Consider the following 52,178-nt stretch of genomic DNA (forward strand, 5'->3'; position numbering starts at 1 on the left):
GATGATGCAACGTCCACCGCGCTCCGAGATTCAGCGTCAGGCTCGGCGTCGCCTTCCAGTCATCCTGCACGAAGAACTCCTGGATGGTGTCCCGCGGTCGCAGCTTCTGCTCCTGCAGATCGATCGAGAATGTATCCACCTGCCCCAGCAGAAAGCTCGCGAATGAGTTCCCGCTGTTCGCTGCACTCGGCAGATTCGTTCCAGTGGTCGTGAACGCGAACGAGCCCGTCGGATTCGGCGGAGAAATAGTGTTCAGCTGATACCAACGCGCATCCGCGCCCGCCCGCAAGGCATGCGTCCCATGGATCCACTCCACCGTATCCACCAGTTGCCACACGCCCGTTTGATACTGTGCAAACGTGCTTGGAGACGCGCCAAGCTGCTGGTACCCCGTGAAGGTGAACAGCGGCAGCGCATTGTTGAACGACGCATTCGTCGGAATGCCGGGGATGCCCAGAGCCGCGGATGCCGTCTGCGGCAGCGTCACGCCCTCAGTCGTGTTGCCGCGCCGCGTGTAGCCCAGCCGCACATCATTGAGTAACTGCGTCGTGAATGTGTGTGTCTCGTTGAACACCGCCTGCTGCCCTGTGATGTGTGTCAGCCCCGAGTAGTTGAACGACCCCAGCACCGACCCTGAGATCAGCCCACTGCCCTCCGGCAGCGGCGCGACCGGCTGCGCCACCTGGTGGTAGTACGAGTAGCGGCCGAACGCACGATCCCGCTCCCCGCGCGCGCCGTCCACCCGCACATCGAACTGGTTCTCGTGGTCCATATCGTTCGCCACGCGCGTGTAGTTGTTCGCCAAACCACTCGACGTGGGCAGCGGCAGCCGCGACAGCACCGCCACGGATGCTGGATCCAGCGGCGTCGTGATCACGTCGTTCGGAAACTCCGTACGTGTGTACGTTGCGCCGTTCGCGACCGTCGTTGCCGGATTGTAGATATGCGACACACCGGTGAAGATGCCCTGCCGCTCCTTGAGCGTCGGAATCGTCGACGTGCGCACCACTCCGATCGCCTGCCGAATGCCCTGGTAGTCGCCGAAGAAAAACAGCCGGTTGTGCAGCACCGGACCACCCAGCGTCCCGCCGTACAGGTTGCGGCGATACTCCGGCTTGCGCGCCGCCTTCGGTGCAAAGTAGTTCCGCGCATTCAGGTCTTCATTGCGCAGATACTCGAAGAGGCTGCCGTGCAAATCGTTCGAGCCCGCGCGCGTGGTCACGTTCACTACGCCGCCATTGAAGCGACCAAACTCTGCCGGGACGTTGTTTGTCTCGATGGTGAACTCCTGGATGTCGTCGAGCACGGGAAAGAATGCCACCTGCCCAGGCTCCGGCTGCAGCGCGGAGATGCCGTCGTACAGATACTCATTCGTCCGCGGACGCCCGCCATTGATGCGCGGCAGCAGCGTACCCGGTGGCAGCGACACGCCTGGCGCCAGCGTTGCCAGCTGAATGAAGTTGCGCGTGTTCAGCGGGATCGCCTGCACCGTGCGCCCCGGAATGTTCGTCTCCACATCGCTCTGCGTGGATTGCAGCAGCGGTGCATTTCCTGTCACCGTCACAGTTGCTTGGTCGTTGCCCACCCTCAGCGGCACGTCCACACGCGCCGCCTCGCCTGTCGCCACCGTCAGCCCACTGCGCACTACTGGCGCAAAGCCGCTCGCCGCCACAGCGATGGAATACGTGCCTGGCTGCAGTTGCGAGAAGGAATAGTAGCCGTCGCCGGTCGATTCGCTGCTCGCGGCGATATGCGTGCTCGTATCAGTCAGCGTCACCCGCGCATGTGCCACCGCAGCGCCGCTCGTGTCCGTGATCCGACCCACGAGCCCACCTGAAATTTGCCCATACGCGGCCACACCGCCCGCCAGCCACACCAGAACACCCCATCCAAAACCGACCCGCATTCGCCCGCTTCCCTTCGAAGTGCAGCAGTGCGCAGCCCGCGCCGCACTCAGCAGAGCCGTCGGCGGTGGCTGCCGAATGAGTCGAATCTATATGGATGAAATCGTTTCGTCAAAACGGATCGGGGCCGTCGCCGGGCACAATCCTAGCCGCCCTACGGCGTGAATCCAACGCTCTGCCACAGCGGCGCCGGCGCATACACCGCACCCGCCGCCACCGTCCGCCACACACGCCGCGTGTTGTGAATGTCGCTCAGCGGATCCGCGTCCAGCAGCAGCACATCTCCGCGCTTGCCCGGTTCGAGCGAGCCCGCCTCGCGCTCCACCCCCAGGGCACGCGCCGGCACGATCGTCGCCGACTGCAGTGCCTCCATCGGTGTGAAGCCCGCCTCGACATAGATCTCCAACTCGCGATGCAGCGAGTAGCCGGGCACCCCCTGGTCTGTGCCCGCCACAATCGGCACGCCCGCCGTGTGCACCGCGCGCAGCGTGTCCATCATCACCTGCCAGGTCCCGCGATACACCTCTGCCGCGGGGCCCGTGTGTGCTGGGGAATCGAGCGCCTCACGCAATTGCGGTGCGACATGTGTCATCCCGGGCTCCAGTTGCTGAAGCGGATCCGTATGCAGCGACAGCTCAAAGATCGTCATCGTCGGATCGAGCACCGTGTGGTGCTCCTTCATCGCGGCGATGATTGCCTTCGCCCGCTCCCCATCCAACTCCTCCACCGGAGGCTTCTTCCGGTCGGGCTTGCCATCCGCGCCTAGTACCGGGTGCGCAAAGTACAACGAAACGTACTGGATATGATTGATCTGGTCCATCCCGTCATGGATGCCGTCGATCGCCATCATTCCCTGTGGAATGTGGCCCGTCACTGTCATACCGCGCGCGTGCGCTGCGCTGGTGATGGCCTTCACCACCTCCGGCTTCACGGAGCTGTAGATCTTGATCTGTCGCGCACCCGCTGCCTGGTATCTCGCCACCAGCGGTTCTGCCTGCTCCGGCGTTTCGGCGGTCACTGCACCGATAGCGATCGGTCCCACACCGTCGATCACGCCTGCAAACTCCAGGTGCGGTCCCAACGCAGGATGCGTCGCGCGATCGAGCTCTTCATGCAGCGTCCGGATAAAGTCGAACTCGTTCCCGCAGTCGCGAACCGTCGTCACGCCTGCAGCCAGGTAGATCGGCCCCCACTCCACCTGCTCGTAGTGAGCATGCATGTCCCACAGCCCGGGAATCGCGTACTTGCCCGTCGCGTCCAACACGGTTGCGCCTTTCGGCACGTGCACGGCCGCTCGCGGTCCCGCCGCGGTGATCACGCCGTTCTCGATCAGGATCACGCTGTCGCGCACTGCCGGCGCTCCCGTCACGTCCTCGAGCGTCGCGCCCACAATCGCCAGCCGCTTCGCCGGCGCCGCGCTTACGTCTCGTGTCAGCCGCGTCAGCGCCCCAAGATCCGCCCTGACAGCGGACGCTATAAATGCACCTAGAGAAGTGGCGTATGGCTGGCGCACCGCCTCGAAATGATCGAACTCCGCGTCCGTACTCACCAGCGCGGTCAGGTTCGCCGCGTCGTCCACCCACAGCGATTCCTGGCCCCAGATCAACCCGCCGACTGTGTACCCATGCATCGGCACACCGCTCACCGTCACGTCCTCGGCTGGCACAATGTGAATCGGCACCGCCGCGGGATAGGCCGTGAACTCTGCTGGTCGCCCGTGCGACAGCCACCAGCGCATCATCTGCTCCTGCATTGCCACGGGTGAGTAGCCGTCCACCACAAACCACGCGCCTGGGCCCGGCGTCACCTGCCTTGAGTGCTCGCCATTCCGGATCGTCAGCGACCCCGCATCTGCGGTCAGCGCATCGTCCATCGCTGACGGACGTGCCGACCGTCCCTTCGCGCTGTACGACACCGGCACCATGTCCGCCGTGCGTGCAACGAAGCTCGTCTCTAGCGGTACCGGGCTGCCTCGGTCCGTAAATTTGAAATGTGACGTCAGCGTGTACGTATCGCCCGTCGCCGCAATGCTGTAGGTCTCCTCGCCCATGGCGCGTGCGAACTTGTGCAGTACAAACGTGCCTGAAGTCTCCGGAGGCTTCGACTCAGCCCCTCGCGCGGTGGCCATTGTCAGCAGGGCAGCGAGCACGCAGGCGCCATGCCGAAGCATTCGGTCGTGTGTTCGGAACGGACGGACAACGGCACTCCGGACTTGGCGCAAGGTGAACTCCTCCAGCAGATCGGTCGGGCAAGTCCGTCGATTCTATGGGGGTCACCTCGGCAGACCACATCAAAAGTTGTAGAGAACAGCGACTACCTCCGCAACGCTTCGTTCCCGAAACGCAACCGACATTACCACCGCACTCCGAAACCGGCACGAGGGTGACCGATACCCCCATCCATCTCTGGAAGAATAGAGATAGAGCGTCATACAAGAGAGGCGGAGCCAATCCACGGCTCCGCCTTTCTGCGTTTGGGCCCGCGCTCGAGTCGACCGCTTCCTCAGGAGGTACCAACACCGATGATCCACACACCGCAGGACAGCTTTCTCCGCAGCGCATGCGCCGCGGCCCGCGACGCCGGCCACCCCTTCCCCGAATACGCCGCATGTGAAGCAGCACTCGAGTCGGCCTGGGGTCAGTCGCGGCTCGCTCGCGAGGCCAACAACCTCTTCGGCCAGAAGCACTCGGATGCGACCAGCTATGGCGCGCTTGCGTCGCCGTTGCTCATGCCCACGCAGGAGTTTCTGCGCGGTCGCTGGATGACGGTCGTGGCCGAATGGGCGCGCTTCGCCGATACGACCGCGTGCTTCCGTGCACGTGTCGCCTTGCTACATCGCCTGGAGCACGCCTACCCCGCGTACGCGCGCGCTCTGGCCGCGACCACAGGCGAGAGCTTCATCGAAGAGGTCTCGCGTGCCTGGTCCACCGACCCCAATCGCGCCGCCAAGGTGCTCGCCATCCATCGCCAGCACAGCGCCAGCTTTCTGCCGCTGCTGCCGGTGTCGCTGCACGCCGTCGCGCCGCAGATCCTGGCCATGGCCTACGCCAGCTAAGCGCAATGGAAAGACATGTTTAGCTGTAACTCTGGGTGGCTGAGATACTTAGCGGCCCCGCTGGCGCTAAGTCGTTTGGGATGAGGGAGCTGCCCGCCGGCAGCCGGACCACGGGGGAGGGGGGGTGGGGCTACCATCGAGCGAGTGAACGCGACACGTTCGCTACTGCTCGTCTGGGAGCCCACCCCATGTCCCGCGCCACTGCACCGATCGCCCAACCAGCTGTTCTCCGCTCAACCGAAGCGCAACTGTTCGTCCGAGACCTGAAGGCATCCTGCGACTTCTATCGCGAGAAGCTTGGCTTCACAGTCGCGTTCGTCTACGGCGATCCGCCGTCTTACGGCCAGGTCACACGCGATGACGCTCGGCTCAACTTACGAGTCGTGGACGAGCCCGTATTCGCCGGCGCTGTGCGGGAACGCGAAGGCCTGCTGTCCGCCTCGATCACCGTCGCGACGGCCGAAGAGATGAAGCAGCTCTTCTCTGACTTCCGATCCCGAGGAGTGCGCTTTCACCAGGCGCTCACGATCGAGTCGTGGGGAGCCAGTATCTTTACCCTCGTCGATCCGGACGGCAACCTGGTTCTGTTCGCGGGCCCGGCTGCTTAGAGCTTCAAGCAGCGGAGCGACGGCCCGACTGCTTGTGCTCGGACAGCAGCAGCGATTCGCGGATCGGCTTCTCGTGCAGCAGCAGCTCGGTCGACTTCAGGTTAGCGTTCGCGTGGAACCACTCCTGCACGATGTTGTCGTGCAGCAGGTTCAGCACCGCCAGCAGCGACATGCCCTGGTGGTGAGCCATCCACTCCCGCACCAACTCCGGCTGCTTCAGCGACTTCTGATAATCGCCGGCTTCGTAGAAGCCGTACGCGCCCACCCAGCCCATCGCCGCCATGCGGCGTAGGTTCTTGAGCGACTCCGCCTCATCGATCATCAGCGCCAGGAACGTCGAGTACGGCGAGATCACCGGACCCGCCACTGCGTCCCACTTGAGCGCGATCGACGGCATGCCGAACGCCAGATAGCTGTAGTGCCCCCCGTCGTCCGTCTCCGCATAGCCGCACTCGGAGACACCCCACGGAATGTTGCCGTTGCTCTTCGCGAACGCCCGCTGGATCGCCACGACATTCGTCAGCGTGCGAGTGACCAGTGTGTCCGGATAGGAGCGCATCCAGAGCGCCGGCATCAGGTACTCGAACATCGTGCCCGTCCAGGAGATGAGCGCCGGCCGGCCGTACGCCACCGTGTGAATGCGGCCCAGCTTGAACCAGCTCTGCTGCGTCGCCTCGCTCTTCGCGATCGCGACGAACGCACCGATCCGCGCCTCTGAGCACAGCAGGTCGTAGCAGGCCTTGTGCAGTTGCTCCTCCTCGACCATGTAGCCGATCGAGAGCATCTGCCGCGACGGTTCGATCAGGAAGGCGAAGTTCATGTCGGCGACGCAGCGCTCTGCACGCGTGGACAGTCGCGCCAGGTCCGCGGCAAGCTGCTGGTGCCGCGTGCGTGCCTCGGCGATCTCGGAGCGCAGCCGCTCGATCAGGTAGAGCTGTCCCGGCGGGCTGGTGTTGGTGGACCAGGCACGTTGCAACCGCGTGTCCAGGTCGTCGATGCACGTAACGATTCGCCCGATCGGCACCGTGCATGCCTCATCCACGAGCCCCTCGAGCGGCGCGTAGTCGCGGTGCAGCCACGGCTCGTACTCGGCGACTAGCCGGCAGACCATGTCGATGCGGCGGCGCAGCTCGGCCCGCCACCAGTCTGCTTCGCTGCACGTCTTGTCGGTCACCTGAACCGTGCGGACGTCCTCAAAGGCAGCGCTCGCCTGCGCGGCAAAGCACCATGCGACCCACGCACGTAAGTCGGTCCCCTCCGGCAACGCGGGCAGCCCGGCTGGCACGGCATGAAGCTCGGCAAGCAGTGCCACCTGATCACGCAGGCCCGTCCAGAGCCGGTCCGTGATCAGCGGCTCCAGCAGCAGCATCTCCGCCCCGGAGCGCAGCGTGTAGAACGAGGCCGCGAGGTTGCCGCTGTCAACCGAGGAGACGACGCGCGGCGGTATCGGCTGCAGCGTGCGCGTGTCGTACCAGTTGTAGATGTGGCCGTTGCGCTTCTCCATGCGGTCGTATGTGTCGAGGCTGAGATGGCTCAGCTCCGTGAACTCCGGGATGCTCAGCCAGCCGAACACCTGCGCCGCCTGCCGTGCGTTCAGCAGCAGGCCGAAGTTGGTGGGCGACACGCGCGCTGCCTCGAACAGCTCGTGCTCTTCCACGTTGTCCGGCACGAGGTAGTTGTGTGCGGCCCCGCCGTACTCGTAGAAGTAGCGCCACGTGCGCAACCCCATCTCCCGCAGGAAGCCGTGATCGCGCGTGGTCAGGTGCTGCCGCTCATCGCTCGGCGGCTGATTGAGCCATGCCGTGATGCCGCTCTCGAACAGCCAGAGCAGCAGGATCGGCGCCGCAATGAGCAGTGAGTGCGGACGCACCAGCGCGACCAGCGCGGTGACGCCGAGGGTGAAGATTGGCGTGGCCTGCAGGTAGCGATCCACGGGTGTGCGCTTGCCCCCGGTGGCCTCGGCCTGCGCCGCCGTCTCCCACTCCAGCAGCCGCTGCCCGGTGATGAAGCGGCGCACCAGTGCGCGCACGATCGCATCCAGTGCGAGCAGTGTCTGGTGCGGCAGGAAGGCGAGATTGAGCAGCGTGATGATGAGGCTCTGGCCGAAGCCGTCGAACGCCTCGCGGACCTCGCCCTTCTGCGGGCTCGCCACCGCACGCCCTGCCCCGAACAGGAGCGACACCAGGCTCGGCACGAACAGCAGGAACAGTGTGACCAGCGTCCAGTAGAGCGGACCCCCCGGCAGCCCGATCCACCCGGCGACCAGCAGAATCAACGTCAGCGCTTCGACCAGTGAGCGCCGCAGATTGTCGAAGATCTTCCACCGCGAGATCGCTGAGATCGGGTTCTTGACCAGCCGCCCGCTCTCATCCGGCACCTTGCCGAAGAGCCACTGCGCAATCTGCCAGTCGCCGCGCACCCAGCGATGCTGGCGGCGGCGGTATGCGCTGTAATGCGACGGATAGTCGTCGATCACCTCGACGTCCGTCACCAGGCCGGCGCGCGCGTAGGCGCCCTCGATCAGGTCGTGGCTGAGCAGCGAGTTGCGTGGGAAGCGCTGCTCGAGCACGGCATGCAGCGTGTTCACCTCATAGATGCCCTTGCCGGTGAAGCTACCCTCGCCGTAGAGGTCCTGATAGGCATCGGAGACCGCGCGCGTGTAGATATCGAAGCCTGTTTGTCCGGAATAGATCGCGGCCAGCCGCGACCGCCCGGCAGAGTGAACGCTGACGCCGACGCGCGGCTGCAGGATCCCGTAGCCCTCGGTCACGATGCGCGACTCGGGATCGATCACTGCCTGGTTGAGCGGGTGCGCCATCGCGCCGATCATGGCGTGCGCCGTCCCACGCGGCAGCTGCGTGTCGGAGTCGAGCGTGATGACGTAGCGGACCCGGCGCAGCGTGTCAATGTCCCCAATCTTCACGGGGAAGCTGTCGAACTCGCCACGGATGAATTTGTTCAGGTCGAGCAGTTTGCCGCGCTTGCGCTCCCACCCCATCCACACGCCCTGGCGCGCATTGAAGACACGATGGCGATGCAACAGGAAGAAGCTGCCGCCATTCTTGCCGGCGTAGCGCGCATTCAGTCCCTCGATCAGGCTGACCGCAAGATCGACCAGCGGATCAGTGTCGTTGGGCCGAGGCCGCGCGACCGAATCCGGCAGATCGCTGAGCAGTGCGAAGTGCAGGTTGCGATCCTGGTTAGCGAGGTAGCGCACCTCGAGCTCATCGACCAACTCGCGCACCTGCTTCTCGCTCAGTAGCAGCGTGGGCACGGCAATGAGGGTCGTAAGTTCTTCCGGGAGGCCCTTGGGGAACTCGAGCTTGGCCAGCGCTGCGGCCTTGAAGATCGCGGTAGTCGTGTTGTTGATCAGATCGACCGCGCCCTGCGCTGCCGGAATCAACAGCAGCAGAAAACCGAACGCCAGCCCGCCAAGAATCGAATAGTTCGGCACCAGCGGAATGAGGATCGCGCCGATAAGCACAACTGTGAGCACGATGATGCCGCCGATGTAGTAATCGTCTGCACTGCGCCACAGCATCATCCGCAGGCGATCCGAGAAGGGGGGGCGATAACCGACCTGCTGAGCGAGTGCGTCGAATCCTATATCGACAAGGTAATAGCCGACGTGCGCACGCCGTTGCGCAAGACGGGGGACGTCCTCTGGCCGCGGTGGCCGCTGCGCCAGCCGCAATGCTGTTGCCGCGACCTCATGCTCAGTCTGGTCGGAGTGGCGCGCGATCTCCGAGACGCGTTCACGGTAGCGCTCGCGGCTGTCGAAGTCCATGCGCGGGTAAGCGCCCACCGGATCCTGCCGCAGGATGCTGTTGAACGTCACCAGGCCTTCAATCATCTGTGCCCAGTTCGCGTAGATAGCGCTGCGAATGCTGTTGAATCGCGCAGCCAGCAGTCCTGCTGCATGCACGTCGAAGCCGGCGGGGTCATCCATCTGGCTGCGCGCCTGCGTAAGGATTTCCTCCACCAGCAGAAATCGGACAGTGGTGGGAAAGGCCCAGAGTTCGCGCAATGTGAGCGGATCGGACTTCTGAATTTCCGTGAGGAACCAGCACACCCAATCGTTGTCCCAGCGCGATTCCGTGCTGACGAGATACGCATCGGCGACGGTGACGATTCTCGGCTCGTCGCCTTCGCGCTGGCGAACCACTATCGGCATGGTCTCGAGCCGCCGGCGGAGGGCGCGCATCTCGTCGAGCGCGGCCTGCAGCAGGCGCGGGTTTTCGCGCAGCTCGAGCAAAGGGTCCAGCGGCTCGCCCGGCAGATAGGTCGGCATGGGCCGCTTTTCCAGCTCACGAGAGACCTGGTCGTACGCAGACTGCGCCGCGGTGATGCGGCGGCTGAAGATATCCCCCTGGGGAGCGCGAGCGACGTTCCAATCGACGGGGGCAAGCTGGGCCGCGTGGCGCACCTGCTCCTCCGTGCGCGTGATCTCGGGCGCAGGCACCTTGGCTACAACCGGAACGGGCTCGCCTGCGGCCGCAGACAGCGGAGTCTCCACGGGCGCGGTGGGGGGCAACGGAGCCGTGGTGCCGGCGGGCAGGGGATCGGCCGCGAGCTCACGATCGATCTGCGCCTCTGCCGTCTCCTGGGCGTCCTGCGCGGTCGAGAAATCAGGCTCGTTGCTAAAGCGTTCAGCGCTCATCGAAGGGAACTCATCTCTATCTGTAGCTCGCTGCCTGCATCTCGAACATGCCAGCGTACCGCCCGCCCAGCGCCATCAGGGCAGAGTGGGTGCCTTCCTCGACCAGCCGGCCACCTTCGAGCACAACAATGCGGTCGGCCATGCGGACGGTGGAGAAACGATGCGAGATGAGCAGCGCCATCTTGCCCTCGGTCAGCTCGGCGAAGCGTTCGAACACCTCGAGCTCGCTCTTGGCATCGAGCGCAGCCGTCGGTTCATCGAGGATCAGTAACTGTGCATCGCGCAGGTAGGCCCGGGCGAGCGCAACGCGCTGCCACTCGCCGCCCGACAGTTCGACACCGCCCTCGAAGCGCCGACCGAGCATTTGGTCATAGCCACCGGAAAGCTTCGCCACGACGCTTGCGGCCAGGCTCTGCTCGGCCGCGTGCTCGATGTCGTAGTCGCTGTGCTCGCGTTCGACGCGACCCACGCCGATGTTGTCGCGTACAGTCATCTCGTAGCGCATGAAGTCCTGAAAGATCACGCCCATCTCGTGGTGGAGATCGGTGAGGTCATACTCTCGCAGGTCGACGCCATCGAGCAGGATCTGCCCTTCGGTCGGATCGTAGAGCCGCGTGATCAGCTTGACCACGGTCGTCTTGCCCTGCCCGTTCTCCCCGATCAACGCAATGCGCTCGCCTGGACGCAGACGGAAGTTGAAGTCGCGCAGCACGCGGCGCGTCGTGCCCGGATACGCAAAGGAGACGTTGCGGAACTCAAATCCCTGCCGGATCGGCCGAGGCAGCTTCAGGCCGCCCGGCTTCGACTGTACTGTGGGCTTCATCTCGAAGAAGGCCAGCAGGTCGGTCAGGAAGAGCGCCTGGTCGGCGATCCCTGAGGCGGTTGAGAACACCTGCTGCAGGTTGGAACTCGCCTGGATGATGGCGTTTGTCAGGAAGTAGTAGTCGCCGATGTTGTTGAAATGCCCTGTGATCGCCCGCCAGATGACGAAGATGTAGGCGCCATAGTAGCCGAGCGTTGCGATGACGCCGAGCAATCCGCCGACCACAAGCTTCTTGCGGGAGAGCTCGATGTTCTCTTCATAGATCTGCTGCGAGAGGACCTTGAAACGGCCCGTGAAAAAATCGCTGAGGTTGAAGAGCTTGAGCTCTTTCGCACCTTCGCGGCTGCCGGCGGTCTGGCGCAGGTAGTCCATCTGCCGCTTGGCCGGGGTCTGGCGGAAGTTCTTGGCGTAGCCGAGGAAGGCGAAGTGCGTCTCGCCGAGGAAGGTGGGCAGCACGCCCAGCGCGAGCAGCAGCAGGAGCCACGGCGAATACCAAAGCAACGCGCCCGTCCAGATCAGGGTCGTGATGCCCTGCTGCAGCAGGCGGCCCATCTGCTGGATCATCGCGAGCCGGTCTGTGGCCTGCACGCGCGCCCGCTCCAGGCGGTCGTAGAAGACGGGGTCTTCGTAGGTTGTGAGGTCGAGCTGCGCCGCCTGCTCCATCACCCGCACGCTGACAAAGTGTGTGTAGCGATCCGCCAGCAGACTGTCGGAGTAATCGATCGAGCGGGTGATCAGTCCGGCGAAGATATTCAGCGCCGTCTCGATGCCAACCAGCCACCAGAAGTTCGACGGCAGCGACTGATGGCTGAACACGCGCTGCACATCGTCGAGGATGTAAGCAGCGATCTTCGCAATCGCAACGGGCAGCGCGGCCACGAGCAGGCGCAGCACGATGCCCGTCGTGACAACACCCCGTCCCGATTCCCAGAGAATGCCGAGAACGGGCGGTACGTTGCGCAGAGCGATGAGACGCTCGCGCCATGCGCTGGTCGTAGACTGGGTACGGCCTTCCGTCATAGAGGCAGAGAAGTAGTAGCTGGGCCCGTTTCTAACTTGGGGTTGAGATTCGCTGCTGCGTCTGATGCGTTTCGGGGAAGCCGTGTTGCTGCGGCCATCATAAGCTGAATGCCGGTCGCCTCTGCCGCGGCGCTTGTGAATCCATGGTCGCGGCGGAATCAGCGAGCGTCTGAGCGAATCTAAATCACTGGATGCCTGCTCCTACTGAATCCTCTCCGGCAATGAACGCGGACGCGGACGCGCGACAGCGCCTGATCCCGCTGCTCGGGCTGTCCTGCGGCATCACCGTGTCGCCGCTCTACTTCAATCAGCCGCTCTTGATCGAGATGGCGCGCAGCCTGCATGTGACGGAAGCGCGCATGAGCCACGTCGCCGTAGCCGCGCAGCTTGGGTACGCCGCTGGTCTGCTGCTCTTTGTACCGCTGGGCGACGTGCTGGAGCGGCGCAGCCTCATCCTGCGCATGCTGGGCGGCCTCATCGTGGCCATGCTGCTGACGGCCGCCGTGCCCTCGCTGTTACCGATGATCCTCGCGACGGTGCTGGTCGGCACCATGGCCGCGGTCACCCATGTCATTCTGCCCATCGCACCGGAGATCGCCACCCCAGCGAATGCCGGCCGTGCCGTCGGATCGGTAATGACGGGCCTGCTGCTTGGCATCCTGCTCGGCCGTACGTTTGCCGGATGGGTCGCGGAGTGGCTGAACTGGCGTGCCGTCTTCCTGATTGCGTGCGTCCTCTGTAGCGCGCTCGCGTTGTTTCTGCGCCGCATGCTGCCACTGCTGCCGCCGCGCGCACCGCTGCCGTATGGGCAGGCGCTAAAGTCGCTCTGGACCCTGGTGCGCACGCAGCCGTTGCTCGTTGAATCGGCCACCGTCGGCGGCCTGGTGTTCGCGGCGTTTAGCTGCTTCTGGACGACGCTCGTCTTTCTGCTCGGCTCCAATCACTATCACCTTGGCGCGGGCGTGGCGGGCAGCTTCGGCATTCTCGGAGCGATCGGGGCGTCGGTGGCGCCCATCGCGGGGCGGCTGGCGGATCGGCACGGCTCGCGTTGGGTGATTTCGGTCGCTCTTGTGCTTCTCATGCTGTCCTGGATCTGCTGCTGGATCGTCGGTTACCACATGGCCGGACTCGTGGCCGCTGTGCTGATCATGGACGCGGGCGCGCAGACCAGCCAGGTCGGGAACCAGACCCGCATCTTCTCCCTGGCGCACTGCCCCGGGACGGCCTTCGGTGCGCGCAGCCGGATCAACACCGTCTACATGACTACGTATTTCTGCTTCGGCGCGCTCGGGTCGTTTTTGTCAGCCCATGCATGGGAGAGGTGGCAATGGCCCGGCGTGTGCGGCTTGGCCCTGCTGCTGCTCGGCCTGGCGCTGGCGCGGCACCTGTACGGGACATGGCAGGCCAAGCGTCGCGGCCTGCTCGCGACCGAGCAGAACTGCGATGAGATGGACGCAGCGCTCGCGAGCGAGGCTATCGGAGGTTAAGAAGCTGCGGGCTGGAACGCGCGGCTAAAACGTCGCGGAGGTCAGGCGAGCGCAGGCGTCGGCCAGCGCGTCGTCCTGCTTGGCAAAGCAGAAGCGCAGAAGGTTCTCTCCGCGACCCTTGCTGTAGAAAGCCGATCCAGCCACCGCGGCCACGCCAGTCTTTGCCAGCAGCGCGCGGGCCTTCTCTCGGGCCGTCTCGCCCGGCACAATCGTGACATCGGCGAGCACGTAATAAGCCCCGTCCGGAACCGACGGTATCAGCCCCGCTTCATTTAACGCAGCGCACAGAAGGTCGCGCTTGCTTTGGTAGTCGGACGAGAGGTGCCGGTAGAAGTCGGGGTCAAGCTGAGCCAGACCAGCGGCCGCGCCGTACTGCGCAGGGGACGGGCTGCAGACATACGTAAGGTCGTGAAAGTAGCCGATCGAAGGTATCCATCGCGCATCCGCGGCCAGGTAGCCAATGCGCCAGCCGGTGATGCTGAAGGTCTTCGAGAAACCCGAGATCAGGATCGTGCGCTCTGCGAGCTCTGGCAGCGAAGCGGCGCTGACGTGCTCTGCGCCCGAGAACAGGAAGTATTCGTAAATCTCATCCGTGAGCAGGAAGAGATCGTGCGCGATCGCGAGTTCGCCGATGGCTTCGATCTCGGCGCGTGTGAAGACCTTGCCACACGGATTTGAGGGTGTGTTGATTAGGATGGCGCGAGTACGCGGTGTTGTGGCCGCGCGAAGTGCGTCCAGGTCCAGCTCCCAGGTGCCCGTCGCGAGCGGCACCGGCACTGGCTTGATGCGCAGAGCCTGCATCGTGTTCACGTGATAGCCGTAAAAAGGCTCGAACAGGATGATCTCGTCGCCCGGATCGAACAGCGCCAGGCACGCGGCGTACATGCCGCCCGTAGCGCCGGATGTGACCAGGATTTGTGTATCGGGGTCAGCGTTTACGTGGTTGTAGCTGGCCAGCTTACGGCTGATTGCCGTGCGGAGCGGAGCAATCCCATCCAGCCGCGTGTAGATGTTGTGGCCGTTCTCGATCGCTGCAATCGCTGCATCACGCACAGGCGCGGGCAGTTCGGTGTCGCAGACGCCCTGAGCGAGATTCACGCCGCCGACCCGATCGCACTCGACAGTCATCGAGCGGATCTCTGACTGCACTAAGTGAGGCGCAATCTGGCTGAGGTGGAGTCGGCTCTCCGTCGCGTGTGGCATACGCCATTATGCTATCCGCTCTGTGTCAAGCGATAGAGCTCTTCGGACTGCGCCGTGGCGTCCGTTTCGGTCATCGTGGCACGGAGCCAGCGCACCTCGCCCTCGGCGCGCCGGGCAGCCTCTTTGCGGCTTGCATAGCAGGCGGAATCGTTGCTGAAGCGAACGCGGGCGTGCAGGCCCCGCTGGCCAACAGTACGCAACAGGTGCGGGCCGAAGACGTCGTCGCCGTAATAAGCCAGATCCTGCTCCGGTGCGCTCTGGCTTGTGTAGGCGATCGCGGCCGCGGTGATCACGGCACCGCTGCGTACTGCTGGTTCAAAGTAGGGCGAGTGGAAGGGAAGTAGCGCCGCGCCATCACTGCTGGTGCCCTCCGGGAATAGCACGACCGGGAGCCCCGCGGCGAGCGCCTCCTCCATCTGCGCGCTCGCGTTCTGGCGCTCTGGCCGGCGATCCCGATCCACGTAGATTGTGCCCGCCATGGTAGCGAGTGGACCGAAGACCGGCCAGGACGCCACCTCCCGCTTCGAGACGAACACTGCCGGGAGCAGGGATGCGTAGACGAGCACGTCGAGATAGCTCAGGTGGTTTGAAACCAGCAGTCCTGCAGCGGGGAGCGGACCGTCCGCCGTGACCCGGACACCGATGCGACGGAGAATGCGGCAGGCGGCATATTGCAGCCAGAGTGCGCGCTGCTCACGCGTGGTCACGCCACGGAGTTGGTAGGCGGCCGTGATCTCGACCAGTGTCGCTGCGAACACAGATGCACGCACCATTGAGCGCGCGGGGCTCGCTATTGCCGGCATAGGAAGCGCATACGAGCGACCGGTGGCAGCTGCTCCATATCCTGCAGAGTGAGAAAGTCGATGGTGCCGAAGCTCTGGTCCCACGCCGGCTCACTGCAAATGCGCGAACCGACAGCGAGATAGGTGCGCAACAATTTGGGGACGCGCGCTTCGCTCACGGCGTGGTCGCCTTCCGGCAGTGGCAGGTCATAGGCCGGCGTGGGCCGGGTGCGCCATGCGGGCTCCGCGAGGAAGGGCAGCAATTGGTGGTAGAGAGCCCATCCCGTCGCTGCATCCTGCGAGGTCACCGAGGAGCAGCCGATCAGATAGCGGTAGCCGTGGTGGACAGCGTACTGCGCGATACCCCGCCAAAGCAGTGTGAGCACTTCACTGGAGCGGTGCTCGGCGTGGATGCATGCGCGGCCTAACTCGAGAATCTGCGACCGCATCGGTTCGTAGGGAGTGAAGTCGAACTCGCGTGCGCTGTAGTAGCCACGATGCTCTTGGGCTGTCGCGCCACTCTGCATTCTGTACGTGCCGACCACGCGGCCGGTCGCCTTCTCTTCGACCAAGAGATGCTCGCAGGCTGGATCGAACTCGTCCTGATCCACGCCGTTTGCGTAGGAGGCGGCCAGGCCCTCTCCCAGTTCGAGATTGAACACTCGGAAGCGCAACTGGCAGGCGCCTAGTCGCTCCGCGGGTGTATCGGCCAGACGAAGCCGATAGCGGTTCAGATCACAACCAACCCAGTCCGGCTGGCGGCCCAGGTTGCGTGGCCGCTCGAGCAGCAGCGTCCTGTCCAGTACGGGAGCATGCGTGGCGGCGTGCCGAGGCAAGCCAGTGGACGGCTCTGCAATCTGTGTGGAGTTCACGCCCCCATGCTTGCGGGCTTCATCGAGAACTGTGCAAAAGCAGCGTGAACATCCCATGACAGGGATGCATCTTTTGGTGCACGACATTCGCACTGGCACCACACACTGGCTCCTGACGAGGAGCCTGGCCAACGGCACGTCGGCAACTGTGGCCTATCATTCTCCTGTCCTGGGATGACCAACTTTTCGCAATCGCAAGGAGCCGCACATGTCTTCGCCGTCTACGTCTCTCGTTGATCTGGAAGCCTGGAAGTCCCTCGAGCAGCACGCAGGGCAGATGGCTTCCACCACGCTGCGTCAGCTCTTCGATCAGGACGCAAAGCGTGGCACGCGATTCAACGCCGAAGCCGCCGGTCTCTATCTCGATTACTCGAAGAACCGCATCACCGACGAGACTCTGCGCCTGCTGTTCGCGCTTGCGCAGCAGCGCAACCTGAAGCAGCGCATCGAGGCGATGTTTACCGGCGAGAAGATCAACATCACGGAGAACCGCGCCGTGCTGCACGTTGCACTGCGCGCGCCGAAGGGCGAATCGATCAAGGTAGACGGCGAAGATGTCGTACCGCAGGTGCACCAGGTGCTCGACAAGATGAGCGGCTTCGCGGACCGCGTACGCAGCGGCGCATGGAAGGGGCACACCGGCAAACGCATTCGCAACGTCGTGAACATCGGAATCGGCGGCTCGGATCTGGGCCCGGTAATGGCGTACGAGGCGCTCCGCCACTACTCGCAGCGTGACCTCACCTTCCGCTTCGTCTCAAACGTGGACGGGACCGACTTCGTGGAAGCCGTTCGCGATCTCAGCGCAGACGAGACGCTCTTCCTGGTCGCATCGAAAACCTTCACCACGCTCGAGACCATGGCCAACGCGCAAGCTGCGCGCCAGTGGATGCTACGTGCCCTTGGTGGTGACGAATCGGCGATCGCAAAGCATTTCGTCGCAATCTCGACCAACGCCAAGGAGGTCGCGAAGTTCGGCATCGACACCGAAAACATGTTCGGTTTCTGGGACTGGGTCGGGGGCCGCTACTCAATGGATTCGGCGATTGGCCTCTCGACGATGCTCGCGATCGGTCCGGAGCACTTCCGCGCCATGCTGAGCGGCTTCCACGCCATGGATGTGCACTTCCGCACGGCGCCGCTGGAGAAGAATCTGCCCGTGCTGATGGGGCTGCTCACGGTCTGGTACACGGACTTTTTCGACGCGCAGACAGTGGCTGTGCTGCCCTACGAGCAGTATTTGAAGCGCTTCCCGGCCTATCTACAGCAGCTGACGATGGAGAGCAACGGCAAGCACGTCACGCTCGACGGCACGCGTGTCGAGACCGAGACCGGCCCGGTCTACTGGGGAGAGCCCGGCACCAATGGGCAGCACTCGTTTTATCAGCTCATCCACCAGGGCACCCGGCTCATCCCTTGCGATTTCCTCGGCTTCTATCGCACGCTGAATCCGTTGGGAAATCAGCACGACATGCTGATGGCCAACGTGTTCGCACAGGCGGAGGCGCTGGCCTTCGGTAAGACTGCCGAGCAGGTCAAGGCAGAGGGAACCGCCGAGTGGTTGGTCCCGCACCGCGTCTTCGAGGGGAACCGTCCGTCGAACACCATCCTGGCCGAGCGGCTCACCCCCGAAATTCTCGGCACCCTGGTCGCGCTTTATGAGCACTCTGTCTTTACCCAGGGCGTGATCTGGAACATCGACTCCTTCGACCAGTGGGGTGTCGAACTAGGCAAGGTGCTGGCGCAGAAGATCATCGGCGAGCTGTCCAGCCCGACCGAGCCGGCTCTGGCGCACGACAGCTCGACCAGCAACCTGATACGCCTCTACCGGAGCCACAAGGGGTAACCAAGCTGGATCAGCGGGCTGGCCCGAGCCGCGGTTCTGCCCCGGTTGCGGTATTGCCACCTGCCCGCTCCCGGGCGGAGGCTGACCTATACCGAAACCGCTCAGGAGACGCAACTCTTTTCCTGCTCGCGTGTCTGTGTAAGCGGATGCCGCCACAGCAATGCGCCAGAAGCAGCCGTACGGCACCGCACGCACACCAGAGAACAGAAAAGGGGCAAACAGAACCCTATGGCTTCCCACAGCAGCACGCATTTCGTTCGCGGTGCAGTCTCTGCCCGGCTGACGCTCGCTCTCACCCTTGGTCTCACGAGCGCCGCCGCATGGCTTGCGCCTCCGGCCTCCTTTGCCGAGAAAGCCTCCGTCCGCACTGACGCTGCGATTCAGTCCGACGTACTGAAGGCGCTCGCCACCTATCCGGAGATCAGCAGCGAACACATCACGGCGACCACTCGAGACGGCATTGTGACCCTGGCGGGAACAGCGTCGAACGAGACTGCGAAGAACCAGGCACAGGTCGTGGCTGCGACCGTGAACGGCGTGCGGTCAGTGGTGAATGACGTGAGGGCGGCGGCCGGCTCCCAGGAGACCGTCTCCAACGCTGGCGAGACATCCCCTATCGGCGAGATCCACCAGGCGCAGTCGAGCGATCCAGATGGGCAGCAGGTTCCGTACACCCCGCAGCCGACATCGAACCAGCCATCCCAGCCTGACCCGGGCGGCAGCGGTAACTGGGGACAGGCGGGTCCGCCGCCCGACGCAGAGAACGGCCAAATTCCGCAGCGTCCGCAGCAAGGCGCCTCGGACAGCCAGTATCCGATGCAGGATCCCGGTCAGGATGATGCGCCGCCGCAGGCGCAACAGCCTCCTCGGGCACAGCAGCCCGCGGACCGGCCGCCCTACAGCGGCGGCGGCGCGCCCGGTCAGCCCGCATCGGGATATCCGTCCGGCTATCCGTCCCGTCCGGCGCAGGGTGGTTACCCGAGCGATCCGTACGGACGCCAGCGGCAGCCCGCGTATCGCCCGCAGCTTGCGAGCATGCCGCTGACAGTGCCGGAGCACACGCTGATCTCGATCCGTACCTCTGAACCGCTCGACAGCCGCGGCCTGCAGGAGGGCTCGACATTCCAGGCGACGCTTGCCCAGGATATCTATCAGGGCGCTTACCTCGCCGTTCCGCGCGGCGCAGTCCTGCATGGACGCGTGGTTGGCGTAAAGCGGCCAGGCTCGTTCAGTGGGGGAGCCGGCTTCGCGCTGCAGATCGTGTCGCTTGACCTTGGCGGACAGCAGTATCCGGTCGCCACCGACACCTTCGCGTCGGACACGCATGGGAAAGGCGGCTACACCACCGCAAACACGATCGGTGTGGGCGCCATTGGCGCGATCGTCGGCGCTGCCGCGGGCGGAGGTCCGGGCGCCGCGATTGGTGCCGTTGCGGGTGGTGTGGCTGGACTGGGTGTTTCGGCGGCCAGCGGCGATCCTCGGGCGGTGATGCCGCCGGAGACGCTGCTGACCTTTCATCTGCGCCAGCCTCTGACAGTCAATCCGGTGAGCTACGGTGAGGTCGAGCGTCTTCAGGCCTCAGCTACACCCCGGCAGCCGATCCCCATGCGGCATCGGCCCGTCTATCCGTACGGTTACCCGCCACCGGCACCACCACCGGCGTATCCCTACGGACCCTACGGTTACCCCTACCCTTATCGCTACTGGTATGGGCGGTGAGCACATAACCCTGTTCGGGGTGCGATAGAATCGTAGCGAATCGGAACGAGGGTGAGCCGTATCGTCACGCCTGGCGTGGCCACCCTGCGTGTCCCTCCCTAAAGGTCCTCATCGCTTCATGATTCGTTTCCTGCAAAAAGACTCGCGCCTGATCAAGGGCATTTTCATCGTCATCATCGGTCTCGCTTGCGTCACGATGGTGATCACACTGGTGCCGGGCATCTTCGCCGACCAGGCTTCGAGTTCCGACACCTATGCGACCGTGAAGCCTGCGGGCTACCTCGGACGCATCTTCGGCAGCTCACGCGACATCTCGAATCGCGAAGTCACCGTCGTGGCCGGCCGGATTGCCGAGCAGCGTCACTACCCGGAGCAGGCCATCCCGTTCCTGATGCCGCAGGCCGGGCAGGCGCTGATCCAGCGCGAGATCCTGCTGCAACAAGCCGATGCGATGGGTCTGAAGGCGTCTCCCGATGACATTCGTCGCGAACTGCGCGAGGGTCCCTGGGCGCAGTACCTGTTCCCCAATGGCCAGTTCGTCGGCAAGGATCGTTACGCTGATTTCACGGATCGCCTGCACCTCTCGACCGCAGATTTCGAGCGTCAGATCGGCAACGAGCTCGAGATCAATCGGCTTGAGGCGCTTATCACCGGAGGCATGCTCGTCTCTGACAAGGAGGTCGAGGCCAGCTATCAACGGCAGAACACGAAGGTCAGGTTCGACTACGCCGTTCTGAACGGTGAAGACCTGCGCAAGCAGATCAATCCTTCGGATGCCGACCTCCACAAGTTCTTCGAGCAGAATGCAGCGCGCTACAAGGACGCAGACCCCGAGACGCGCAAAATCAGCTATCTCTCGTTCACCCCTGAGCAGGTGCCCGGCGGCATGCCGCAGGTCTCCGATCAGCAGGCCCAGCAGTACTACCAGCAGCACCTGAAGGACTATCAGGTGCCCGAGCAGGCCAAGGTTCGCCACATCCTCATCTCCGTCCCGCGTGGTGCAGACGCGAAGGCGGATGCAGCCGCCAAGGAAAAGGCCGAGGACGTGCTGAAGCAATTGCGCGCAGGCGGCGACTTCGCCTCGCTGGCCAAGAAGTACTCGGATGACCCGGGCTCGAAGGAGCAGGGTGGCGAGCTTGGCATGCTGCAGCACGGCGTCACCGTGCCCGAGTTCGACAAGGTCTCCTTTGCGCAGTCTCCCGGGCAGATCTCCGAGCCGGTGAAGACGCAGTTCGGCTATCACATCATCCAGACGGAAGAGAAACAGACTGCCCACACCAAGCCCTTCGACGAAGTGAAGGGGAACATCCTAGCCACGCTGGTGCGCGATCGCCAGGCACAGGCTGCGCAGGCATTTGCGACATCCCTTGCAAACGAAGCCAAAAAGGACGGGCTGGAGAAGACCGCCGGGGCGCATCATCTACAGGTGACGAGCACGGACTACATAGCGCAGGGCGCGATCGTGCCCGGCGTGGCGGATAGCACGAAGCTGGTCAGCGATGCATTCGCCGCCAAGAAGGGCGGCGCGCCGGCTGTCGCCACTACGGGTGAGGGCTATGCGGTGTACCAGGTCGCGGATGTCCACCCCGCGCACGCACCCACCTTCGACGAGTACAAGGCTCACCTGCTCCAGGACTTCCGTGAACAGCAGCTCCCGGGTCTGCTGGCTGCGAAGACCAGCGCTCTTGCGGCCGAGGCGAAGAAGACTGGCGATCTGAAGGAAGCGGCGAAATCAGTTGGTGCGACCGTAAAGAGTACGGATCTGGTCGGACGTGATGGCCAGGTGCCGGATCTGGGTCAGATCGGCCAGATCGCTCCGCAGCTCTTCGATCTGAGCGATGGGCAGATCTCGAACTCAATCAATACAGGCCGCAACGGCATCGTCGCGAAGATCACCGGGAAGCAGCAGCCCACCCCCGAAGACATTGCGAAAAGCCTGCCAAAGGCGCGTCAGCAGATGGTCGAGCAGCGCCGCGAGGAGATGTTTGCGGTTTACGTCAGCTCGCTCACCAACCAGTACGAAAAGTCCGGCCGCGTGCGCATGAACAAGAAGGCACAGCAGCAACAGAGCGTTCTCGGCTAAACGGCTCTTCTTTCACATCTCCGGCAACTCGGCCCGCACTCGCAGGAATCACCTTCGATGCGGGCCTTTGTTTCTCTACTCAAGATTGGACTCTTCTGCCGATGCCGCTTGATCGTTCCTCCGGAGTGCTGCTTCACATTTCCTCTCTCGACTCGGCAGGCGGCATCGGTGACTTCGGTCCCGCTGCGTATGCCTTCGCTGATTTCCTCCAAGCAGGCAAACAGCGACTATGGCAGGTGCTACCGCTGAACCCGGTGGGGTACGGCAGCTCGCCCTACTCGTCCATTTCGGCGTTCGCTGGCAATCCGTTCTTTATCTCCTTCGAACTGCTTGTTGCGGATGGCTGGGTATTGCCCGAGGAGCTCGAGCAATACGTCGCCGAGACAGGCACTCATCCTGAACGCGTCGCCTTCGAAGAGGTGCGTGTGGCCAAAATGCCGCTGCTCGAACGGGCCGCAACCCGCTTCCTGGCCAGGCGAACCACGGCTGCTCAGGCCGAGTACGAGGCGTTTTGCGCGGCGAACGCGTCCTGGCTTGAGGACTACGTTCTTTTCAATGTGCTGCGCCGGGAGTACGCCTCGGCCGCCTGGACCACCTGGCCCGAAGAGATTGCGCGCCGTGAGCCCTCTGCGCTGGCAGGGCTGCGGGAGCGGCTCGCGGACGCACTCGCGATCGAGCGCGTGCTGCAGTTCTTCTTTGAGCAGCAGTGGCAGGCGCTGCGCCGCTACTGCCTGGCACGCGATATCCGCGTCGTCGGCGATGTTGCGATCTTCGTGTCATTCGACAGTGCGGACGTTTGGACCAATCCAGAAATCTTCGAGCTGCGCGACGATCTTTCGCCGATTCGGGTCGCGGGTGTTCCGCCGGACTACTTCAGCGCGACGGGTCAGCGCTGGGGCAATCCGTTGTATCGGTGGGACCTGTTAACCGAGCGGCAGTTTGACTGGTGGGTGGAGCGCATCCGCCGTGCTCACGCCATGTACGACATCATCCGGCTCGACCATTTCCGCGGCTTCGAGGCGTACTGGTCCATCCCTGCGGAAGAAGAGACGGCGGTGCGCGGCGAGTGGGTGAAGGCCCCGGGCGCGGAGCTATTCGCGCGGCTCGACCAGGCGCTGGGCCCCATCCCGTTCATCGCTGAGGACCTGGGCTTGATCACGCCAGAGGTCGACGCCCTTCGCCAGCAGTTCGGCTACCCGGGCATGCGCATTTTGCAGTTCGGTTTCGGCAATCGCGGCGCGCATAATTACCTCCCGCATCGTTTCGAGCCAAACACTGTGGTCTACACCGGGACGCATGACAACAACACAACCGCAGGCTGGTGGGCCGATGGCGCGCTCGAGGAGGAGAAGCGGTGGGTTCGCGTCTTTACCGGTGCCGGGGAGAGCGACTCTATTGTGTGGCCGCTGATCCGCGCCGCTGCAGAATCCGTCGCGGACACCTGCATCTTCCCGCTGCAAGATGTGCTCGAGCTCGGGTCGGAGGCGCGCATGAATACGCCAGCGGAAGCCAACGACAACTGGAGTTGGCGCGTGACGAGGGGCGCGATTCGCAAAGAGCACGCGGAACGCCTGGCTGCATTGACCGAGCTGACCGATCGCGACGGCGTGCTGCCTGCTTAACTCGCCGTCGTCGCCCTTCCCTCATCCGCCAGCACCGCCACCGGGTAGTTCGCGAACAGCGTCGATAACGACAGTTCGCCTGTGACCTCGACCGTCTCGCCGGTGAAGATGTTGCGATAACGCCCGTGCAGGTTTTCTGGGACCGTGACAGTCCAGTCGCGCCACGCCCTACCGAGCGGCAGGGAGACGTCTCCGCGCATCAGGGAGCAGGCGAAGCGCGGTACTGCCGCGAGGATGCGTGCCTGGTCGAGCTGTCGTGCGTGCGCAATCAGGTGCGGCTCCGCCGAGCCCTCCGCAACCAGTGGCACGTAGGTGCCGCGCCGGAACAGCCCATGCTGTGTCTGACGCAGGCGGAGCACCTGCGCAGTCGTCCAGAGCTTGATCGCGCCCTCACTCAGATCCGCTGTGACGGCGCGGGCCACTGCTGCAGGCCCTTCCTGCGCCGCCATCTCGTCCAGTTGGGCCAGCAGGCGATCGCGCAATGTGTAATCGACGGGGCGACGATTATCCGGATCCACCAGGCTCAGATCCCACAGCTCCGTACCTTGATAAAAGTCTGGCACCCCCGGGCTGGTCGCCTTCAGCACCACCTGCGCGATAGAGTTCACGCCGCCGAAGAAGCGCACCTGGGGCAGGAGCCGATTCAGCGTCTGCACGAAGGCGGTCTCGCGCCCTTGCGCATCCGGTAGCAGGATGCGTGCGAGAAACCCGTGCACCGCCTCCACGTACTCGGCATCAGGATTGACCCAGCTCAGGTTGACCTTTGCCTCGCTGAGCGCCTTGGTGGCGTACTGCTGCAGGCGCTCGAGCAGCGACTCGCGGCAGCCGGGCTCATCCGCGCGCCACGGCCACGCCCCGACAATCGTCTGATAGAGCAGGTACTCTTCGTTCGCATCCGGAGCCACGCGTCCATCCGGAAGTGTTTGCTTAAGGGTTGCATTGACGCGCTGCCAGCGTCGAATGGCAGCAGCCCACTGGTCGGGGATTTCGGAGAGAACATTCAGCCGGTTGCGGACGTCCTCGCTGCGCTTGGTGTCATGTGTCGAAGTGGTGAGCATCGAGTCAGGTGACACCTCCAGCCGCTCCTGGTTGCTGGCGTGCCATAGGTCGAGGGGGATACCGAATGACTTAGTATCGCCGCCCACCTCGTTCGAGGAGAGAAAGCGGGTGTAGACGTAGAAGGTGGTGTCCTCGACGCCCTTAGCCATCACCGGTCCGGTGAGTTGCTGGAATTTGAGTGCGAAGTGGAGTTGCTGCGGATCGAGATTGCGTGAGCCATCGCTGCGTTGATTGCGCCGCAGCAGCAGCATGTCGCGAAGAAAGTCGAAGGCGGATGCGTCCACGTCAGGGTTGCGCCGTTTGGCCTGCCGTATCGCGGACATGATGAAGGCGATATCCCGTTCCGGGTAGGTGCCGCGCTCATCGATGTACGTGCGGTAGACGGGGAAGCAGGCGATCGTCTCGCGAAGCACGGCTTCGAGAATGTTGTCAGTGAAATCGCGCGCGTGGCGGTCCGCAGCGGCGATCTTGCTCAGCATGTTGGTGAGCACGTGCACCTCGCTGGCGAGTGAATTCTGCATCACTTGCAGCTTCGAGCGGTAGATCACCTCGTCCGGATTCATGGGCCGGCCCAGCACGCGCTCATACAGCCGATCGAAGGCCTTTGCGTTCTCGCGCTGGATGAAGATGTTATTCGCGAAGTAGACGAAGTCGTAGCCGGACGTGCCATGCACCGGCCACTCGCGCGGCATGTACTCACGCGGTTCGAGGATCTTTTCGACGACGACATACAAGGGACCGTGCGAGGCAGTCCAGTCGTAACCGCGCACCTTGTCGAGCACCACCCGCTCAATCCCGGTGGCCGCCGTGTCCCCACTCGCTTGCGGGCCTGCGCATTGGCTTGCCAGGTAAAGCAGTTGCAGCCGGATCAGGTACTGGCGCGGATTGAACATGCCATCGCAGTGATCGATGCGCAGCCCGGTGACCTGCTGGCGCGCAAGCAGATCGCGGATCAGGCAGTGCGTGTCCGCAAAGACCTCAGGCGTCTCCATGCGCAGGCCAACCAGATCGTTGACGTCGAAGAAGCGGCGGTAATTGATCTCCTCCGCAGAGGTGCGCCAGTAGGCCAACCGATAGGGCTGCACGTTCAAGAACTCATCGAGGGCGTCGAAGCTGTGCGGATCGCCGGAGACACCGTTCAGACGCGCGAGCGCCGCATCAATACTTGGCCGCACGCGTTCGTCCTGCAGTGTCTCCCGCAGACGCGGCATCAGTCGTCCAAGTTGCTCCTGGCGCTGCTCCTGCAATGTCGGGTCGGTGGTCTCGTGCGGGGGCACGTGCGTCAGCTCGCGGAGCAGGTCTGCCAATTCGTGCGGCATCCCTTCCACCTCCTGCTCGCTTGGCAGCGTTCCGATGGGGCGCCGGAAGAAGATCATCGGGACGGAGCGCGGTGCCACGGGCATGCGGTGTTCGAAGTACGTGACGAAGAATCGGCCCTGATCGAAGGTGACCTGGATATGCTTTGCTTCGAGATCCTCGCCGTACTGATTGCCCAGGATCGGCAAGAGCAGCTTGTGGCGCATCTCGTGCTTGAGGGGTGTCCAGTCGATGTCGAAGTAGCTCGAATAGCGGGAGGCGTGACCATTCTGGAGCACGTCCTGCCACCAGACTGCGTCGCCGCCGATGCCCATGTGGTTGGGCACGATATCGAGCAGCAGCCCCATGCCGTGGTCCCGCAGCGCGTTGGCCAGGATGTCGAAGCGGGGGCGGCCGCCCAGTTCCGGGTTGAGGCGATCATGGCGCGCCACATCGTAACCGTGTGTGCTCCCGGGCCGCGCTTCGAAGATGGGGGAGGCATAAAAATCGCCCATTCCCAGGCGCTGCAGGTACGGCAGAATGGCGGTCGCCTGGTCGAACGTGAAGTCCTTGTGCATCTGGGCCCGGTAGGTGGCCACCGGGACGCGGACCTCGGTTCGGAGCAGGGAAGGGATGCAGTCGAGGTTCATGGGAGTATCCACTCTGCCTTCTGAACGGAGCTCTTCTCCGGGTGCGCAACCATGCCACCTGAGTGTGAGAACCAGGATCCGGAGGGTCAACGGCTGTGAGGCTTCCGCGGGAACCTTCGGTTGCTTGCGCTGCCGGTACAACTGAACGCTACTTTACGAACCACCGTCCGGCACTGGACAATGTGATCAGGAGAACAGAACCGATGCCCCTGTCTGGCGAAGCGATTCGCATGATGAATTATGTTGACGATGTTGCGACCACCATGCGACGCCTGCTGGCGACGGCTCCGATGCTGACGCCGGAAGAGCGGAAGCGGGTCAGTGATTACCTGCGCGTGAGTTCGCCCAATGCGCAGGAAGTACTGACATCACTGGATAAGAAGTAGTCCTCAGCGAAATGACAAGGGGATGTGGGCCAGCCAGTTCCGGCCCGCTCTCCTGGTATTTCATTTCCACACCGAGTACGGAACCGCTACCCGGGCGCGTGCGTATCCCTTCCTGACACCATGCGTGGGCTCAGAGACATCTTCGGACAAGTGCTGGACGCGATTCTGGCGCATAAGGTTCGCTCGTTTCTGACGATGTTCGGCATCGCCTGGGGCGTCGGCTCGTTGCTGCTGCTGATCGGACTCGGCGAAGGCTTTCGCTCCGGACAACGACGTGGGATGGCGACCCTCGGCGAAGATGTCATTTTCCTCTCCGGCGGCACCATCCCCGCCGTTCCCAGCCAGCACACTGGCATGCGCCCGTACCACGTCACCCTCTCCGATGCGCAGGCTATGCGTTTGCTGCCGTCCGTTCGCAATGCAACAGCGATCGTCGAGAGCGAGACCATCCAGCAGGTGTCGCAATACGCCACCACGGGCGGTACGGTTCAGGGCATTGACCCCGAATACTCGAAGATCCGCACGCTGCCACTCGCGGAGGGTCGAATGATCGATGCCTCCGATCTGCGCGATCGTCGGCACGTGGCAATGCTCGGGCAGAAGACGTCGCAGCTCCTGTTTTCCGGGCGGCCTGCCGTCGGCGAGTGGATACTGCTGAACGGATCGCGCTTTCAGGTCATCGGCGTGACTGCGAAGCATGGGCGAGGCAACGACACTGGCGTCAATCAGCAGTGCTACATCCCGCTCAGCACGATGATGGAGATGTTTCCGATCAAGGGTGAGAACCTGCCGCAAGACGCGCTTAGCAGCATCCAGTACCAGCCGCGCACCCATGGCGCAAATGAGCAGGCCGTGGCGGACGTGCACAAAGTCATTGCAGCCCGGCACAACTTCGACTGGCACGACAAGGATGCGTTTGACGAGTGGGACTCCATCCACAGTCAGCGCATGGTGGACAAGATCTTCGACGCGATGGACATCTTCCTTGGCAGCGTCGGGGTAGTGACGCTTGCGCTCGGTGCGATCGGGATCGTCAACATCATGCTGGTCTCCGTCTCGGAACGCACGCGCGAGATCGGTCTGAGAAAGGCGCTTGGCGCGACCAACCGCAGCGTCGAGGTGCAGTTCCTGCTGGAAGGGCTGCTGCTGACGGGAATCAGCGGCCTTATCGGGATTGCTGGCGCCGCTGCGCTCATGTTCCTGATGCAGGCGACGGTCGGCAGCAATATGCAAGGCTTCGATCCACCGCGGCTGGTGCCCTGGTCTGCGGCGTTGGCAGTCAGCGCGCTCACGGCCTGTGGCATCATCGCCGGACTCGTGCCGGCCAGCCGGGCGGCACGGCTTGAGCCCGTGGAAGCACTGAGACGGGAGTAGCGCCATGATCACGGATATCTTTCGGCAGTCGATCGATGCCATGCGGCACAACGGTCGACGCACCATGATCACGATCGCGGGCATGGCCTGGGGCATCGCCACCGTGGTGCTCCTGCTTGCGTACGGAGCGGGCTTCAGCCGCGCCATTGAGGCCATCTTCTCGCAGTGGGGTATCAACACCATCGGGGTCTTTCCCGGCACGACCAGCGAACAGGCGGGCGGCAAGAAGGCAGGCGTGCCGGTGCGGTTCACGCAGGACGACATCGATCGCATTTCCGCGTCGGTGCCGGGGCTCGAGTCGGTCAACAGCACAATCGAGAAGGACAATGTCCCCATCCAGAACGATCTGCATACCTACAACTGGCATGTGGAGGGCAGTCAGCCTGGCATCGCCGACGCGCTCAACTACGCTGTCGTCAAGGGGCGCTTCTACACCGAGCAGGACAATCAGGAGCGCGGACACGTGGCGGTGCTGGGCTCGGAGGCTGCGACCAAGCTCTTTTCCGGCATCTGGCCCATCGGTCAGCACATCCGGGTCGGCGGCATCAGCTTCACCGTCATCGGTGTGCTGAAGCCGAAGATGACCGAGGGTGAAAACAACGTAAATCGCATCGTTCATGTCCCGTTCAAGACCATGGGCGACTTGAAGGACATGAAGTATCTGGACGGCATCTGGCTTACATACCACGGCGATCACATGGCGGTGGAGCAGGCCCTCCGGAACACCCTGGGCGCGGCGCATGGCTTCCGCCCAAGTGATCGCAACGCTATCTACGTCGCCAACCTGATGGAGCAACTGTCCCAATTTCGAATTATCGAGGCGGCGCTCGAGGTGCTGATGGCATTCATCGGTTCGCTTACGCTCGGCATTGCCGGCATCGGCCTGATGAACATCATGTTGGTCAGCGTGCAGCAGAGGACACGCGAGATTGGTGTCGAGAAGGCGTTAGGCGCGCAGCGTGGTCACATCCTGGTGCAGTTTCTTTCCGAGGCGCTGGTCATCTCGGCCACGGGCGGACTGCTCGGCATGTTGCTCGCCTACGCGGTGGCCCTGGGTGTCGGTCGCATCACCTTTTACAGCGCAGTCGCGGAGAATGCGAGCGATGCTGACATCCGCCTCCTGATCTCACCCCTCATTGTTGCTGTCTCGACCGGCATCCTTATCGTCGTCGGGCTGGTCAGCGGGATGGTGCCCGCCGTAAGGGCGGCGAATCTCGATCCCATCGAGGCGTTGCGCTACGAGTAATGGCCTCGAGAGCAGGAGCCTCGGCCAGACTGACTGATCCTGAATCACCCGCTACCGATCTGCCACTGCTCTGGTGCATGGTGTCAGGAGCGTAAACGCCAGCATGTCCTTCATGCCGGGACCGTTGGTCACATAGTAGAGACGGGTGGCCACCGCTTCCCTTCGCCGGGAGCGGATGTGAGCAGAGTGGAGCCCACATGCGGACAGAAGCTGTTGAATAGGAGCCGGGATCGGTTGTCAGCTACGGAGCTCCGCCCAGTTGGCTTTGAAACGGCCTTTCCGGCGTAAGGGCAACCACTGCTACCCTAGCGAGCAGGATGCCCGCACGAGACAGTTCCGCCAGTCCGCTGTTCTTCCTGTCAGCGGGCGAGGCCTCGGGTGAGCACTACGCTGTCGGGCTGATGGAGGCTCTCCGTCGCCGCGCGCCGGAAAGCCGCTTCTTCGGCCTCGGCGGCGGACGCATGGTGGAGTTGGGCTTCCGCCCCATCGTGCGCTCCGAAACGGTGGCCCACATGGGCATCACCGAGGTGGTCCGGCATGCGCCATTCATCTACCGGCAGTTTCAGCGGCTGAAACGAGCGATTCGCGCGGAACGGCCGACCCTCGCCGTCTTGATCGACTTCCCTGACGTGAACCTCCGGCTGGCTCAGCACCTGCACCGGCACGGCATCCCGGTGGTCTACTTCGTGTCGCCTCAGCTCTGGGCCTGGAAGAAGCGGCGCATCCGGCGTGTCCAGCGCTTTGTGGACCGCATGCTCGTCATCTTTCCCTTCGAAGAGACGTTCTATCGCGAGAGGGGAGTGGACGTGACCTTTGTCGGCCATCCTCTGGTGGATGTTGACCGCCCGGAGATCTCGCGCGAGGCATTCGCTCGCCAACACGCGCTCGATGCGTCAAAACCGTGGGTAGCCCTCCTGCCCGGCAGCCGGCCGCGCGAGGTCGAGCTCAATTTACCAGCCATGCTCGAAACCATGCGGGCGCTGGGCGACGGGTACGAATACGTCCTCCCGGTAGCGCCGACGATTGAACGTAAACAACTGCTCGCCTTGTTGCCGGACGCCGGACCTGGGCCTGTGCTGGTCGACGATGCGCGCGCTGCGCTCAGTCACGCCCGCGCATCGGTTGTCGCCAGCGGGACGGCGACGGTCGAAGCAGCGCTGATCGGCAATCCGTTCGTCGTGGTCTATCGCTTATCGGCGTTGAGCTATGCTATCGCCCGTCGTGTTGTGACCGTGCCGCATGTCGCCATGGTGAACCTGATCGCGGACCGTCGTGTTGTACCTGAGCTCATCCAGGATGCGTTCACGCCCGCGGCCGTACTGGATGCGCTTCGACCGCTGCTCGACGATGGGACGCCCCGGGAGAGCATGATCGAAGATTTGAAAGAAGTGCGTGAGCGACTGCAGGGAAGCGCCACTCAGACAACAAGCCGGGCAGTCGATCGCGTGGCAGACATCTGCATGGAGCTGCTTTCGACATCCAAGCCAAACGAGCTATCAGGGCCATTTGTTGCAACGGACACCAAGCAGGACGTCACACGGGCCAGCACCTATCAAGCATGATCCAGGCAAGCATGAAGACCATTCATCGACTCTTTACGGGCAGTGCACGACTCCTGCTCACACTCTTGCTGCTCACGGCTGCCGGCGCGCAGGCGCAGCAGATTTCCAACAAGCCGCTGCTCGACATCACCGGCTATGTCATCGACCTCACGGTGCAGCCCGCCACGCACCAGATGCATGCGACTGCACGAGTCAGCTTCACGGCGCTTGACGCGGTTCCTGTGGCTAGTTTCGAGCTGCACTCGGCGTTGAATGTCACCAAGGTCTCGGACGCCAGGAACCACGCCCTCACGGCAGAGCGCGGCCAGGCGTCCACACTGCGCATCACGCCGGAGACGCCGCTGGCGAAAGGCGACAAGGCGGAGTGGACCTTTCAGTACGACGGCACGCTCGAGAACGGCGAAGGCTCGCCCGTGGAGGGCCTGAAGCTCGCATCGCTCGATGATCCGGTCAGCTACTTGCTCTACGCAGCACGCTGGTTCCCGATGACCGGCTACCTCACGGATCGCTTCACGGCCGACATCACCGTCCATGCGCCTAGCGGCTACAAGGTGCTCGGTTCGGGTTCCACCGGCGCTCCCGCGATGGATCGCAAGGCCGGCCGAGAGGGCATGGTCTGGCAGTTCAACTGGGATCGTCCGGGATTTCCGGGAACGATCGTTCTCGGCAAGTACAAGGAGCCGACTGCCGTGATGGGCGCGGCGAACGTGAAGGTCTACACCACGCCGGCGCACGATGCGTCCGCGCAGCAGTATGCCCAGACAGCGAACCGTGAGTTCGATTTCTTCTCCGGCACCTTCGGACCGGCAGAGTCGGCGCGGCTCAACGTGATCGAGATTCCCGACGACACAGTCCCCTCGTACTGGGCGCCAGAGATGGCGCTCATCTCTGGTGCGCGCATCGCGGACCGCACGAATTACCGCCTGCTGGCAAACACGATTGCGCGGCAGTGGTGGAGTTCGATGGTCTCGCCGACCACGCTCAATGACGCGTGGATCACGAATGGTATGTCGCGCTACGCCGAGCTGATGTATGTCGAGGACGTGGCAGGCAAGCAGTCGCTCGATCAGGCCGTAGTCGATGTCTCGGCCGGTGCGCTGGCCTACGACACCATCCCGCTGACATCGGCCGGACGCCTGGATACGTTCTCACCCCCGTTTCAATCGATGACGCTCGAGAAGGGCGCCATGGTCTTTCACATGCTCCGCGGTGTGATCGGGGATGACGCGTTCAAGAAGACGCTGACAGCAGTGCTCACCACCCATCGCGACGCAGCCGTCAGTACACGGGAGTTTGAGAAGATCGCCGAGGGCGCAAGCCAGCAGCAACTGCTTCCGTTCTTCACGCAGTGGCTGGACGGCACCGGTGCACCGCAGTTCACTGACAAGTACACCGTCTACCGGCTCGGCGATGGCAGCGGCTTCCGCACCATCGGTGAGATTCAGCAGGACCTCGATCTCTTCCGCATGCCGGTCCGGCTGCAGGTGCAAACAGAGGGCAAGACAGAAGAGAAGCAGGTTGAGGTCTCCGGCACAAACTCGCAATACGTGATCGATACCTTTGGTCTCCCGCGCAAGATCATGATCGATCCGGATAACCAGGTGCTCAAGAACACGCCGGATCTGCAGGTGCGCGTCGCTATCCTGCGCGGGCAGCAGCTCGTCGCGCAGGGGGACACCTCGGGCGCGATTGAGCAGTTCCAGAATGCGCTCAAGGTGAACCCGCAGAGTTCGCTTGCAAACTACCGCATCGGCGAAGTGCTGTTTACGCAGCGCAACTACCAGGCTGCCGCGAACGCCTATCGTGACGCGCTGCGCGGCGACGCCGAGCCGAAGTGGACCGAAGTATGGAGTCATATCCAGATCGGAAAGATTTTCGACGCCACGGGTCAGCGTGATCGCGCTGTCGCCGAGTATCGCCAGGCCGTGCAGACCAACGACAACACGCAGGGCGCGGTGAATGCGGCGCGCCAGTATCTGCAGAAGCCCTACGTTCGCGAGGAAGGCCAGTAGTAGCGGCGCGGAGAAATAAGCGCGGCTTTGACAAGCGATAGCGCTCGTCGGAGACTGGCCTCGCCGGCGCTGTGCGCCGCAGGAGCCAATCTGTGAAGAGTGCATGTACTGTTCTGTCTGCTGTCGTGGTGGCCGGACTTCTCTCGCCGCTCGCATCGTTGTCCGCCCAGATGGGTGGCGCCTCCGGGAAGCCGTTGGCGAGCCCGCCTGCGGATACATCGCAGACCGTCGATGGCAAGACCGTCTCGATCCATTACAACGCCCCCTCGAAGAAGGGCCGCACCGTGTTTGGCGGGCTGGTGCCCTACGACAAGGTGTGGCGGACGGGCGCGAACCCCGCCACCACGCTCAAGACCGCGACCAATCTGAAGATCGGCACAGCAGAGGTGCCTGCCGGGACCTACACGCTCTACACGCTGCCTTCAACCGGCACGTGGAAGCTGATCATCAACAAGCAGACCGGCCAGTGGGGCACGGAATACCACGAAGATCGCGACCTCGCGCGCGTCGACATGACCAAGAAGGCTCTCTCGAGTCCGCAGGAGGTCATGTCGATCACACTTGAGCCCTTCAAAGGCAAGCAGAGCTCGTTGCACGTCCGCTGGGACACGACCGATGTGTCAGTGCCAGTCGTCGCGGAGTAGCTGCCTAGCTGCCGCTACTTCGCATCCACTACGGGCAGCTCGACGAAGCTCGCCTCCTCCGGCGAGTGGTAGACGCGCTGCTCGGCCTTCCTGTAGTCCTCGGGCTTGGCGAAAAGAATGTTGGGCACGAAGGTCTGCGGGTTGCGATCGTAGAGTGGGAACCAGCTTGATTGCACCTGGACCATCACGCGATGTCCGGGCAGAAAGACGTGGTTCGTCGTCGGCAGCTCAAATTTGTAGAGCAGCGGCGTGTTCGCCTGGATCGGCTTTGGGTCGCTGAAGCTCTCGCGATAGCGTCCGCGGAGAATGTCCGCAGCCACCATCAACTGATAGCCGCCCAGGTGGGGGTACTCCGCCACCTCATCCGGGTACACATCGATCAGCTTCACAACCCAATCAGAGTCCGTTCCGCTGGTGGACGCCACGAGGTGCGCGACCGCCTGTCCACTGATCTTCATCGGCTCCCTCAGCGGCTCGGTGCTGTACGAGAGCACATCGGTGCGCCCGGACTGCTCACGCTGGTCGTCGACGAGCCACTGCGACCAGGTCATCTCCCCGGTGTAGCCAACCGGCTGATTCGGCCGCTTGCGGAACGGCACAGGCTTGGCCGGGTCGGAGACATAGCTGTCGAAGGAGGACGCACTCCCTGCAGGCTTTTGAAAGCCGAGCGCGAAGTCTGGCTCCAGGTAGAGCGCTGTCGCCTTGGGCTGGCAGCCGTTCGCGCATCCCGCAGGCCACGACGAGAGCTGACGCCATTCATTCGTGCCTGTTTCGAACGCAGTCACCGTCGGGATCTGCTGCGGAGCGTCCTTCAGGTAGTGCGCCAGAAACGGCGCCAGCACATGCTTGCGGAAATAAAGACCCGTGTCCTGTCCGAAGTGCAGCTCGCCCAGCGTGCTTGCATCTTCGATCTCCTGCCCGTGGTGCCAGGGACCCATCACGAGGAAGAGCTTGTCGTTTCCTGTGTCCTTCGGCTTGACGGCTTTCCACACGGCGATCGCGCCGTAGATGTCCTCCTGGTCCCACAGTGAGTGCACCAGCAGCGTGGGGACGGTCAGCGGCTCCTTTGCGAGCACCTTGTCCATTGCCTGGTCGCTCCAGAAGCTGTCGTACGCCGGATGCGCAGCCAGCTTGTTCCAGAAGCCGATCTGTTCCATGCCGCGCTCTTTGGCGAGTGCGCCCGCGGAACCGGCACGCATGTACTGATCGTAATCGTCGTAGTTGCTTGTGGGCCACAACTCGGTGTTGCCGCGCGTGCCAGTTTGCTCGTAGATATAAGGCAGGTTCTGCTGGCGGAAGGCGCCGTTGTGGAACCAGTCGTCGCCCATCCAGCCGTCAACCATGGGGTTCATCGGAACGGCGACCTTGAGCGCCGGATGCGGATGCACGAGCGCCATTAGAGGTAGAAAACCGTCGTAGGAGATGCCGAGGATGCCGACGCGGCCATTCGACTCGGGCGTGTGCTTCACCAGCCAGTCGATCGTGTCGTACGTGTCGGTCGACTCATCGATCGGGGTCGGGTTCTGCGGCCCATGCAGCGGCCGGTTCATGACGTAGTCGCCCTCCGAACCGTACTTGCCGCGAATGTCCTGCACTACGCGGATGTAACCCCCGTCCACGATGACGTCCACGGCGTTGTCATAGCCCTGCAGGCTCGGCGCGAGGTGTGTGCTGTGCTCGTGCGTGGTCAGCGCATTCGCGTCGTACGGCGTGCGTGTCACCAGGATGGGCGCGTTCTGCGCGCTCTTCGGCAGCAGGATCACCGTATGCAGCTTTACGCCATCGCGCATTGGAATCATCACGTCGCGCCGGTCGTAATCGAAGCCTACTGTCGAGGGCTTCAGGTGCTGCGGAGTCTCGCTCGGGTAGGCGGGGTACTGCGGCGGCTGGGCCAGCATGGCAGGTGTCGAGACGAGCAGAGCGGCAGCGAGGACAACATAGCAGGGCAGTGCGGGCATGGAACTCCTGGTGGCGCAGAACTTGGGCATGAGCGCGCAACGTCAGCGCGGATCGGAGACGCAGGGGAATGTGAGTGGCAAGCTAACACACGATATCGTGCTGGGCAAAGGTTCGCGTGTTCCCGATCAAACTCCGGTAGCGACCACGAAGTACTGCGCCGACTCTGACCCCGGATTGCGCACCCCATGCAGTTCGCCGGAGTGGACGAAGGCCGCGGCTCCGGGACCGATCACGCGCGTCTTGCCGGCGATGGTGACCGCGAGATGGCCCTTCATCATCAGGAAGAGCTCTTCATGCTCGTGGGTGTGTGGCGGATGCGGTGAACTGCCCGGGGCGAGCGTCGTCTCATGCACCTCGAGGTGATCGTTGGAGTGCGTGGTGCCTTCGAGGATGGCGCGGCTCTGGTTGGCACCGTTCTGGTGGACCGGCAGCTCGTCGTAGGTCTTCGCGAACGAGGCAAGTGGCTCGTTCTTTCCCGGTGCGGTGGTCTGTGCATGCAGGCCGCGCATCGTCGCGGCACCGGCGAGCGCAGAGAGGGAGAGCAGCATCGAACGGCGGGTAGCGTCCATAGCGCCACATCCTACAGCGGCGTTGGCGAGCTGTGTAGACCCGCGTGAGACCATGATTTGGAACCGATGCGCCTGATCCTCTTTGCTCTTCTGCTGATTGCGACGACCGCCGTCGCCCAGAACCCGTCGCCGGTGCCGACGCTGCCGCCGACCCCCACGCAGGGTTCTCCCGCGACACCGACTGCTTCGTCGGCTCCGACCGTGCCCGCGCCGCTGCCCGCCTGGGCCCGTATCCCGGCCGACGCGATCTCCTCCGGCATTCTGGATGGAGCGGGTGGCTGGCAATGGAATCACGATCCCTACACTGGCGGCGCGACGCAGCCCACTTCGAACTACCCAATTCACCCCGATGGCGCGCAGGGGTTCGCGGGGCGGCAGTTCGTCGCGCCCTACTCGGGCGGCCCGCACACGGGCGCGCTGTGGCATCTGGCCTTCGACTCGGATTCGCGCGCACAGCACTTCGCGTATACGGCGAAGGTGTACCTGGTCACACCCGATCAGATCGAGAACGTCGAGATGGACATGAACCAGGTAATGGACGACGGGCGCACCGTCATCCTTGCACTGCAGTGTGCCGGAGGGTCGAAGACCTGGGAATACACCACGGCTGCAGACAATGCCACGCACTGGCATCCGTCAAACATCGCGTGTAATCCAGCGAACTGGGGCGTGAAGACGTGGCATAAGGTGGGCCTGTTCACGGAGCGCGATGCCGCGGGGAACGTGACCTATGACGGCGTCTGCTTCGATGACGTGTGCCAGGCCTTCCAGGGGGCCGCGGGACCGTCAGCGCTGGCGCTTCACTGGGCGCCGCACGAGCTGCTGCTGAACTACCAAACAGATGCTGCGCAGGCGACCGGCATCATGGACAGCTATCTGCGCGATCTAGAGATCTATCGCTGGTAGAGGGGTCGCAGCAGCCCTAATCGGTGCCAAGCGCGAGCGGGGCATCGCTGAGCGCGCGTGGCGTGCCCTCGACCTCCTGATCGCGATATTGCAGCCGGTACAACCGCCAGTAGATTCCATGCTGTGCCAGCAACTGCTGGTGCGGACCATGCTCGCGCAACTGCCCCTTGTGCATGACGAGGATGGTGTCGGCGCGCTGCACGGTGGAGAGCCGGTGCGCGATGATGACCGAGGTGCGTCCGGTGACCATGCGGTCGAGCGCGGAGCGCACACGCAACTCGGTCTCGGTGTCGACGGACGATGTCGCCTCGTCGAGGATCAGGATGCGTGGCCGGTGCGCCAGCGCTCGGGCGAAGTTGATGAGCTGCTTCTGCCCGGTGGACAGCCCCGCTCCCCGCTCCCGCAGCGGCTCGTTGAAGCCACTAGGTAGGCTGCGGATGAAGTCGCTGACATTCACCTCTTCGGCCGCGCGCTCCATGTCCTCATCCGTAATAGTTGCTGTCCCAAGCCGGATGTTCTCCGCAATGGTGCCGCTGAAGAGGAACGGGTCCTGCAGCACGACCCCGAACTCCTTGCGGAGCGCGGTGAGCTCGTGTTGCCGCACATCCTGTCCATCGATCAGCACCTGTCCGCGCTGCACATCGTAGAAGCGCATCATGAGCGAGATGATGGTGGTCTTGCCCGCACCGGTATGGCCAACGATGGCTGCGGTCTCGTTCGGCTCGATGCGGAAGGAGACGCCGCGCAACACCCACTCGATGGACATCGCATCGAGCTGGGCCGGTGTCGCCGCCTCGATCGCTGCTGTCTGCTCCGGCGTGAGCCGCTCGTAGGTGAACCACACATCGCGAAATTCGATGCGCCCCGTTGAGCGCGTCGGCAGAGCCTGTGCGGGTGACGTGATCTCCGCCTCGGTATCCAGCAGCTTGAAGACACGCTCACTTGCGGCCATCGCGGCCTGCAGGATGTTGTACTTGTCCGAGAGGTCCTGAATTGGCCGGAAGAAGCGCTGGGAATACTGAATGAACGCCACGAGCACACCGATCGTGACGGCGCCGCGCAGAACGCCGCGCCCACCCAGCCAGATGACCAGCGCGATAGCGATCGAGGACAGAAGCTCTACCGCGGGATAGTAGAGCGCATAGGCCAGGATCGCGTCCTTGAACGCCTCCATGTGAGTGCGGTTCACGGCCTCGAAGTCGCCATACGCACGCTTCTCACGGCCGAAGAGCTGGACCACGCTCATGCCGGTCACGTGCTCCTGGGTAAACGCGTTGATTCGCGCGATCGCTGTGCGAATGCGGCGATAGGAGTCGCGGACGCTCTTGCGGAAGACCCGCGTGATCAGGACGATGATGGGCAGCACTGCAAATGAGATCAGCGCCAGCCACCAGCTCATCCGTAGCATGACGAGCACGATCCCGAGCAGGACGAAGATGTCCTCGAAGATGGCAAACACGCCTGAGGTGAACATCTCGTTCAGCGCGTCTACGTCCGAGGTGAGCCGCGTCACGAGACGTCCGACCGGATTGCGGTCGAAGAACGCGACGTGCATACGCTGGAGATGACGGAAGATCTCCGAGCGCATGTCGTACATGATCTTCTGGCCCGTCCACTGCATCAGGTACGTCTGCGTAAACTCCAGCACATACGAGAAGCACAGGGAGCCGATGTAGAGCATCGCTACCTGGGTGATCCCGGTTGCAGGCGAGTCGCTGAGATGACGCCCCAGCCAGGTTCCGTGGGCGCCGGCGGTGTCATGCGTCATGTAGCGGTCGACCGCGATTTTGGTCAGGTAGGGACCGAGGACGTCCGCCAGTGCCTTCAGAATGATGGCGGCCAGCGACACGCCAGCCTGCCACTTGTAAGGCTTCAGGTAGGTGAGGAGCCGCCCCATCAGCCGGCTGTCGTATGCCTTGCCGACGACGTCGTCCTCATGCACCGCGGGCTTCTTCTGCTCTGTCTCCGGGCCCGGCCGGCTGCTGCTCTGCTTAGTGGTGGTCTCTTCCGGCATTCCTGCTTCCATTCTACGGACCGCTGCGGCCGCGGTCGAAACCGCAGCCCGGCAAAGGGGGCTGCTCCGAGGCAGCGGCTGTCACAATAGATGAATGCAGGACAGCCTTGGCCTCTATATCTCGATCCCGTTCTGCCGGGCCAAATGCACCTTCTGCAATTTCGCGTCGGGTGTCTTCCCGCTCTCCGAGTCCGACCGCTACCTCGATCGTGTTGCGCGTGAACTGGGCGAGAGCCAGGGTCGCGCTGGGGCTGCTGGGTGGCATCTGCCAGCGGAGTTGGGGAGTGTCTACCTGGGCGGTGGCACGCCGAGTACGCTGACTCCGGGGCAGTTGCGGCGTCTCTTTGCCGCCGTGCGGGAGAACTTCGAAATTCTGCCGACGGCTGAGATCACCATTGAGTGCGCACCCGGGCAGATCACGCCTAAATTCCTTGAAGCGATGGTTGAGGTTTCTACTACAAGGGCAAGTCTAGGTGTGCAATCCCTGGTGGACAGCGAAGCGGCTGCCACAGGCCGAACCCACACTCGATCAGTCGTCCAGGACGACGTGCGCCGGCTGCACCAAGCCGGGCTGGCGGTCAACATTGACCTGATCGCCGGACTCCCAGGGCAGACCCGGGCGAGCTGGGAGGAGTCGCTCGAGGCGCTTGCGTCCCTTGATGTCGCCCACGCCAGTATCTATATGTTCGAGGTGGACGAGGACTCGCGGCTCGGTCGCGAGCTGATCGGCGGCGGCGTTCGCTATGGCGCAGGGCTGGTTCCCACCGACGATACGGTGGCAGCTATGTACGAGCGTGGCTGTGAGCGGCTGGAGCAGATGGGCCTATTTCAATACGAGATTTCGAACTTCGCGCGGCCGGGTGCAGAGTCGGCCCACAACCTCCGCTACTGGCACCGCGAGCCCTACCTCGGGGTCGGGCTGGACGCTCACTCCATGCTGCGCACCCGGAACGGACAGGCCGTGCGCTTCGGAAACACCGATGATTTGTCGACGTACCTCGAAGGCCGGAGCGCGCTCGAGCCGGTGCATCTGGACCGCACTGCGGAGCTTGAGGAGGCCTGGTTTCTCGGCCTGCGGCTGAACAAGGGCGTATCGCTTGCTGCGATAGAGCAGGCATTCGGGCCTTCAGCGCTCGCTGAGGCTTGGCCGGTGCTTGATAGATTGCTCGCGGAGGCTCTGCTGACAGGTAGCCACGGCCGACTTGCACTCAGCGCGACGGGGCGGCTGCTCTCGAATGATGTGTTTTCGCGATTCCTAACGACAGAATCCGTTCTTTGACCGCTTCGGACGAGTAGCTGGCCGACGGCTTATCACTCGTGCTGCGAAAGCGACAGCGTGTTGCCGTCCGGATCTTTGAACCAGGCGACCTTGGCGCCGTTTGGGGCGGTCCAGATGCCGAGCTCGTCCTGCTCGAAGAAGCCGAACCGCTCGAAGACCACGCCGCGGTCCCGCAGTTCGCGAACATCCTCCTCGATCCGCACACTCTCCCAGCCCAGGATCGTGAATGGCGCGGGAGTGTAACTTTCGACGCGGACCACGCGGATGGTGGCCCCGTTGGGGACTCCACAGCGGAAGACCAGTGCAAACTGGTCATCGGCCACGAAAGAGAGCTTGAGCACATGCTCGTAGAAGTTGCGGGCACGTGCCGCATCACGCGTTGCGACGAAGCCGATCAGCCTGGTTAGCGGCGCCATGATGGGCCTCCCTTTCACGGCGCTGAGTCTACCATCCTGCCGGTGTCGACAGTGGAGTAGGCAAGCGCTACTTACCGTCGCCAGTCGCCGGGACACCGTAGCTGAGGATGGCGTTCGTCACCAGTGCGTAGGAGCCAATGGTCTCGCCACGATAAAGCGGGTTGTTGGCGAAGAGTATTGTGGTGCCGCGACCCACGTGCGCCTCCACCACGGCTACATGCTCGGCAAGCGACTCGCTTTGGTCAAGCAAGCCCGCGACCAGCAGAGTTTTGGCGTCGGCATAGCGCAGCAGAACCTGCGGGCGGTACGCGTCCGGGATGACATTTGGATTGTTCCGCGTCTGCTCCACGGTGAGGGGCTGCGGCTCCCACGTTTTGGCCTTGACGAGCGCCGGTGGTGCAACGAAGCGTCGATCCTGCGGCTCGTCCGGATCATCCACGCCGCCGCGCCCCGTGGGCCGGGGTGTCTTCGCCTCGGTACGCAGGGAAGCGTCGCTACCCAGCAGGTTGCTGACGTTGAAGGCCATCCCTTTCTCGCTGTAGACGGCAGGAGGCGCGGTGTAGCCGGCGAGCACCGCGCTGGTCGGCCCGTGTGTACCCGGTGCGGTGACGAATGCAGTGTTGAGGATGCTGCCCACGACCTTGACCGCCCCGGCAGGCGCCACCGACACGCCCGGAGCGAAGTTGTGATCGATAGCGAACGCAGCCGCGTCCTGGGCCGCGATCAGCATGCCACCCTGTTCGACAAAGGTGCGCAGGTGGGCAAGTCCGCTTTCACCCAGTCCAGGACGGATATCCGGGGTGGTGTCTGTGTGGCCCAGGTTCGGCGTCAGCTCCGTCACTTGCCAGGGCATGGCATTGCCCCACATCGGCAGTCCATCCACGATGCGGTGTGCATTGCTTTCGCCGCCCACTGGCGCAAACAGAATGATGTCGTACTTCGAGCGAAGATCTGCTTCAGCCGCTGCTGTCTGCGTGCTGATGTAGCTGTAGGGGATCTGCAGGTTGTCGAGCGCGAGCCGCCACCAGCCCTCTTCCTGTGTGTTCAGCCACGTGTGCATCAGGGCAATTCGTGGCGCGGGCACGGCGTGGCTGGCGACGTTGGGCGGCTCGGCCGCGACCGCCGCCAGGTGCAAGGGGGCGGCTGCCTTCTCAAGATCGCCGCCAGAGGTGCCGCGCACGATCCACGTGCCCGCAGGCCAGGTTTGGCCGGCAGCGGTGAAGGATGTATCCGACGCAGTGACGTTCGCTCCATGCAGCGCGTAACGCAGTGTGGCGAGCGAAGGATCGGCGTGATTTGCGATCAGGAAGGTGTCGCCGTCAAGGCTCTGTGCAGCGCGCGGCGCGGTCGGATCGGTGATCCGCTCCATCGCGGCCTTGAGGATTGCGGTATCGGTGATGCGCGCCGTGTCCACGCCGAACAGCGGTCCAAGCGACCAGCCGGTGTCGTCGTAAGGATGCTTTTGCGGGTCCTCCGGCGACCAGAACTGCCGATCGAGCAGTGCATCCGCGATACGGGAGTACGGCTGATCCATGCGAACGACATAGCTGCCTGCGGGGAAGGTGCGCTGCGTCGGGGGCTTCGGCGTGGCGGCCTTCGCATCGTCTTCCGATGGCGCGGGCGCGGGGATCGTGACCGTTGCGGGTGCGGTGAGCCGCTGCATTTCAACGTGCTGATCGCGCAGGATGCGGAGGAGCATGGCCTGGCGACTGGGCGAGGCTTCTTCGGCAGAAAGGACGTAAGCTGCCGGCCCGTTTTGCTCCGGCTTCTCGATCGAACGCTTGCTCTTCAGGTAGTAGTTATTGAGGAAGAGTTTGCCGTTCTGCGCGAAGTAGGACAGCGTTGTCAGCAGTGCGGTCTGTTCGTAGTTGTTGTTGTCTCGCTGCGACCACAACACCTTCGCGAGCGGCGGGTTCGGGCGGTACCAGGTGCGCGCGTACTCCTCTGGCGAGAGCTGCCGCTCGACCGTATCCGCGCCGCCGTTGCCAAAGGTCTCGTAGAGGCGGCTGATGCCGTTGTGCATCGCAGCCAGGAACATCAGGTACCCCGGACTCCACGTATCGAAGTCGCCGTGCGTGAAGACGCCGGGCATGCCCAGCTTGCCCATCTCCTGCACGTTGGACCAGCCGAGCATCTGCCATTCGTTGGTCAGGATGGGATCGATCCAGCTGTTGTACGGCTCGTCTCCCACGGTGTTGTCGTAAAGGAACGGCACAGACTCGTGCAGATCGTGCAGCACCTGCGCGTGCCAGGTCAGATAGGTGTTCAGAACATTCCGCGTCAGCGCAAGGTTCATCGTCATGGCGTCGCGGTTGTTGTCGTGCGCCACGTAGTGGCCCCAGTAGAGAAGGTGCGGGTAGGTCTCACCCGGGTGCGCCTTGTGCCACCTGTATATGTCCACCATGCGGTCGCGACGTCTACTTCGACCACGGGCGTGATCAGCGTGATCATGTGCGAGCGGATGTACTTAATGTACGGCGCATCGTCGACAGCGAGCCGATAGGCAAGCTCCATCAACGCGGTGGGCGCGCCTGTCTCCGGTGAGTGAATCGTGCCGGTGATGTAGTACACAGGCGTGGTCTGGGCGACGAGCGCTGCTGCTTTCCCGTCGTCGAGGCCAATCTGCCGCGGGTCGGCCAGCTTGGCAAGCCGATCGTCATTCGCCTTCTGCTGATCGAGCAGTGCAGCATCGGCGACTGCGACGGCAATCATCTCGCGGCCCTCTTCCGTGTGGCCGATGGTAACGACACGCACGCGTGGGGACGCCGCAGCCAGTGCCCGGAAGTACTTATAGACGTCCTCAGCGTACGGCAGCCGGTCCGGCGCGCCAGCGACATCGCCCAGAACTGTCGCGGGAGTGGGCACGGTCTGCGATGCGGGCAGGTAATCGGTGAGTGGCGAGTTAAATTCAGGCCTCGTCGTGTACTGGCGAATCTTCGCCGTGTAGCTCTCGTCCATCGCCTGGTGCGGATCGCGGGCGTATGCATCAGTTGTGAGCGAGGCCGATGCGGCGGGAGTGGCGGCAGAGAGTGCCAGGCCAAGGCAATGCATAAGGGCAAGGGGAAGCAGGACACGGCACATCAAAGGCATCGGTACTCCAGGCATGTTCAGTTCGGCCAACAGGGTAGCAGCCCGCAGGAAGAACTTAAGGGCAGGCGCCGAGAGACGGATTAACAAAAGCGGCGGCCAGCGCGAGGTCTGGCCGCCGCTCCAGAGAGTGTTACTAGAACCCGTAACGCAGCGAGAACTGCATCACGCGTGGCGAGGTCAGCGTCTTGCTGTAGACGCCGAGCGTCCCGCTGGTCAGCTGCTGATTAAGGCTGCTGCCGTTGGTGTCGAAGCGAACTGAATTGGTGACGTTGAACACGTCCCAAGCGAAGGCCAACGTGTTTTCGCGGTACACGTGCCAGGTCTTTGCCAGGCTGCTGTCGATGTCGAAGTAGCCATCGCCACGGAATTTATTGCGCTCCCCGGCTTCGCCCGGGAAGGGGAGACGCATGGGTGTGTCGGAGCCGGTGACCGCATTGTTAATGGTGTCGGGATCCGCAAACACCTGGGGCGCACCGCTCGCGTCGATGTGCTTGTGGATCTTGATCGGTCCGGTTTGCACGCCGTAGCTCTCGATCTGCCAGTTGGTCGACCAGCCCGGCGCGTACACCGAGAAGGGAAGACCGCTGGTCCAGCGGCTAAGACCCGAGAGCTGCCACCCGCCGATCAATGCGTTGGTGAGGTGATTCGCTCCACTACCGAGCAGCTTGCCGCGACCGAATGGAAGCTGATAGATGGCGTCCACTGTAACCAGGTGACGGATGTCGAAGTCGGAAGGGGCGCGGTTGAGAGAAGGTTTCCAGCTATTCAGGATCGTACTGAAGGTGCTGTTAGACCCAAGTTCGTTGGCGCGCTGCGTATCCGAACCCATGTCGATCGAGTTTGAAAATGTGTAATTGAAGTCGAGTTGCAGACCGTGGCTGCTGGGGTGGCGCAGGATGAACTGACCGGAGTTGTAGTAGCTCATGCCGATCGAAGACCACGCATACAAGGAGGAAAACTGGCTTTGGTAGAAGCGCGGGCTGTTGTCTGGGCAGCCATATCCGCAATAAAAGTCGAGGTCGGCGAGGGAGGTCGTCTCGCCCGCACCGTAGCGATTCAGAGCCCACTCATTGGAATAGATCGCCTGAGTGGCGCTCACACCATCTCCGGCTAGTTGAGGAAACACGTCCTCGAAGTACTGAATAGGCGCCACTGTGGCATTCGCGTCACCCTGATTTGCGTCCACCACCTTCGAGAGCTGTGTCCCTGCTGTGAAGTAATCGCCGCCACCGCCGTTCGGATCGACAAGGTTGGTGGGTTCGGCCAAGTCAAGCTGCTGCATAAGGTGCCGTCCCAGGCGACCAACGTACGCTGCTTCGAAGGTGAACCCACCCGGCAGCAGCCGCTGCACAGAGAGATCAAACGACTCTGAGTAGGGTGTCTTCAGTTTGTTGTCGATGCCCCAGGTGATCGCGAAGCCGCAATCTGCGCCCTTCGGTGCCGTGTACGGGTACTGCAGTGTCTGTGGAGTAGTGCAACTGCTGATGCTGGGGATGTTCTGCGGCCCCGTGAACCGCGGAGCAGTGTTGACTGTCTGCACGCCGGCGGGATTAGTGATGGATGTCGTGAGACCAAACGAGCCGAACTGGTCAAACGAGTTCACGATGCCCTCGCCGAAGTGATCGAAGTAGATACCGAAGCCGCCCCGAATCGAGGTGCGGCTATCCGGCGCGTAAGCGAAGGAGAACCGGGGCGCGATGTTGCCCTTCTGCTTGCTCCAGTAGCCGGGCTGGTGGTACGTCGGACCGCCCGGGGTAAACGAGATCAGCGGCTGATCCACTTGTCCATGCGCAGCAGCAGCACCGCGATTAAGGAACCACTGGTGCGTGTCGATCGTCGGGATCACCTGCTGACCATGAACTTCGTAGGGCACCTGCAGAATGGAATGCCGAATGCCGAAGCTGATCGTGAGCTTTGAACTCGCATGCCAGCTGTCCTGCAGGAAGTACTCGAACTCGTTTGATCGGAAGCTGCGATGGATCAGAGAGCCATCCTGGTACAGGTCGCCCTGTGCTCCGCCGTTCGCCACCTGGTAGTTGTAATTGCCGGTTACGGAGGGAACGACCCCGATCAGGTTGGCGTAGGCGATTAGGTAGCTGTTTGAGAAGCCCCCATCCACTGGCGGGAGACCGATGTTTCCAGGCTGCGGCACGGTTGGCAGACCCTTTGCGGGCGATCCCAGCCAGTACGGGTTGCTGCTGGCACCATTGAACGAGACTTCGTTTGAGGCGCGATTGTTGTTGATCAGGCGCCAGTTCACTCCAGCCTGAAGCGTGTGATTTCCCTTGGTCCAGGTAACGTTGTCGATCAGGTTGTGCACCGGAACATTCACGATCGTGGAGCGGGTCTGCGCGGTGGCCTGCGCCATGAAGCGAAAGTCAACGTAGTCGCCCGTACCGATGCCCCGGTTGCTGTAACCCTGCCGGATGTAGCCATAGCGCAGATCGTTGATCAGATTTGTGCCGAAGCTCCAGGTGTCGCCGGCAGCGATGCCCTTGGTGTTATCAGTGAAGACGCTCGAGGCGTGCTGACCGGGGAAGTTTTCGGTGCCGGCACGGGTGTCCTTCTGCAGGTTGCCGCGCACGAAGAGGTGCTGTGCCTGGTTCAGTTGGTAGTCGAGCTTGAAGATGGACGTATTCAGCGTGGCCGGCGCGGGGGAGGAGAAGGAGTAGGAACCGGTGTTGTAGCCATCTCCCGTCGCGAAGCCAGTGTTTGTTGGATACAACGCGAAGTAGGCGAGGGCGGCGGCGTCCGGACCGGGGCCGTTGGGACAATTGACGCAGCCTGAGTCGAGTTGGGCGACCTGCGCGGCGGTGAGCGTCTGCGTGGTGTTGTTGCTCGGGTAGACCAGGTTGCCGGCCTTGTATGCGGCCGTCGGCACCGTCTGCGTGACCTGCACGTTTTCTGCCGTGCGCTGCCCTTCATAATTGAAGAAAAAGAAGAGTTTGTCCCGGATGATGGGACCGCCGAATGAGCCACCAAAGGTGTTGCGAATCAGCTTGCCGGGCTTGTTCGGTAGTCCGCTGGCCAGTTCCGACTGCTTATTGAACCAGTCGTTTGCCACTGTGTTCGACGGACGGTAGTACTCGAACGCATCGCCGTGAAACCGGTTGGTGCCGGACCGAGTGACCAGCGAGACCTGAGCGCCGGAGGAGCGGCCACTCTCGGCTGTGCTGTTGGTGGTCGCGACGCGGAACTCCTGGGTCGAGTCAATTGTCGAGCGCAGTACACCGGTGAAGGCGTAGCCGTTGGTCTGGTCGTTGTCGTCCAGTCCATCGAGTGTGACGTTGCCCTGGTCCGAGCGCGCTCCTGCGACTGCACCGGTCCGGCTGTCTGTGTTCTGGTCCACTTGGCGGCCGAGATAGAGCACACCCGGCTGCAGACTCAGAAGATCCGGCACATTGCGGCCCTCCGAGGGGAGCGCCTCGATCACCTGGTTATCGAGCGCATTGCCGATGCTTGCGTCGGTGTTGTTCAAGGTCTGCGCTTCGGCGCTGACGTTGACTGTCTCACTCGCCTGCACGCCCATTTGGAAGTTCACAGTTGCCGGCTGATTGACGAGCAGTTGTGCCGTCTTGCTCGATACACCAAAGTTGGCAGCCTGTACGGTGATCGTGTAACTACCGGGCGCAATCTGTGGGAATTGGTAGAGGCCGGAGTTATCCGTTTTACTTGTAGCTTCTGCGCCAGTGGCGTCATTCTTAATCGTGACCTGCGCATTGGGCACCAGTGCGCCGGATCCATCGACGACCGTGCCACGCAGGGCGGTGAAGCTGGTTTGCGCCAGCAGCGGAACCACAGGTAGGGCGAGCAGCATCGCGGGCGCGAGCCGGTTGAATCGCATCGACAGAGCCTCCAGAAAAACCAACCAAAGACAATCAGGACAGCAAGTGTGTTCGTTGCACGTGCACGAAACACTACTCCACTAAGGACCTTGACTGCGGGACTTTTCTATCGACGACAGGGTCGAGCAGACACTGACAACTGGGCAGCATCTGTTGAGCGGGTATTATCGCCCGGTAAGGGCAGTGGGGCAACCCGCTAATCAACTTTCGCAAGCAGGTCGCGCCTGCGACTTATATCTGCACCAGGTCTGCAGCGGACGTTTCATGTGGCGCGGAAAGCTTCGCTCGGTGCGTCATGGATACAGCCGCACCCGCTGCCATCCTTCATCGTGCCGCGTGTACAGCATGCGGTCATGCAGGCGGTACGGACCATCCTTCCAGAACTCAATGCGAAGCGCGCGGAGCGCGAAGCCGGTCCAATGTGGTGGGCGGGGGACCTCGCCGGGATAGCGAGCCGCCAGATCGACTGCTGCCTGTTCGAGCGCTGCACGGTCCGTCAGCGGCCGCGATTGAGCCGATGCGGCGGCACTGATCTGGCTTTTGCGCGAGCGGCTATGGAAGTATTGATCCGCGCGTTGCGGCGACACCTCGGTCAACGAGCCCTCAACACGAATCTGCCGGCGTAGCGACTTCCAATGCAGGCACAAGGCAGCTTGCGGGTTGGCGCGGATTTCCTCACCCTTCTGACTCTCTGCGTTCGTGTAGAAGACGAATGCTGCGTCGTCATCCATCTCTTTCAGCAGAACCATGCGCACTGATGGCGACCCCTTTGGCGTGGCGGTCGCCAGCGCCATGGCATTCGGATCGTTCGGCTCGCTGCTCTCGGCTTCAGCGAACCAGGCGCGGAAGCAGGGCATGGGGTCGACTGCCTCGGGAGCAAACGGGTCGGTGATAAGGACGTCCCGGTTCGTGCTCACTTCGCCTCCGATGGGGTGAAGTCGCGGATCTCCGCGACCGTCTTCGCGTCCAGGTGCTCGAGCATGTCCACCACGAGGTCGACCATCTTGTCGAAGTCTCCGCGATTCACGATGCCGTTGTGCGCGTGCGTGTAGCGCACCGGCACAACCAGGTTGACCGTTGGCGTTCCGCCGTTCGATGCCTGCATCTCGGCGGAGTCGTCTCCATAGCCCTGCACCAGATCAAGTTGCAGGGGCATGCTCGCGTGCTCCGCCGTCTCGCGAACGAAGCGCACCAGTTTGCGGTTGGGCAGTGTGCTCGAATCGTAGAGAAACAGTCCGGGGCCCGCACCAAGCTTGGCCTGCGTCTCCTCCGGATGCCCGGGGTAAACATCGCCCGTGATGCCGCCCTCGATCGCGATCCCGAGATCGGGCTTCACCACTTGAGCCGCAGTCTTGGCTCCGCGCAGCCCGATCTCCTCCTGCGTAGTTGCTGTGTAGAAGAGTTGGTTGGGGTGCGGCTTCGCTGCGGTCCGGCGCATCGCTTCGAGCAGCACGGCACAGCCGATCCGATCGTCCCACGCCTTCCCGAGGTAGTTTTCGCTGCCGTTCATGACGAGAAACGGCGAATCCGGCACGACAGGATCGCCCGGCTCAATCCCCATCGCGGCTGCCGAAGCCGCGTCATGCGCCCCGATGTCGAGCGTCAGGATGTCTCGCGGAAACGTCTTACCGCGTTCGTCGAGGGGCACGACGTGAATATCGCGAATGCCAGTCACGGCGTGCACCGGGCCCTTGCTGCCGAGGATGATCCAGCGCTGATCGACCAGCGCCTGATCGAGCCAGCCGCCCAGCATTTGCATGGTGAGCAGGCCGCCCGGTGTGACGCGTCGCACCATTCCGCCGAGCTCGTCCATATGTGCGTCAATCATGATGCGCGGCCCGCTTGAGCCCTGCTGCGCAATCACGGATCCCATGCCGTCATAGCGAATCGAGGCGGCGTGCGGCTTCATGTTGCGCACCATAATCGCGCGCACGGGCTCCTCGGCTCCCGGCGGTCCCGCCGCGTTGCTCAGTTCTTCGAGGAGCTGCACCGTCGCATCGCCGGAAGACGGGGCAGACTGGGCTGAAACAGGAGAGTAAGAAAGCAACAAAGCAGAGACGAGCAGTGGGACCGCGACACGCAAGTGCATGGGCTAGACACTATCACCGCTCGCGGGCACTCTCGGCCCCGACCCGAGGCTGCCTTTTATTAAGATCGATGGCATGGCAGAGAGCAGAACAACAGAGCTGGTGGACCGCCCCGCAGTGAATGGGCACGCAGCCCCGAGCGATGCGAGCATGGGAGCCCCGAGCGGTGCGAGCAATGCAGCCCTGAACGGCGTGGCCACTATCGACCTGCGCAGCGACACCGTGACCCGTCCCACACCGGCCATGCGCGAGGCCATGGCGACGGCCGACGTCGGCGATGACGTGTACGGCGAGGACCCGACCGTGCTTCGGCTGGAGACCTGCGCCGCCGAAATCTTCGGCAAGGAAGCGGCTCTCTTTGTGCCGACTGGCACCATGGGCAACCAGATCGCCGTACGGCTGCACACGACGCATGGGCAGGAGGTCATCTGCGAGCGGCGCGCGCACCTCGTCGATTGGGAGATGGCGATGGTCTCCGCCTTTAGTGGCTGCCAGCTGCGGCAGGTGGAGGGCGTGCGCGGGGTGCTCTCCTGGGACGCGATCGCGTCGGCGGTCGCGCCATCCATCTACTATCGCGCGCAGACTGGCCTGCTCGCGCTTGAGAACACGCACAACATGGCGGGAGGCACGGTTACGCCCCTCGCTGTGCTCGAAGAGATCTGGGCCGGCGCACGTGACCGCGGGCTTCCCGTACACCTTGACGGGGCTCGTGTGTTCAATGCGGCTACTGCTCTGGGTCTGCCAGTCAGTACCATGACGCGCGGCTTCGACACGGTGATGTTCTGTCTGTCAAAGGGACTCTGCGCCCCGGTCGGCTCGCTTCTGGTAGGCACGCGGGCGCTGATCGAACGCGGCCGTTCCATTCGCAAGATGTTGGGTGGTGGTATGCGGCAGGCCGGCGTCCTCGCCGCTGCTGGCCTGATTGCGATCGAGGAGATGCCGGCGCGTCTTCACGAAGATCACGCAAATGCCAAGTGGTTGGCAGAGCAGGTTGCCGCGCTGCCGGGGTGTGACATCGATCTCGCCACGGTGCAGACCAACATTGTCATCTTCCGGCCGCTGCAACTACCGGCTTCGCAGGTGGTCGCCGGGCTGAAGGAGCACGGGATTCGGTGCGGAACCGCCGGCGCTGACGAGGTGCGCTTTGTCACACACCGGGATGTTGACCGGGCGGGCTGCAGGGCTGCCATCGAGGCGTTGCGCGAGCTCCTGTCTCCTGGAAACTGATGCCGGGTCTCCGGACTGGTACGCGGCACCCGAAGATGCGGGGGGCAAGGAATGTGGACAGCTCCAGTCCGATATAATGAAGTCACTATGCCCAAGTATTCGATCGTCGTTCCATTCCACAACGAAGAGGAGAATGTCACCGCCCTCTATGACCGTCTGAAGGCTGTCATGGAGAGCATTGGAGACAGCTTCGAGCTGGTGCTGGTCGACGATGGGTCGAGCGATCGCTCCTACAAGCTGCTCGAGGAGATCGCCGCGGTAGACAGCCGCGTGCTGGTCGTCAAGCTGCGCCGCAACTTCGGCCAGACCTCGGCGCTCGCGGCCGGCTTTGACCATGCGCAGGGTGAGTTCATCCTGGCCATGGATGGCGACCTGCAGCACGATCCGAATGAGATTCCAAACTTCCTGGGCAAGCTTCAAGAGGGCTATGACGTCGTCAGCGGCTGGCGCAAGGAGCGCATCGACAACTTTGTGATGCGCCGCATCCCGTCACGCTGCGCCAACTGGTTGATGGCCAAGCTGTCCGGCGTGGATATCCACGACTTCGGCACCACGTTCAAGGCGTACCGGCGCGAGGTGATCCACAACATCCCGCTCTACGGAGAGATGCACCGCTTCATCCCGGCGCTCGCCTCCTGGTACGGCGCATCGATCTGCGAGATTCCGATCAGGAACGTGAATCGAGAGCGCGGCAAGAGCCACTACGGCATCTCGCGCACCTTCCGCGTCTTCTTCGATCTCCTCACGATCCGCTTCCTGCTCAAATACATGACGCGGCCGCTGCACTTCTTCGGGTCCTTCGGCGCGCTCAGCATTCTGTTCGGTGGGCTGGTCTCGATGTTCCTCGCGGGGCTGAAGCTGTTCACTCACCAG

Annotated in this window: 32 protein-coding genes and 1 pseudogene; 17 read left to right on the plus strand and 16 right to left on the minus strand. The window is 63.2% G+C overall.

Annotated features, from left to right (window positions below):
* The coding region (locus AC5IJH_RS12785; RefSeq protein WP_491903214.1) for a TonB-dependent receptor at positions 1–1,906 on the minus strand (1,906 nt) is incomplete at its 3' end.
* Between the two features lie 152 nt (positions 1,907–2,058).
* On the minus strand, positions 2,059–4,074 hold the full coding sequence (locus AC5IJH_RS12790) for an amidohydrolase family protein (RefSeq protein ID WP_491903215.1): 2,016 nt from the start codon (positions 4,072–4,074) through the stop codon (positions 2,059–2,061).
* Positions 4,075–4,425: 351 nt separating this feature from the next.
* Here AC5IJH_RS12790 and AC5IJH_RS12795 point away from each other — a divergent pair, with 351 nt between their 5' ends.
* Both AC5IJH_RS12795 and AC5IJH_RS12800 read left to right on the plus strand, forming a co-directional pair.
* On the plus strand, positions 4,426–4,959 hold the full coding sequence (locus AC5IJH_RS12795; RefSeq protein ID WP_491903216.1) for a glucosaminidase domain-containing protein: 534 nt from the start codon (positions 4,426–4,428) through the stop codon (positions 4,957–4,959).
* Between the two features lie 188 nt (positions 4,960–5,147).
* The gene (locus AC5IJH_RS12800; protein ID WP_491903217.1) at positions 5,148–5,567 is read left to right on the plus strand and encodes a VOC family protein; all 420 of its coding nucleotides are present in this window, start codon (positions 5,148–5,150) and stop codon (positions 5,565–5,567) included.
* A 4-nt stretch (positions 5,568–5,571) separates the two neighbouring features.
* On the opposite strand, the gene AC5IJH_RS12805 is transcribed toward AC5IJH_RS12800, so the two are convergent.
* Both AC5IJH_RS12805 and AC5IJH_RS12810 read right to left on the minus strand, forming a co-directional pair.
* Complete coding sequence (locus AC5IJH_RS12805) at positions 5,572–10,227, minus strand: glucoamylase family protein (protein ID WP_491903218.1); 4,656 nt, start codon at positions 10,225–10,227, stop codon at positions 5,572–5,574.
* 16 nt (positions 10,228–10,243) lie between these two features.
* Positions 10,244–12,070: an ABC transporter ATP-binding protein gene (locus tag AC5IJH_RS12810; RefSeq protein ID WP_491903219.1), complete on the minus strand. Its 1,827-nt coding sequence runs from the start codon at positions 12,068–12,070 to the stop codon at positions 10,244–10,246.
* A 221-nt stretch (positions 12,071–12,291) separates the two neighbouring features.
* On the opposite strand from AC5IJH_RS12810, the gene AC5IJH_RS12815 reads away from it, so the two are divergent.
* Positions 12,292–13,557 carry an MFS transporter gene (locus tag AC5IJH_RS12815; RefSeq protein WP_491903220.1) on the plus strand — a complete coding sequence of 422 codons (1,266 nt, stop codon included), beginning with the start codon at positions 12,292–12,294 and terminating at the stop codon, positions 13,555–13,557.
* A 24-nt stretch (positions 13,558–13,581) separates the two neighbouring features.
* Here the strand turns inward: AC5IJH_RS12815 and AC5IJH_RS12820 are convergent, their stop codons facing one another.
* The 3 genes from AC5IJH_RS12820 to AC5IJH_RS12830 are packed head-to-tail and all read right to left on the minus strand — an operon-like array spanning position 13,582 to position 16,414.
* Complete coding sequence (locus AC5IJH_RS12820) at positions 13,582–14,760, minus strand: pyridoxal phosphate-dependent aminotransferase (RefSeq protein ID WP_491903221.1); 1,179 nt, start codon at positions 14,758–14,760, stop codon at positions 13,582–13,584.
* Between the two features lie 11 nt (positions 14,761–14,771).
* Positions 14,772–15,518 carry a lysophospholipid acyltransferase family protein gene (locus AC5IJH_RS12825; protein WP_491903222.1) on the minus strand — a complete coding sequence of 249 codons (747 nt, stop codon included), beginning with the start codon at positions 15,516–15,518 and terminating at the stop codon, positions 14,772–14,774.
* 32 nt (positions 15,519–15,550) lie between these two features.
* A complete protein-coding gene (locus AC5IJH_RS12830) occupies positions 15,551–16,414 on the minus strand; it encodes a GNAT family N-acetyltransferase (protein ID WP_491903223.1) in 864 nt (287 codons plus the stop codon).
* Positions 16,415–16,622: 208 nt separating this feature from the next.
* Here AC5IJH_RS12830 and pgi point away from each other — a divergent pair, with 208 nt between their 5' ends.
* From pgi to malQ, 4 genes are all read left to right on the plus strand, one after another.
* Positions 16,623–18,260 (plus strand): glucose-6-phosphate isomerase, encoded by a 1,638-nt coding sequence (gene pgi, locus AC5IJH_RS12835; RefSeq protein WP_491903224.1) that lies wholly within the window; start codon positions 16,623–16,625, stop codon positions 18,258–18,260.
* A 228-nt stretch (positions 18,261–18,488) separates the two neighbouring features.
* A complete protein-coding gene (locus AC5IJH_RS12840; RefSeq protein ID WP_491903225.1) occupies positions 18,489–19,979 on the plus strand; it encodes a BON domain-containing protein in 1,491 nt (496 codons plus the stop codon).
* Between the two features lie 118 nt (positions 19,980–20,097).
* Complete coding sequence (locus AC5IJH_RS12845) at positions 20,098–22,062, plus strand: peptidyl-prolyl cis-trans isomerase (protein ID WP_491903226.1); 1,965 nt, start codon at positions 20,098–20,100, stop codon at positions 22,060–22,062.
* 101 nt (positions 22,063–22,163) lie between these two features.
* Complete coding sequence (gene malQ / locus AC5IJH_RS12850) at positions 22,164–23,684, plus strand: 4-alpha-glucanotransferase (RefSeq protein WP_491903227.1); 1,521 nt, start codon at positions 22,164–22,166, stop codon at positions 23,682–23,684.
* Here malQ and treY read toward each other — a convergent pair.
* Positions 23,681–26,689, minus strand: a complete 3,009-nt coding sequence (treY, locus tag AC5IJH_RS12855) for a malto-oligosyltrehalose synthase (protein WP_491903228.1) — start codon at positions 26,687–26,689, stop codon at positions 23,681–23,683. The genes malQ and treY overlap by 4 nt on opposite strands.
* A 203-nt stretch (positions 26,690–26,892) precedes the next feature.
* Between treY and AC5IJH_RS12860 the strand changes: the two genes are divergently transcribed.
* From AC5IJH_RS12860 to AC5IJH_RS12885, 6 genes are all read left to right on the plus strand, one after another.
* Positions 26,893–27,075 (plus strand): hypothetical protein, encoded by a 183-nt coding sequence (locus AC5IJH_RS12860; protein WP_491903229.1) that lies wholly within the window; start codon positions 26,893–26,895, stop codon positions 27,073–27,075.
* Between the two features lie 120 nt (positions 27,076–27,195).
* Positions 27,196–28,449, plus strand: a complete 1,254-nt coding sequence (locus tag AC5IJH_RS12865) for an ABC transporter permease (RefSeq protein ID WP_491903230.1) — start codon at positions 27,196–27,198, stop codon at positions 28,447–28,449.
* Between the two features lie 4 nt (positions 28,450–28,453).
* Positions 28,454–29,695, plus strand: a complete 1,242-nt coding sequence (locus tag AC5IJH_RS12870) for an ABC transporter permease (RefSeq protein ID WP_491903231.1) — start codon at positions 28,454–28,456, stop codon at positions 29,693–29,695.
* Between the two features lie 317 nt (positions 29,696–30,012).
* Positions 30,013–31,257 (plus strand): lipid-A-disaccharide synthase, encoded by a 1,245-nt coding sequence (gene lpxB, locus AC5IJH_RS12875; protein WP_491903232.1) that lies wholly within the window; start codon positions 30,013–30,015, stop codon positions 31,255–31,257.
* A gap of 11 nt (positions 31,258–31,268) precedes the next feature.
* Entirely contained in the window at positions 31,269–33,269 is a 2,001-nt protein-coding gene (locus tag AC5IJH_RS12880) for a tetratricopeptide repeat protein (protein WP_491903233.1), read from the plus strand.
* 92 nt (positions 33,270–33,361) lie between these two features.
* Positions 33,362–33,913 (plus strand): DUF2911 domain-containing protein, encoded by a 552-nt coding sequence (locus tag AC5IJH_RS12885; RefSeq protein ID WP_491903234.1) that lies wholly within the window; start codon positions 33,362–33,364, stop codon positions 33,911–33,913.
* Between the two features lie 14 nt (positions 33,914–33,927).
* On the opposite strand, the gene AC5IJH_RS12890 is transcribed toward AC5IJH_RS12885, so the two are convergent.
* Both AC5IJH_RS12890 and AC5IJH_RS12895 read right to left on the minus strand, forming a co-directional pair.
* Positions 33,928–35,871, minus strand: coding sequence for a CocE/NonD family hydrolase (locus AC5IJH_RS12890; RefSeq protein ID WP_491903235.1), 1,944 nt, complete (start codon positions 35,869–35,871; stop codon positions 33,928–33,930).
* A gap of 126 nt (positions 35,872–35,997) precedes the next feature.
* Positions 35,998–36,441, minus strand: a complete 444-nt coding sequence (locus AC5IJH_RS12895; RefSeq protein WP_491903236.1) for a cupin domain-containing protein — start codon at positions 36,439–36,441, stop codon at positions 35,998–36,000.
* A gap of 66 nt (positions 36,442–36,507) precedes the next feature.
* On the opposite strand from AC5IJH_RS12895, the gene AC5IJH_RS12900 reads away from it, so the two are divergent.
* The gene (locus AC5IJH_RS12900; RefSeq protein WP_491903237.1) at positions 36,508–37,347 is read left to right on the plus strand and encodes a hypothetical protein; all 840 of its coding nucleotides are present in this window, start codon (positions 36,508–36,510) and stop codon (positions 37,345–37,347) included.
* 16 nt (positions 37,348–37,363) lie between these two features.
* Here the strand turns inward: AC5IJH_RS12900 and AC5IJH_RS12905 are convergent, their stop codons facing one another.
* On the minus strand, positions 37,364–39,361 hold the full coding sequence (locus AC5IJH_RS12905; protein ID WP_491903238.1) for an ABC transporter ATP-binding protein: 1,998 nt from the start codon (positions 39,359–39,361) through the stop codon (positions 37,364–37,366).
* Between the two features lie 94 nt (positions 39,362–39,455).
* Between AC5IJH_RS12905 and hemW the strand changes: the two genes are divergently transcribed.
* Positions 39,456–40,640: a radical SAM family heme chaperone HemW gene (gene hemW / locus AC5IJH_RS12910; protein ID WP_491903239.1), complete on the plus strand. Its 1,185-nt coding sequence runs from the start codon at positions 39,456–39,458 to the stop codon at positions 40,638–40,640.
* A 32-nt stretch (positions 40,641–40,672) separates the two neighbouring features.
* Here the strand turns inward: hemW and AC5IJH_RS12915 are convergent, their stop codons facing one another.
* From AC5IJH_RS12915 to AC5IJH_RS12935, 5 genes and pseudogenes are all read right to left on the minus strand, one after another.
* Entirely contained in the window at positions 40,673–41,056 is a 384-nt protein-coding gene (locus AC5IJH_RS12915) for a VOC family protein (protein ID WP_491903240.1), read from the minus strand.
* Positions 41,057–41,123: 67 nt separating this feature from the next.
* Positions 41,124–44,107: pseudogene (locus AC5IJH_RS12920) on the minus strand (M14 family zinc carboxypeptidase).
* Positions 44,108–44,279: 172 nt separating this feature from the next.
* Positions 44,280–47,990, minus strand: a complete 3,711-nt coding sequence (locus tag AC5IJH_RS12925) for an outer membrane beta-barrel protein (RefSeq protein ID WP_491903241.1) — start codon at positions 47,988–47,990, stop codon at positions 44,280–44,282.
* 294 nt (positions 47,991–48,284) lie between these two features.
* Positions 48,285–48,908: a pyridoxamine 5'-phosphate oxidase gene (gene pdxH / locus AC5IJH_RS12930; protein ID WP_491903242.1), complete on the minus strand. Its 624-nt coding sequence runs from the start codon at positions 48,906–48,908 to the stop codon at positions 48,285–48,287.
* On the minus strand, positions 48,905–49,924 hold the full coding sequence (locus AC5IJH_RS12935) for a M42 family metallopeptidase (protein ID WP_491903243.1): 1,020 nt from the start codon (positions 49,922–49,924) through the stop codon (positions 48,905–48,907). The genes pdxH and AC5IJH_RS12935 overlap by 4 nt, the downstream gene beginning before the upstream one ends.
* A 304-nt stretch (positions 49,925–50,228) precedes the next feature.
* Between AC5IJH_RS12935 and AC5IJH_RS12940 the strand changes: the two genes are divergently transcribed.
* Complete coding sequence (locus AC5IJH_RS12940) at positions 50,229–51,305, plus strand: threonine aldolase family protein (protein WP_491903245.1); 1,077 nt, start codon at positions 50,229–50,231, stop codon at positions 51,303–51,305.
* A gap of 87 nt (positions 51,306–51,392) precedes the next feature.
* Positions 51,393–52,178, plus strand: a 786-nt coding sequence (locus AC5IJH_RS12945; RefSeq protein WP_491903244.1) for a glycosyltransferase family 2 protein, incomplete at its 3' end; no start/stop codon positions are given.

Origin of the sequence: Candidatus Dedyshia acidiphila (genome assembly GCF_051025295.1) — a bacterium.
In the GTDB taxonomy this organism is placed as follows: domain Bacteria; phylum Acidobacteriota; class Terriglobia; order Terriglobales; family Acidobacteriaceae; genus KBS-83.

Coding starts and splice junctions, on each gene's coding strand:
- AC5IJH_RS12790 (WP_491903215.1), bottom strand. CDS start 4,074: ATGCTTCGGCATGGCGCCTGCGTGCTCGCTGCCCTGCTGACAATGGCC.
- AC5IJH_RS12795 (WP_491903216.1), top strand. CDS start 4,426: ATGATCCACACACCGCAGGACAGCTTTCTCCGCAGCGCATGCGCCGCG.
- AC5IJH_RS12800 (WP_491903217.1), top strand. CDS start 5,148: ATGTCCCGCGCCACTGCACCGATCGCCCAACCAGCTGTTCTCCGCTCA.
- AC5IJH_RS12805 (WP_491903218.1), bottom strand. CDS start 10,227: ATGAGCGCTGAACGCTTTAGCAACGAGCCTGATTTCTCGACCGCGCAG.
- AC5IJH_RS12810 (WP_491903219.1), bottom strand. CDS start 12,070: ATGACGGAAGGCCGTACCCAGTCTACGACCAGCGCATGGCGCGAGCGT.
- AC5IJH_RS12815 (WP_491903220.1), top strand. CDS start 12,292: ATGAACGCGGACGCGGACGCGCGACAGCGCCTGATCCCGCTGCTCGGG.
- AC5IJH_RS12820 (WP_491903221.1), bottom strand. CDS start 14,760: ATGCCACACGCGACGGAGAGCCGACTCCACCTCAGCCAGATTGCGCCT.
- pgi (WP_491903224.1), top strand. CDS start 16,623: ATGTCTTCGCCGTCTACGTCTCTCGTTGATCTGGAAGCCTGGAAGTCC.
- AC5IJH_RS12840 (WP_491903225.1), top strand. CDS start 18,489: ATGGCTTCCCACAGCAGCACGCATTTCGTTCGCGGTGCAGTCTCTGCC.
- AC5IJH_RS12845 (WP_491903226.1), top strand. CDS start 20,098: ATGATTCGTTTCCTGCAAAAAGACTCGCGCCTGATCAAGGGCATTTTC.
- malQ (WP_491903227.1), top strand. CDS start 22,164: ATGCCGCTTGATCGTTCCTCCGGAGTGCTGCTTCACATTTCCTCTCTC.
- treY (WP_491903228.1), bottom strand. CDS start 26,689: ATGAACCTCGACTGCATCCCTTCCCTGCTCCGAACCGAGGTCCGCGTC.
- AC5IJH_RS12860 (WP_491903229.1), top strand. CDS start 26,893: ATGCCCCTGTCTGGCGAAGCGATTCGCATGATGAATTATGTTGACGAT.
- AC5IJH_RS12865 (WP_491903230.1), top strand. CDS start 27,196: ATGCGTGGGCTCAGAGACATCTTCGGACAAGTGCTGGACGCGATTCTG.
- AC5IJH_RS12870 (WP_491903231.1), top strand. CDS start 28,454: ATGATCACGGATATCTTTCGGCAGTCGATCGATGCCATGCGGCACAAC.
- lpxB (WP_491903232.1), top strand. CDS start 30,013: ATGCCCGCACGAGACAGTTCCGCCAGTCCGCTGTTCTTCCTGTCAGCG.
- AC5IJH_RS12880 (WP_491903233.1), top strand. CDS start 31,269: ATGAAGACCATTCATCGACTCTTTACGGGCAGTGCACGACTCCTGCTC.
- AC5IJH_RS12890 (WP_491903235.1), bottom strand. CDS start 35,871: ATGCCCGCACTGCCCTGCTATGTTGTCCTCGCTGCCGCTCTGCTCGTC.
- AC5IJH_RS12895 (WP_491903236.1), bottom strand. CDS start 36,441: ATGGACGCTACCCGCCGTTCGATGCTGCTCTCCCTCTCTGCGCTCGCC.
- AC5IJH_RS12900 (WP_491903237.1), top strand. CDS start 36,508: ATGCGCCTGATCCTCTTTGCTCTTCTGCTGATTGCGACGACCGCCGTC.
- AC5IJH_RS12905 (WP_491903238.1), bottom strand. CDS start 39,361: ATGCCGGAAGAGACCACCACTAAGCAGAGCAGCAGCCGGCCGGGCCCG.
- hemW (WP_491903239.1), top strand. CDS start 39,456: ATGCAGGACAGCCTTGGCCTCTATATCTCGATCCCGTTCTGCCGGGCC.
- AC5IJH_RS12915 (WP_491903240.1), bottom strand. CDS start 41,056: ATGGCGCCGCTAACCAGGCTGATCGGCTTCGTCGCAACGCGTGATGCG.
- AC5IJH_RS12925 (WP_491903241.1), bottom strand. CDS start 47,990: ATGCGATTCAACCGGCTCGCGCCCGCGATGCTGCTCGCCCTACCTGTG.
- AC5IJH_RS12940 (WP_491903245.1), top strand. CDS start 50,229: ATGGGAGCCCCGAGCGGTGCGAGCAATGCAGCCCTGAACGGCGTGGCC.